The sequence below is a fragment of the Sinorhizobium sp. KGO-5 genome (genome assembly GCF_036245905.1).
Classification (GTDB): domain Bacteria; phylum Pseudomonadota; class Alphaproteobacteria; order Rhizobiales; family Rhizobiaceae; genus Sinorhizobium; species Sinorhizobium meliloti_A.
Window position 1 is genome coordinate 1 of the sequence record NZ_BDIZ01000001.1, and the last position, 57,671, is coordinate 57,671.

General features: G+C 64.2%; 50 protein-coding genes (1 of these 50 running past the window's edge). 26 read left to right on the forward strand and 24 right to left on the reverse strand.

What is annotated here, in order from left to right:
• Nucleotides 1–194: 194 nt before the first annotated feature.
• Nucleotides 195–1,073, reverse strand: coding sequence for a GntR family transcriptional regulator (locus BHD07_RS00005; RefSeq protein ID WP_100672615.1), 879 nt, complete (start codon nt 1,071–1,073; stop codon nt 195–197).
• A gap of 137 nt (nt 1,074–1,210) precedes the next feature.
• Between BHD07_RS00005 and BHD07_RS00010 the strand changes: the two genes are divergently transcribed.
• From BHD07_RS00010 to BHD07_RS00075, 14 genes are all read left to right on the forward strand, one after another.
• Nucleotides 1,211–2,746, forward strand: a complete 1,536-nt coding sequence (locus tag BHD07_RS00010) for a UxaA family hydrolase (protein ID WP_338276867.1) — start codon at nt 1,211–1,213, stop codon at nt 2,744–2,746.
• 60 nt (nt 2,747–2,806) lie between these two features.
• A complete protein-coding gene (locus BHD07_RS00015; protein WP_338276869.1) occupies nt 2,807–3,826 on the forward strand; it encodes an aldo/keto reductase in 1,020 nt (339 codons plus the stop codon).
• A 106-nt stretch (nt 3,827–3,932) separates the two neighbouring features.
• Complete coding sequence (locus BHD07_RS00020) at nt 3,933–4,922, forward strand: ABC transporter substrate-binding protein (protein WP_018098677.1); 990 nt, start codon at nt 3,933–3,935, stop codon at nt 4,920–4,922.
• Between the two features lie 112 nt (nt 4,923–5,034).
• On the forward strand, nt 5,035–6,588 hold the full coding sequence (locus BHD07_RS00025; RefSeq protein WP_100672612.1) for a sugar ABC transporter ATP-binding protein: 1,554 nt from the start codon (nt 5,035–5,037) through the stop codon (nt 6,586–6,588).
• A 33-nt stretch (nt 6,589–6,621) separates the two neighbouring features.
• Entirely contained in the window at nt 6,622–7,596 is a 975-nt protein-coding gene (locus BHD07_RS00030) for an ABC transporter permease (protein ID WP_029958994.1), read from the forward strand.
• A gap of 46 nt (nt 7,597–7,642) precedes the next feature.
• Nucleotides 7,643–8,659: a zinc-binding alcohol dehydrogenase family protein gene (locus BHD07_RS00035; protein ID WP_338276874.1), complete on the forward strand. Its 1,017-nt coding sequence runs from the start codon at nt 7,643–7,645 to the stop codon at nt 8,657–8,659.
• 263 nt (nt 8,660–8,922) lie between these two features.
• Entirely contained in the window at nt 8,923–10,197 is a 1,275-nt protein-coding gene (phaZ, locus tag BHD07_RS00040; RefSeq protein WP_100672610.1) for a polyhydroxyalkanoate depolymerase, read from the forward strand.
• A 149-nt stretch (nt 10,198–10,346) separates the two neighbouring features.
• Nucleotides 10,347–10,772 carry a DUF2852 domain-containing protein gene (locus tag BHD07_RS00045; RefSeq protein WP_026169010.1) on the forward strand — a complete coding sequence of 142 codons (426 nt, stop codon included), beginning with the start codon at nt 10,347–10,349 and terminating at the stop codon, nt 10,770–10,772.
• Between the two features lie 88 nt (nt 10,773–10,860).
• The gene (locus tag BHD07_RS00050; protein WP_018098671.1) at nt 10,861–11,616 is read left to right on the forward strand and encodes a M48 family metallopeptidase; all 756 of its coding nucleotides are present in this window, start codon (nt 10,861–10,863) and stop codon (nt 11,614–11,616) included.
• 236 nt (nt 11,617–11,852) lie between these two features.
• Nucleotides 11,853–12,500 (forward strand): phosphoribosylanthranilate isomerase, encoded by a 648-nt coding sequence (locus BHD07_RS00055; RefSeq protein WP_100672609.1) that lies wholly within the window; start codon nt 11,853–11,855, stop codon nt 12,498–12,500.
• A 24-nt stretch (nt 12,501–12,524) separates the two neighbouring features.
• Nucleotides 12,525–13,745 carry a tryptophan synthase subunit beta gene (gene trpB / locus BHD07_RS00060; RefSeq protein ID WP_100672608.1) on the forward strand — a complete coding sequence of 407 codons (1,221 nt, stop codon included), beginning with the start codon at nt 12,525–12,527 and terminating at the stop codon, nt 13,743–13,745.
• A 5-nt stretch (nt 13,746–13,750) separates the two neighbouring features.
• Complete coding sequence (gene trpA / locus BHD07_RS00065; RefSeq protein ID WP_018098668.1) at nt 13,751–14,590, forward strand: tryptophan synthase subunit alpha; 840 nt, start codon at nt 13,751–13,753, stop codon at nt 14,588–14,590.
• A 53-nt stretch (nt 14,591–14,643) separates the two neighbouring features.
• Entirely contained in the window at nt 14,644–15,558 is a 915-nt protein-coding gene (accD, locus tag BHD07_RS00070) for an acetyl-CoA carboxylase, carboxyltransferase subunit beta (protein ID WP_018098667.1), read from the forward strand.
• A 15-nt stretch (nt 15,559–15,573) separates the two neighbouring features.
• Nucleotides 15,574–16,917 (forward strand): bifunctional folylpolyglutamate synthase/dihydrofolate synthase, encoded by a 1,344-nt coding sequence (locus BHD07_RS00075; protein ID WP_338276882.1) that lies wholly within the window; start codon nt 15,574–15,576, stop codon nt 16,915–16,917.
• Nucleotides 16,918–16,990: 73 nt separating this feature from the next.
• Here BHD07_RS00075 and trxA read toward each other — a convergent pair whose 3' ends face one another.
• The 12 genes from trxA to chvI all read right to left on the reverse strand — a co-directional run bounded on the left by trxA (nt 16,991) and on the right by chvI (nt 34,722).
• Complete coding sequence (gene trxA / locus BHD07_RS00080; protein WP_018098665.1) at nt 16,991–17,314, reverse strand: thioredoxin; 324 nt, start codon at nt 17,312–17,314, stop codon at nt 16,991–16,993.
• An 81-nt stretch (nt 17,315–17,395) separates the two neighbouring features.
• A complete protein-coding gene (gene addA, locus BHD07_RS00085) occupies nt 17,396–20,965 on the reverse strand; it encodes a double-strand break repair helicase AddA (protein ID WP_338279267.1) in 3,570 nt (1,189 codons plus the stop codon).
• Complete coding sequence (gene addB, locus BHD07_RS00090) at nt 20,955–24,134, reverse strand: double-strand break repair protein AddB (protein WP_100672605.1); 3,180 nt, start codon at nt 24,132–24,134, stop codon at nt 20,955–20,957. Before addB ends, addA begins: the two co-directional genes overlap by 11 nt.
• Nucleotide 24,135: 1 nt before the next feature.
• A complete protein-coding gene (locus BHD07_RS00095; RefSeq protein WP_100672604.1) occupies nt 24,136–24,867 on the reverse strand; it encodes a nucleotidyltransferase family protein in 732 nt (243 codons plus the stop codon).
• A gap of 6 nt (nt 24,868–24,873) precedes the next feature.
• Complete coding sequence (gene tsaE / locus BHD07_RS00100; RefSeq protein ID WP_100672603.1) at nt 24,874–26,388, reverse strand: tRNA (adenosine(37)-N6)-threonylcarbamoyltransferase complex ATPase subunit type 1 TsaE; 1,515 nt, start codon at nt 26,386–26,388, stop codon at nt 24,874–24,876.
• A gap of 9 nt (nt 26,389–26,397) precedes the next feature.
• Complete coding sequence (locus BHD07_RS00105; protein ID WP_100672602.1) at nt 26,398–28,878, reverse strand: sensor histidine kinase; 2,481 nt, start codon at nt 28,876–28,878, stop codon at nt 26,398–26,400.
• Nucleotides 28,879–29,182: 304 nt separating this feature from the next.
• A complete protein-coding gene (gene ahcY / locus BHD07_RS00110) occupies nt 29,183–30,583 on the reverse strand; it encodes an adenosylhomocysteinase (protein WP_100672601.1) in 1,401 nt (466 codons plus the stop codon).
• 156 nt (nt 30,584–30,739) lie between these two features.
• Entirely contained in the window at nt 30,740–31,033 is a 294-nt protein-coding gene (locus tag BHD07_RS00115; RefSeq protein WP_018098658.1) for an HPr family phosphocarrier protein, read from the reverse strand.
• A complete protein-coding gene (locus tag BHD07_RS00120; RefSeq protein WP_018098657.1) occupies nt 31,030–31,431 on the reverse strand; it encodes a PTS sugar transporter subunit IIA in 402 nt (133 codons plus the stop codon). Before BHD07_RS00120 ends, BHD07_RS00115 begins: the two co-directional genes overlap by 4 nt.
• A 156-nt stretch (nt 31,432–31,587) precedes the next feature.
• Entirely contained in the window at nt 31,588–32,046 is a 459-nt protein-coding gene (locus tag BHD07_RS00125; protein ID WP_100672600.1) for an HPr kinase/phosphorylase, read from the reverse strand.
• The gene (chvG, locus tag BHD07_RS00130) at nt 32,043–33,776 is read right to left on the reverse strand and encodes a two-component system sensor histidine kinase ChvG (RefSeq protein ID WP_234704988.1); all 1,734 of its coding nucleotides are present in this window, start codon (nt 33,774–33,776) and stop codon (nt 32,043–32,045) included. Before chvG ends, BHD07_RS00125 begins: the two co-directional genes overlap by 4 nt.
• A 223-nt stretch (nt 33,777–33,999) precedes the next feature.
• Entirely contained in the window at nt 34,000–34,722 is a 723-nt protein-coding gene (chvI, locus tag BHD07_RS00135; protein ID WP_018098654.1) for a two-component system response regulator ChvI, read from the reverse strand.
• 341 nt (nt 34,723–35,063) lie between these two features.
• Between chvI and BHD07_RS00140 the strand changes: the two genes are divergently transcribed.
• From BHD07_RS00140 to BHD07_RS00155, 4 genes are all read left to right on the forward strand, one after another.
• A complete protein-coding gene (locus BHD07_RS00140) occupies nt 35,064–36,674 on the forward strand; it encodes a phosphoenolpyruvate carboxykinase (RefSeq protein WP_338276891.1) in 1,611 nt (536 codons plus the stop codon).
• Between the two features lie 104 nt (nt 36,675–36,778).
• Nucleotides 36,779–37,213 carry an alternative ribosome rescue aminoacyl-tRNA hydrolase ArfB gene (gene arfB / locus BHD07_RS00145; RefSeq protein WP_100672599.1) on the forward strand — a complete coding sequence of 145 codons (435 nt, stop codon included), beginning with the start codon at nt 36,779–36,781 and terminating at the stop codon, nt 37,211–37,213.
• Nucleotides 37,214–37,356: 143 nt separating this feature from the next.
• The gene (gene lysM, locus BHD07_RS00150) at nt 37,357–37,830 is read left to right on the forward strand and encodes a peptidoglycan-binding protein LysM (RefSeq protein WP_338276893.1); all 474 of its coding nucleotides are present in this window, start codon (nt 37,357–37,359) and stop codon (nt 37,828–37,830) included.
• Nucleotides 37,831–37,943: 113 nt separating this feature from the next.
• Nucleotides 37,944–38,555, forward strand: coding sequence for an alpha-ketoglutarate-dependent dioxygenase AlkB (locus BHD07_RS00155; protein ID WP_100672598.1), 612 nt, complete (start codon nt 37,944–37,946; stop codon nt 38,553–38,555).
• 51 nt (nt 38,556–38,606) lie between these two features.
• Here the strand turns inward: BHD07_RS00155 and coaA are convergent, their stop codons facing one another.
• The 7 genes from coaA to hisB are packed head-to-tail and all read right to left on the reverse strand — an operon-like array spanning nt 38,607 to nt 43,267.
• The gene (gene coaA / locus BHD07_RS00160) at nt 38,607–39,602 is read right to left on the reverse strand and encodes a type I pantothenate kinase (protein ID WP_018098649.1); all 996 of its coding nucleotides are present in this window, start codon (nt 39,600–39,602) and stop codon (nt 38,607–38,609) included.
• On the reverse strand, nt 39,599–39,922 hold the full coding sequence (locus tag BHD07_RS00165; RefSeq protein ID WP_018098648.1) for a phosphoribosyl-ATP diphosphatase: 324 nt from the start codon (nt 39,920–39,922) through the stop codon (nt 39,599–39,601). The genes coaA and BHD07_RS00165 overlap by 4 nt, the downstream gene beginning before the upstream one ends.
• Nucleotides 39,923–39,953: 31 nt before the next feature.
• Nucleotides 39,954–40,730 (reverse strand): imidazole glycerol phosphate synthase subunit HisF, encoded by a 777-nt coding sequence (gene hisF, locus BHD07_RS00170; RefSeq protein WP_100672597.1) that lies wholly within the window; start codon nt 40,728–40,730, stop codon nt 39,954–39,956.
• On the reverse strand, nt 40,727–41,473 hold the full coding sequence (hisA, locus tag BHD07_RS00175) for a 1-(5-phosphoribosyl)-5-[(5-phosphoribosylamino)methylideneamino]imidazole-4-carboxamide isomerase (protein WP_275597075.1): 747 nt from the start codon (nt 41,471–41,473) through the stop codon (nt 40,727–40,729). Before hisA ends, hisF begins: the two co-directional genes overlap by 4 nt.
• Nucleotides 41,474–41,505: 32 nt before the next feature.
• Entirely contained in the window at nt 41,506–42,156 is a 651-nt protein-coding gene (gene hisH / locus BHD07_RS00180) for an imidazole glycerol phosphate synthase subunit HisH (protein WP_100672595.1), read from the reverse strand.
• Nucleotides 42,156–42,632: a DUF2628 domain-containing protein gene (locus BHD07_RS00185; protein WP_100672594.1), complete on the reverse strand. Its 477-nt coding sequence runs from the start codon at nt 42,630–42,632 to the stop codon at nt 42,156–42,158. The genes hisH and BHD07_RS00185 overlap by 1 nt, the downstream gene beginning before the upstream one ends.
• Nucleotides 42,633–42,658: 26 nt before the next feature.
• Nucleotides 42,659–43,267: an imidazoleglycerol-phosphate dehydratase HisB gene (gene hisB / locus BHD07_RS00190; RefSeq protein ID WP_338276901.1), complete on the reverse strand. Its 609-nt coding sequence runs from the start codon at nt 43,265–43,267 to the stop codon at nt 42,659–42,661.
• 323 nt (nt 43,268–43,590) lie between these two features.
• Here hisB and hslV point away from each other — a divergent pair, with 323 nt between their 5' ends.
• The 7 genes from hslV to BHD07_RS00225 all read left to right on the forward strand — a co-directional run bounded on the left by hslV (nt 43,591) and on the right by BHD07_RS00225 (nt 53,136).
• Nucleotides 43,591–44,148, forward strand: a complete 558-nt coding sequence (gene hslV / locus BHD07_RS00195; protein ID WP_003531980.1) for an ATP-dependent protease subunit HslV — start codon at nt 43,591–43,593, stop codon at nt 44,146–44,148.
• The gene (locus BHD07_RS00200) at nt 44,138–44,659 is read left to right on the forward strand and encodes a GNAT family N-acetyltransferase (RefSeq protein WP_100672592.1); all 522 of its coding nucleotides are present in this window, start codon (nt 44,138–44,140) and stop codon (nt 44,657–44,659) included. The genes hslV and BHD07_RS00200 overlap by 11 nt, the downstream gene beginning before the upstream one ends.
• Entirely contained in the window at nt 44,656–45,963 is a 1,308-nt protein-coding gene (gene hslU, locus BHD07_RS00205) for an ATP-dependent protease ATPase subunit HslU (protein ID WP_018098641.1), read from the forward strand. The genes BHD07_RS00200 and hslU overlap by 4 nt, the downstream gene beginning before the upstream one ends.
• Nucleotides 45,964–46,158: 195 nt before the next feature.
• Nucleotides 46,159–47,109 carry a DUF1402 family protein gene (locus tag BHD07_RS00210; RefSeq protein WP_100672591.1) on the forward strand — a complete coding sequence of 317 codons (951 nt, stop codon included), beginning with the start codon at nt 46,159–46,161 and terminating at the stop codon, nt 47,107–47,109.
• A 159-nt stretch (nt 47,110–47,268) separates the two neighbouring features.
• Nucleotides 47,269–48,669, forward strand: a complete 1,401-nt coding sequence (locus BHD07_RS00215; RefSeq protein WP_100672590.1) for a cytochrome P450 — start codon at nt 47,269–47,271, stop codon at nt 48,667–48,669.
• A gap of 129 nt (nt 48,670–48,798) precedes the next feature.
• Nucleotides 48,799–50,805 carry a hydantoinase/oxoprolinase family protein gene (locus BHD07_RS00220; protein ID WP_338276923.1) on the forward strand — a complete coding sequence of 669 codons (2,007 nt, stop codon included), beginning with the start codon at nt 48,799–48,801 and terminating at the stop codon, nt 50,803–50,805.
• 159 nt (nt 50,806–50,964) lie between these two features.
• Nucleotides 50,965–53,136, forward strand: coding sequence for a malate synthase G (locus BHD07_RS00225; protein WP_100672588.1), 2,172 nt, complete (start codon nt 50,965–50,967; stop codon nt 53,134–53,136).
• A gap of 647 nt (nt 53,137–53,783) precedes the next feature.
• Here the strand turns inward: BHD07_RS00225 and BHD07_RS00230 are convergent.
• Nucleotides 53,784–54,458: a L,D-transpeptidase gene (locus BHD07_RS00230; protein ID WP_018098635.1), complete on the reverse strand. Its 675-nt coding sequence runs from the start codon at nt 54,456–54,458 to the stop codon at nt 53,784–53,786.
• Between the two features lie 225 nt (nt 54,459–54,683).
• Here BHD07_RS00230 and BHD07_RS00235 point away from each other — a divergent pair, with 225 nt between their 5' ends.
• Complete coding sequence (locus BHD07_RS00235; protein ID WP_100672586.1) at nt 54,684–55,208, forward strand: MmcB family DNA repair protein; 525 nt, start codon at nt 54,684–54,686, stop codon at nt 55,206–55,208.
• Nucleotides 55,209–55,223: 15 nt separating this feature from the next.
• Here BHD07_RS00235 and actR read toward each other — a convergent pair whose 3' ends face one another.
• The 3 genes from actR to hrpB form a co-directional block, all read right to left on the reverse strand.
• Complete coding sequence (gene actR / locus BHD07_RS00240; RefSeq protein ID WP_003531971.1) at nt 55,224–55,808, reverse strand: global response regulator transcription factor ActR; 585 nt, start codon at nt 55,806–55,808, stop codon at nt 55,224–55,226.
• 176 nt (nt 55,809–55,984) lie between these two features.
• Complete coding sequence (locus BHD07_RS00245; protein ID WP_018098632.1) at nt 55,985–57,286, reverse strand: ActS/PrrB/RegB family redox-sensitive histidine kinase; 1,302 nt, start codon at nt 57,284–57,286, stop codon at nt 55,985–55,987.
• Between the two features lie 154 nt (nt 57,287–57,440).
• On the reverse strand, nt 57,441–57,671 hold the 3' end of the coding sequence (gene hrpB / locus BHD07_RS00250; RefSeq protein ID WP_338276928.1) for an ATP-dependent helicase HrpB. 2,232 nt of this gene lie beyond the right edge of the window; only the last 231 of its 2,463 coding nucleotides appear in the window; its start codon lies off the right edge, out of view — the gene reads right to left on this strand; its stop codon occupies nt 57,441–57,443.

Genomic DNA, 57,671 nt, shown 5'->3' on the forward strand with positions numbered 1-57,671 from the left:
GGAAACCATCTTGGCCAGTGGCCCTGTGCGGCCACACCGAAAGGCCGAACATATGGAAGCAAGCGATCCGATCAAAAAATCTGCAAAAAACACTTGCAAGGGGGAGCCGTCCACATAAGGGATGAGGCGATCAAACAAGCGGCGAACGGAAAACCGTCACACACATTTCCTGGAAACGCTCCAGTCATCGTGACCTACGGAATCGACTGGAGCAGCGTCTCCCGCGCCGATTTCAGGTGTCGCCGGCAGGCCTGTTCGGCGAGCGTGGGATCGCGCGATTGCAGCGCGGCGATATAGTCGAGATGCTCCTCCAGCGCCCGGGCGTTGCGCTCCCGCGCATTCGCCTTGTTCCACTGGTAGTGATAGTGAAAGACGATGGCGATGACATCGTAGAAGTCGATGATGAAGCGGTTGCTGGACGATTTGTGCACCAGCAGGTGGAGGCGCTCGTCGAGTTCGGAAAATTCGCTGTAGCGCTTGTCGATGTCGGCGAGAATTTCCCGATGCACCGCCTCGATCTTCTTCAGCTCCTCCCAGGCCGGGTCCTGGTCTGGAAGGGAGACGAAGCGAGCGGCGGAGCGCAGCTCGAACATCTCCCTCACTTCCGTCAGTTCGAGTGCGAATTCGCGCGTGAACCCCTTGAGGACCCAATGGCTGTTCGGCCGTTTTTCGATCAGCCCGAAACGGCTGAAGCGGATCAGGAACTCCCGCACGCTGGTCGTTCCGGCACCGATCTCGCGGGCAAGCTCGAGCTCGTTGATCTGCATGCCGGGCTCGGCGCCGCCAGCCAGAATCCGGCGCATGAAGCTCCGCTCGATCCTTTCGGCCAGCGAATCGGTCTCGGCGGTCGGGAAGTAGTCCGAGGGCTCAGGTCTTCTCAGCACCGTCTTGCTGCGCTTGTCCCAGGCGATGAGGCTCAGTTCCTCGCAGCGCGTCAGGATGGCGCGCACGGTCGTGCGGCTGACGCCGAGCGCCTGCCCGAGCTCCGGTTCGGAGGGAAGCGTCGAAGTCTCCGCGAACAGCTCCAGGCAGCGGTTGAAGGCATCCTTGAAAACGGTGTTCTGCTTCGCCATGGCGAGGATCCGGCCCGGTTCGGGTTTCTCGTGTCGGCACGTCGAGGCTCCCGTTCCGCGACGGCCGCAATGGGCCCATAATAGCCATTGACGAACATCTGTCTATTGTAGATAAAAGACAGAACCAGTGTTTTCACATGTGGGGAACCGTTCGGGAGGAGCTTGATTTGCCCGCACCGTCTTCGATCCTTCTTTCGCCGGACGATAACGTCGTCGTCGCCACCGCTGCGATTGCGCCGGGCGACCGGCTGGCCGGCGGCGTGTCGGCGGTCGCGCGCATCGAGCCGGGCCACAAGGCCGCGATCCGCAGGATCGACGTCGGTGAGCCGGTGGTCAAATACGGCCAGGCGATCGGCCGCGCCACGTCCCCTATCGCGCCCGGCGAGCACGTTCATTCGCATAACCTTGCCTTCGATCAGGGTCGGCTCGCCATTGGTGCCGCCGTTCCGCCGGAGGCTGCCAGCGAGGCGGACAAAGCGCGCACGTTCCTCGGCTATCGACGGGCGGACGGCCGGGCCGCAACGCGCAACTATATCGGCATCGTCGCCAGCGTGAACTGTTCCACCACGGTCTGTCGCGCGATCGCCGACGAGGCGAACAGGCGCATTCTGCCGAAATATGAAGGCATCGACGGTTTCGTGCCGATCGTCCACGACCAGGGATGCGGCATGTCGTCCACGGGCGACGGCATGAAGAACCTGCACCGGACGCTCGCCGGCTATGCGCGTCACGCGAATTTCGGCGGCGTGCTGATGGTCGGGCTCGGCTGCGAGGTCAATCAGCTGACGCTCTACGGCCAGAGCGGCGCCGGCGCCGAGAAGCGGCATTTCAACATCCAGGAGGCCGGCGGCTCGCGCCGTTCCGTCGAGCGCGCGCTCGGCATTCTCGACGAGATCGCCAAGGAAGTCGCGGCCGCCAGGCGCGTGCCGATCCCGGTCAGCGAGATCATCGTGGGGCTGCAATGCGGCGGTTCGGACGGGCTTTCCGGCATCACCGCCAATCCGGCGCTCGGCGCGGCGGTCGACATACTCGCCGCCGCCGGCGGCACGGCGATCCTTTCCGAGACCTCCGAGATCTATGGAGCCGAGCATCTCCTGCGCAGCCGTGCGGTAAACGAGACGGTCGCGGTCAAGCTCGACGGCCTGATCGCCTGGTGGGAGGACTATGTGGCGATGCATGGAGCGTCGCTCGACAATAATCCTTCGCCGGGTAACAAGCGGGGCGGCCTGACAACGATTCTCGAGAAATCGCTGGGCGCCGTCGCCAAGGGCGGCCGCTCGCCGTTGACGGCCGTCTACAATTACGCCGAGCGCGTGACGGAGCCCGGACTGGTCTTCATGGACACGCCCGGCTACGATCCGGTTTCGGCCACCGGCCAGGTCGCCGGCGGCGCCAATGTGATCGCGTTCACCACCGGCCGCGGCAGCTGTTTCGGCTGTCGGCCGGCGCCGTCGATCAAGCTCACCAGCAACACGGCGCTCTATCGGGCCATGGAAGAGGACATGGACATCGACTGCGGCGTCATCGCCTGGGGTGAAGCGACGATCGCCGATCTCGGCCGGGGGATTTTCGAGCTCATCATAGAGACCGCCTCGGGCCGAAAGACCAAGAGCGAGCTTTTCGGCTACGGCGACAACGAATTCGTGCCCTGGCATCTGGGGGCGACGCTTTAAGGCTGAGGGGCGAAGCGAGACGCATGTAAGGGGGCAATCCTTGGGGGAGGAAAACAAGGAATGCAGACGAGAAGGATAGGCCGGACCGCGCTTGCGGTGACGGAATACAGTTTCGGCACAGCGGGACTGGGCGGTCTCTATCGGGAATGCACCCGCGAAGCGGCGATGGCGACGCTCGACGCCGCTTGGGAAGCGGGTATCCGCTATTTCGATACGGCGCCGTTCTATGGCCTTGGCCTTGCCGAGCGGCGGGTCGGCGACTTCCTGCGCGACAAGCCGCGCGACAGCTTCGTGCTGTCGACGAAGGTCGGTCGCCTGCTTCACCCGGTGCCCGAGAACCAGGTCCCTGACTTTTCCTACGTCAAGCCGCTGAACTTCGACGTCACCTATGACTACGGCTACGACGCGATCATGCGGTCGGTCGAGATGAGTTATGCCCGTCTCGGTCTCAACCGCATCGATATTCTTTATGTCCACGACATTGGCGGCTACACGCATGGCGCGGCGAAAAACGCCGTCCACCTGCGGCAGCTTCTGGATTCCGGCCTGAAAGCACTCGAGGAGCTGAAATCGAGCGGCGTCATTTCCGCCTACGGTCTCGGCGTCAACGAGGTGCCGGTCTGCCTCGACGTCATGCGCCAGGCCGACATCGACTGCATCCTGCTTGCCGGCCGCTATACGCTCCTGGACCGCTCCGCGGTCGCCGAGCTCCTGCCGCTCTGCGCGAAGAAACACACCTCGCTGGTCGTCGGCGGCGTGTTCAATTCCGGCATTCTCGCGACCGGTCCGGTCGAGGGAGCGCATTTCGATTACATGCCGGCGACCGACGAGGTGCGCGCCAAGGTCGCGGCGATGGAAGCCATCGCCGGGCAGCGCGCCATGCCGCTGGCCGCCCCGGCCCTGCAGTTCCCGCTGGCCAATCCCAACGTCGCCTCGGTGCTGCTCGGAACCGCCAAACCGTCGAGCCTGAAACGGAACATGGAACTGACCCGTTACGGGATCGCGCCGGAAGATTACGCGGCCTTCGAACCCCATACGCTTGTCGCGCCCGAGCTGGGGCCGGAGGCGGTAAGGGCCTGATGCTTCGCCGCCCTCGAGGGCGGCCGCCACTCTCCATAAGCAACCGGGCCGCATGCACCTGGCGACCCGGTCGATAACGGAACAAGGTGTAACTGAGGAGAACCCGATGAGCATAGCCAAGCGCATTCTTTCACGCCGTGCCTTCAATGCCCTGGCCGGCGCCGCTTTCGTCGCCGCAATGGTCCCCGCGACCTCTTTCGCGCAGGACGTCACCATCCCCATCATCGTCAAGGACACCACCTCCTTCTACTGGCAGATCGTGCTTGCGGGAGCGCGCGCCGCCGGCAAGGATCTCGGTGTCAACGTGCCGGAGCTCGGCGCCCAGTCGGAATCCGACATCAACGGCCAGATCACCATCCTGGAAAACGCCGTTGCGGGCGCGCCGGCCGCGGTCGTGATCGCGCCGACGGAGTTCAAGGCGCTCGGCAAGCCCGTCGACGAGGCCGCCAAATCGGTTCCGGTGATCGGCATCGATTCCGGGGCGGATTCGAAGGCCTTCACCTCGTTCCTGACCACGGACAACGTCCAGGGCGGACGCATAGCCGCCGACGGTCTTGCCGCCGCCATCAAGGAGGCGACCGGCAAGGAAGAGGGCGAGATCGCGATCATCACCAGCCTGCCGGGTGTCGGCTCGCTCGACCAGCGCCGCGAAGGCTTTCTCGATCAGGTCAAGACGAAATATCCGGGCCTGAAAGTGGTTGCCGACAAATATGCCGACGGTCAGGCGACGACCGGTCTCAACATCATGACCGATCTGATCACCGCCAATCCCAACCTCGTCGGCGTTTTCGCCTCGAACCTGATCATGGCGCAGGGCGTCGGCCAGGCGATCGCCGAGAACAAGCTCGGCGACAAGATCAAGGTGATCGGCTTCGACAGCGACGACAAGACCGTGGGCTTCCTCAAGGAAGGCGTGCTGGCGGGCCTCGTCGTCCAGGACCCCTACCGCATGGGCTATGACGGCGTGAAGACGGCTCTTGCGGTCTCCAAGGGCGAGAAGGTCGAAGCCAATGTCGATACCGGCGCGAATCTGGTCACCAAGGCCAATATGAGCGAGCCGAAGATCGACGCGCTTTTGAATCCGAAGGTCAACTGAAGAGCGCGATTGCGCGGCGCCGTAGGACCGGCGCTGCGCATCGCCTTCAGGAGAACAGTGCAACGGCCGAAGGGAATCGGCCGCTGCGATCCCGGAAGTGGAGGACAATGCCATGATAGGGCTTCAAGAGGTCAGCCATCGCCATGACGAACAGGTGAGGGCGGCGGGCGCCCATCCGGTTCCAAAGGGCGAGCCCATCCTGGAACTCCGCGGCCTGCAGAAAAACTACGGCGCGGTCGAGGCTTTGAAGCCCGCGACCATGACCTTTCTATCCGGCGAAATCCACGCGATCGTCGGCGAGAACGGTGCCGGCAAATCGACGCTGATCAAGCTCCTGACCGGGGTCATTGCCCGCAGTGCCGGAGAAATCCGCTGGTGCGGCGAGACAGTCGACCTGGCCACGCCCAACGAAGCGATCGCCCGCGGCATCAACGCGGTTCACCAGGAGGTGGTGCTTTGCCCGCATCTGAGCGTCGCGGCGAACATGTTCCTGGGCGACGAGATGAACCGGCGCGGGCTGATGCGCAAGCGCGCGATGACCGGCGCGGCCCAGGGCGTGCTTGACGATCTCGGATTCAACCTGCCCGCCAATGCCGAACTCGGCAGTCTGACGATTGGCCAGCAGCAGCTGGTCGCCACTGCTCGTGCGGCCATGCGTGGCACGCAGTTCCTCATCTTCGACGAGCCCACGGCCTATCTCACGCGACAGGAATCGGCGCAGCTTTTCCGCCTGATCCGCCGGCTGCAGGGCGAGGGCGTCACGATCGTCTATATCAGCCACAGGCTGGAAGAAGTGTTCGAGCTCGCGGACCGCGTCTCGGTGCTTCGCGACGGCACGCATGTCGGCACGCGCGCGATTTCCGAGACGAACGAGGCCGAGCTCATCACTCTGATGATCAACCGCACGATCGAACAGATCTACCACAAGGAACGTTTCCAGCCGGGCGAGATGATCGTCGAGACGCGCGGGCTCTCCGGTCCCGGTTTCCGCGACATATCGCTCTCGGTCAGGGCGGGTGAGATCGTCGGGCTCTACGGACTGATCGGTGCCGGCCGCAGCGAATTCGCGCTCGGACTTTACGGGCGCAACACGGTGAGCGAAGGAGAGATCTTCTGGCAGGGCCGAAAGGTCGCGATAGCCAATGAGCGCAAGGCCATGGACCTGGGGATCGCTCTCGCGCCGGAGAGTCGCCGCGATCAGGGCCTGTGCCTCAACCTGCCGATCGGCGTCAACATCAACTTGCCTGTTTTCAAAAGGCTGACGCGCGGCTTGACGATCAACCGCGCGCAGGAGGCCTCCAATGCCGAGCGTCAGATCCGGGATCTGAAAATCAAGACGCCGTCGCGGCGCGTGCTTGCCTCCGCCATGTCCGGCGGCAACCAGCAGAAGATCGTGATCGGTAGATGGCTGAGCCACGGCGCGAAGCTCTTCATCTTCGACGAGCCGACCGTGGGCGTCGATGTCGGCACCAAGGCGGAAATCTACCGGCTGTTTGCGCGGCTTCTGGAGAAGGGGGCAGGGATCATCCTGATCTCCTCCTACCTGCCGGAGGTCTATGAGCTGGCCGATCGCCTGCATGTGTTCCGGCAGGGGCGGCTTGTGGCAAGCCACGACTACCGAGCCGCAAGCCATGAGGAAGTGCTGGCGCAGGCGATCAATGCCTGAGAGCCGGATGAGGAAGGACGCAGGGAGGAAGCGATGAGTGTGGAAACGGTTGAAAGCGCGGGACCGACGCCGAAGAAAGGCGTCAGCATCCTGTTCGGTCTTACGCTCGTGGGATTGCTGGTCGTCCTCTGGCTGCTCCTGGGCCTGGCGACCAATGCCTTCTGGACGCCCAACAACATCAGCAACCTCCTGCGCCAGGGGGCGATGACCGCGATTCTCGCCGTAGGCCAGACCTTCGTCATCATCACGGCCGGCATCGACCTTTCGGTCGGAGCCGTCGTCGGTTTCACCAGCGTCATCGTCGCCTGGCTGCTCGCGGCGGGGGTTCCGCTCTGGCTCGCGATCATCGCGACGCTGGCGATCGGCGTGCTGATCGGCGCCTTCCATGCCTTCGGCATCGTCCGCATGGGGCTGCCGCCCTTCATCATCACGCTTGCGACGCTGACCTCGCTTCGCGGCATCGGTCTCCTGATAACAAACGGTTCGACCATCTCGATCACCAACGACGCCTTCACCACTTTCTCACGCGCCGACTTCCTCGGAGTTCCCAGTCTTTTCTGGATGGTGATCGTCGTTGCAATTCCGGCTTACGTCTTCCTGCATCTGAGCCGCTTCGGCCGCTATCTCTTCGCCGTCGGCTCCAACCGCGAGGCGGCGCGTCTTTCCGGCGTCAACGTCAACCGAACGATCTATCTGGCCTATATCCTGTCATCGACCTGCGCCGCCTTTGTCGGGCTTCTGCTCGCCTCGCGCATCGGCATCGGCAACGCCACGCAGGCCGAAGGCTGGGAGCTGCAGGCGATCGCTTCGTCGGTCATCGGCGGCACGAGCCTTTTCGGCGCGGTCGGCTCGGTTCACGGTCCGCTGCTCGGCGCCTTCATCCTTGCCACGATCAACAACGGTGCCAATCTCCTGAACGTCAATTCCTTCTGGCAGCGCATCATCACCGGGTTGCTGATCATCGTGATCGTCTATTTCGACCAGTTGCGGCGGCGGGGGGCGCGGTGATGGCCGCCTGCCCGCAACCGGTCCCCAGCAAGCTTCGGAGCGCCGCATGAAAGCCGTCGTCTGTTCAGAGCCCGGCCGCCTCGCGCTCATCGCCCGCAGCGGGCCCGAGGCACCGCCAACCGGCTCGGTGCGCCTTGCCGTCAGCCGCGTCGGGATCTGCGGCACCGATTATCATATCTTCGAGGGCAAGCATCCTTTTCTCGAATATCCGCGCGTGATGGGCCACGAGATCTCTGCGAGGGTGATCGAAGGGGGCCCCGGCACCCGGCTCGCGCCGGGGACGCTCGTCGTCGTTAACCCCTATATCTCCTGCGGGGAGTGCATCGCCTGCCGCAAAGGCAAGCCGAACTGCTGCACGGCGATCCGCGTCCTCGGCGTTCACACCGACGGCGCCTTCTGCGAAGAAATCGTCATGCCCGAACAGAACCTCTATTCGGCCGAAGGCCTTTCGCCGGAAGCCGCCGCGGCGGTCGAGTTCCTTGCGATCGGCGCCCATGCCGTCCGTCGCTCGGCGGCTGGCCGAGGCGACCGTTCGCTGGTGATAGGTGCCGGACCGATCGGCCTGGGGACGGCCGTCTTCTCCCGCATTGCCGGCCACGACGTACGGCTGCTCGACACGAGCGAGGAGCGCCTGGCCTTCGCCACGGACAAGCTCGGCTTTTCGCCCGGCATCCTGGCGGGCGACGATGCGGCGCTCGCGCAGGCGACGGGCGGGGAGGGTTTCGACGTCGTCTTCGACGCCACCGGCAACGCCCGGTCGATGGAAGGGGCGTTTGGCCATGTCGCCCATGGCGGCACGCTCGTCTTCGTCAGCGTGGTCAAGGAGGAGATCCGTTTCTCGGATCCCGAATTCCACAAGCGGGAAATGTCCCTCGTTGCCAGCCGCAACGCTACCCGCGGGGATTTCGATCACGTGATTCGGTCGCTTGCGGCGGGGCTGGTTCCGATCGAGGCGCTCGTCACCCACCGCACGACGCTCGAGGACCTCGTCCGCGATCTTCCCCGCTGGGCTCACGACAAGTCAGGGCTCGTCAAGGCAGTTGTCGCTGTGAGCGACGGGTGAGGCCTCGTTCCGTGCGGACGTCCTTCCCCAAAAAGTGAGGGGCGCGTTTGTTGCGCTGCACAAGAAAAATGCTAGTGTAGCAGCGATTGCGGACACCAGAGACCAACAACCGCAAGCTAGATCGTTCGCCGTCCCGGTGAAACGATCTTACTCTTCGTGACTACGCTTCCGACGGAAACCGATGCAACCGTTTCCTGAGGAGGCGCTCCGGCGTCGGACTGGGAGCGGCGTTTTCGTTGATTTGAGACAAGGGATACGCGCCCATGTTCTACCAGCTTTATGAGATGAACCATGCGATGATGGCTCCGTGGCGCACGGCGGCAGACGCCATGCGGCTGGCCTTCAGCAATCCGATGAATCCGGTTTCACATACCTATTTCGGACGCGCCGCGGCCGCAGGACTGGAAGTTTTCGAGCGTGCCACCCGCCGCTACGGCAAGCCGGAATTCGGCCTTGCGGAAACCGAGATCGATGGGCAGCCCGTGCCGGTCCGCGAAAGGATCGTCTGGCGGGAGCCGTTCTGCAATCTCATCCATTTCGAACGCAGCCTGCCGAGGGACCGCACTCCGGATCCGAAAGTCCTGATCGTTGCGCCGATGTCCGGCCACTACGCCACGCTGTTGCGCGGAACGGTGGAAGCACTGCTGCCCCATTCCGACGTCTACATCACCGACTGGATCGACGCCCGCATGGTTCCCTTGAGCGAGGGAACCTTCGATCTCGACGACTATATCGACTACGTCATCCAGATGCTGCATTTCCTCGGGCCGGATGCGCATGTGATCGGGGTCTGTCAACCGGCCGTTCCGGTTCTGGCGGCCGTCGCGCTGATGGAGGCGGCGGAGGATCCCCTCGCACCGTCGACGATGACGCTGATGGGCGGGCCGATCGACACGCGCATCAACCCGACCGCGGTCAACGAGCTTGCGAAGGAACGGCCGATCGAGTGGTTCCGCGACAATGTCGTCATGCCGGTTCCGTGGCCGCAGCCCGGCTTCATGCGCATGGTCTATCCGGGCTTCCTCCAGCTCTCCGGCTTCATGTCGATGAACCTCGACCGGCACCTGATCGCCCACAAGGAATTCTTCGCCCATCTGGTCAAGAACGATGGCGACGCGGCCGAAAAGCACCGTGACTTCTACGACGAATATCTCGCGGTGATGGATCTGACCGCGGAGTTCTACCTGCAGACCGTGCAGGTGGTGTTCATGCAACATGCGCTGCCCAAGGGCGAGATGATGCACCGCGGCAAGCGTGTCGACCCGACGGCGATCCGGCGCGTGGCGCTGCTGACCGTCGAGGGCGAGAACGACGATATTTCCGGCCTCGGCCAAACCAAGGCGGCGCAGACGATCTGCACCGGCATTCCCGATTCGATGCGGCAGCACTATATGCAGCCCGATGTGGGCCATTACGGCGTCTTCAACGGTTCGCGCTTCCGCCGCGAGATCGCACCGCGCATCGTCGCCTTCCAGCGCCGGCATTCACGCCATGTGGAGCCGGTCAAACAGCTCATCAAGGGTGGCAAATCGGCCTGAGCGAGTCGTCGTAGCGCTCGATTTGCCGGAGGAAAGTCAGGGGGTTGTCCGATTCCTTGATGCAATGTCTTGCGCCGGGGGCGTGGCTTTCCCACATCGTTTTCATCGGGCCGCGAAGGGCGGCCCGCCGACTGCGAGGAATCCTGAAGATGAACCAATCTGCACTGATCCGTCCGGACTGGACGCCCGCGACCATTGCATTGATGGTGCTGGGTTTCATTGTGTTCTGGCCGCTCGGCCTGGCAATGCTCGCCTACATCCTCTTCGGCGACAAGCTGAGGGCGTTCAAGAAGGACGCCAATGAAGGAGTGGATCGCATGTGTGCCGGCTTCAAACGGAACCACCGGGGACATTGGGCACATCATCGTACCGGCAATGTCGCCTTCGACGACTGGCGGACAGCGGAACTTGCCCGTCTCGACGAGGAGCGCCGCAAGCTTGACGAGATGCGCGAGGAATTCGACGGCTATGTACGCGAACTCCGTCGTGCCAAGGACCAGGAGGAATTCGACCGCTTCATGCGCGAACGCAAGAACGGCCGCACCGGTCCGGAAGCCGGCTTCGAATCGAGCTGATCCCGCAAGGCATCCGGTGTTTCATGTGAAACGCCGGATGTCGCGCGTCCATCTGCCAAGTCCCCTGCGAATCGGCTAGAACGGCCTCATGTTTTCATCTCTCAAGCGGCGCCGTGGCAGTGGACCGCCCCTTGATGTCGTCCGTGACATCGAGGTCGCCGGCAAGGTCCTTCCCCTGACCATTCGGCAAAATGCGCGCGCGACGCGGATGACGCTTCGCATCGAGCCCGGAGGGCGAGCGTTGAAGCTCACCGTACCGGAAGGCCTGCCGGAGCGCGAGGTCAGCGCCTTTCTCACCCGGCACCAGGGCTGGCTGATGACCAAGCTTGCCCGCTTTTCCGGCGAAAGCGAGCTCGAGGACGGCGGCACCATCCTTGTTCGCGGCGTCGCGCACCGCATAGAGAGAACGGGCCGCCTGCGCGGCTTGACCGAAGCGCTCGTGATCGGCGAGGAGGCGGTTCTCAGAGTGGGCGGTGCCGAGGAGCATCTGCGCCGGCGCATCGCCGACTACCTCAAGAAGGAAGCCCGCAGCGAACTCGAACGCCTGGTCGCCGTCTATGCCGGCAGGACGGGAAGCAGGGCACGCTCCCTCAGCCTGAAGGACACCCGCAGCCGCTGGGGCTCTTGCTCCGCCGAGGGCGATTTGAGCTTTTCCTGGCGGATTGCCATGGCGCCGCCGAAGGTGATCGCCTATCTCGCGGCACACGAGGTCGCCCATCTGCAAGAAATGAACCATGGGCCGCGTTTCTGGGCGCTATGCGAGAGCCTGTGCCCGGAAACGAAGGACGCCAGGCACTGGCTCAAGCGCAACGGTACGATGTTGCACGCGATCGATTTCGGGTAGATCGAGCGTGGCCGAAGGGCCCCTCACCCCGCAGGCGAGGAGAGGGAAATTGGAAGGCATGCGGCTTATCCCGTCGCTCCGCTTGCGGCGAAAAGGTGCAGGAAGGGCGGAGGAGGGTGCCGGCTTGGTTCGCCCGAAAAACACCGGATGCCCGCCACCCCCTCTTCCTAAGATTGGCCGGTGGCGCGCAACGGTTTTGCTCGACTCGGGCGGCATTTCATGCAAGGTCGCTTTCCATGAAAACGGAAGTGAAGATCTGTGGTTTGAAGACGGCCGAGGCCGTGGAACGTGCCGTCGCGCTCGGCGCTTCCCACGTGGGCTTCATCTTCTTTCCCAAGAGCCCCCGCAACATCGAACCGGACGATGCCGGCCGCCTTTCCGCGCGCGCCCGCGGGCGCGCGAAGATCGTTGCGGTCACGGTCGATGCGGACAATGACGGTCTCGACGAGATCGTCTCGGCGCTCGCCCCCGACGTCCTCCAGCTTCACGGCTCGGAGACCCCGGAGCGGGTCCTTGCCATCAAGGCGCTTTACGGTCTTCCGGTGATGAAGGCGCTTGCCGTCCGTGAGGCCTCCGATCTGGAGCGGATTGATCCCTATATGGGCATCGTCGACCGTTTTCTCCTGGATGCGAAGCCTCCGGCTGGTTCCGATCTGCCGGGCGGCAATGGGATTTCTTTCGACTGGCGGCTTCTCGACGCGCTTGACGGAAGCGTCGGTTACATGCTTTCCGGTGGATTGAACGCGAGCAACATCGAAGACGCACTTGCGCTGACCGGCGCCCGCGCCATCGATACATCATCCGGAGTCGAAAGCGCGCCGGGGATAAAGGATCTGACGCTCATGGAAGCGTTTTTCGAAGCGGTCCGCCGGGCGGAAGCTTGAGCGGCCGCGATCAGGGAGCAAGACGTGAATCAACCGCCTAAACCGAACTCCTTCAGGTCCGGACCCGATGAAGAGGGCCGTTTCGGCATATTCGGCGGGCGCTTCGTCGCCGAGACGCTGATGCCGCTGATCCTCGATCTCCAGGATGAGTGGGCGAGGGCGAAGAACGATCCGGCCTTCAAGGCAGAGCTCGAAAATCTCGGCACCCACTATATCGGCCGGCCGAGCCCGCTCTATTTCGCCGAGCGCCTGACGGCCGAACTCGGCGGCGCCAAGATCTATTTCAAGCGCGAGGAGCTCAATCACACGGGCTCCCACAAGATCAACAATTGCATCGGTCAGATCCTGCTCGCCAAGCGCATGGGCAAGACCCGCATCATCGCGGAAACCGGCGCCGGCCAGCACGGCGTGGCATCGGCGACGGTCGCGGCGCGCTTCGGCCTGCCCTGCGTGGTCTATATGGGTGCGACCGACGTGGAGCGGCAGGCGCCGAACGTCTTCCGCATGAAGCTTCTCGGCGCCGAGGTGAAGCCGGTGACCGCCGGCAACGGCACCCTCAAGGACGCCATGAACGAGGCGTTGCGCGACTGGGTGACCAATGTCGACAGCACTTATTACCTGATCGGCACGGCCGCCGGCCCGCATCCCTATCCGGAGATGGTGCGCGACTTCCAGGCAGTCATCGGTGAGGAAGCCAAGCAGCAGATCCTCGAAGCCGAAGGCCGGCTTCCCGATCTCGTGGTCGCTGCCGTGGGCGGCGGTTCCAATGCGATCGGCATCTTCCATTCGTTCCTCGACGACGAGGGCGTTAGGATCGTCGGCGTGGAAGCGGGTGGCAAGGGGCTCGACGGCGACGAGCACTGCGCTTCGCTCACCGCCGGTTCGCCCGGCGTGCTCCACGGCAACCGCACCTATCTTCTTCAGGACGGTGACGGCCAGATCAAGGAAGGCCATTCGATCTCGGCCGGGCTCGATTATCCGGGCATCGGACCGGAACATGCCTGGCTGAACGACATCGGCCGCGTCGAATATGTGCCGATCATGGATCATGAGGCGCTCGAGGCCTTTCAGACGCTGACGCGGCTCGAAGGCATCATCCCGGCGCTCGAACCGTCCCATGCGCTTGCCGAAGTGATCAAGCGCGCGCCGAAGATGGGCAGGGACGAGATCATCCTGATGAATCTCTCCGGTCGCGGCGACAAGGACATTTTCACCGTCGGCAAAATTCTCGGTATGGGGCAGTAAAGATCATGACCGCACGCATGGAGCAACGGTTCGCCGACGTGGCGGCCGAGGGGCGCCCGGTTCTCGTGACCTATTTCATGGGCGGCGACCCGGATTTCGAAACGTCGCTGGCGATCATGAAGGCGCTGCGGCAGGCGGGTGCCGACATCATCGAACTCGGCGTGCCTTTTTCCGACCCGATGGCCGATGGACCGGCGATCCAGCTCGCCGGCCAGCGCGCGCTGAAGGCCGGGCAGTCGCTCGCCAAGACGCTGGAGCTCGCCCGGCTCTTCCGGGCGGAGGACCAGCGCACCCCCATCGTGCTGATGGGCTATTACAACCCGATCTATATCTATGGCGTCGAGCGGTTCCTGGAGGACGCGCTCGAGGCCGGCGTCGACGGCCTGATCGTCGTGGACCTGCCGCCGGAAATGGACGACGAACTGTGCATTCCTGCACTTGAGAAGGGCATCAGCTTCATCCGCCTGGCAACGCCCACGACGGACGATCGCCGCCTGCCCAAGGTTCTCGAAAACACGTCGGGTTTCGTGTATTACGTGTCCATGACCGGGATCACCGGCTCGGCGCTGCCCGATCCGTCGCTGATCGCCGGAGCGGTCGCGCGCATCAAGGCGCATACGCCCTTGCCTGTCTGCGTCGGCTTCGGGGTGAAGACCGCCGACCATGCGCGCGCCATCGGCGCATCCGCAGACGGCGTCGTCGTCGGCACGGCGATCGTCAATCAGATCGCGTCGAGCTTGACCGAAGAAGGCCAGGCAACGGAAGCGACGGTCCCGGGTGTCGAAGCGCTCGTCAGGGGGCTTGCGGCCGGCGTACGGGCGGCACGGCTTGCTGCAGCCGAATAATTGCCCATATTGACGCGCACAAGCCGAAGGAAATTCTTCAGGAGACTGCTTAATTGAACTGGATCACAAACTACGTTCGGCCGAAGATCAACTCGATGCTCGGCCGCAGGGAAGTTCCGGAGAACCTCTGGATCAAGTGCCCTGAAACGGGCGAGATGGTGTTCCATCGCGATCTGGAAGAGAACAAATGGGTCATCCCGCAATCCGGCTTCCACATGAAGATGCCGGCGAAGGCCCGTTTGAAGGATCTCTTCGACGGCGGAATCTACGAGGCCTTCCCGCAGCCCAAGGTGGCGCAGGACCCGCTCAAGTTCCGCGACTCGAAGAAATACTCCGATCGCCTGCGCGACAGCCGCGCCAAGACCGAACTCGATGACACGATCGTTGCCGGCCTCGGCCAGGTCCAGGGCATCAAGCTCGTCGCCGTCGCGCATGAGTTCAACTTCATCGGCGGGTCGCTGGGCATTGCCGCGGGCGAAGCGATCGTGAAGGCCTTCGAGCGCGCGATAGCGGAGAAGTGCCCGCTGGTGATGTTCCCGGCCTCGGGCGGCGCTCGCATGCAGGAAGGCATCCTGTCGCTGATGCAGCTGCCGCGCACGACCGTAGCCCTGAACATGCTCAAGGAAGCGGGGCTTCCCTATATCGTCGTCCTGACGAACCCGACGACCGGCGGCGTCACCGCATCCTATGCGATGCTGGGCGATATCCACATGGCCGAGCCAGGCGCGGAAATCGGCTTTGCCGGCAAGCGGGTGATCGAGCAGACGCTGCGGGAAAAGCTTCCGGATGGCTTCCAGACTTCGGAATATCTGCTGGAGCATGGCATGGTCGACATGGTCGTCAAGCGCCACGACATCCCGGAGACGCTCGCGCGCGTTCTCAACATTCTGATGAAGAAGCCGGCCAAGGCGGTCAAGCGCGATACCGCGACGGAGTTGGCCCCGCTGCCGGTGGCTGCGAGCGCCTAGATTAGGGCTACCATAATGACGGCGACAGAGGTCAGCGAGGCGGCGCAGGAGATCGAGAAGCTTCTCGCCCTGCATCCCAAAGGGTTCGACCTTTCGCTCGACAGGATCACGCGGCTTCTTGCCGCCCTCGGCAATCCTCACGAGCGCCTGCCGCCGGTCATCCACGTGGCCGGCACCAACGGCAAGGGCTCGGTCACGGCCTTTTGCCGGGCGATCCTGGAGGCCGCGGGCCTCAGCGTCCATGTCCACACGTCGCCGCATCTGGTGAACTGGCACGAGCGCTATCGCCTGGGTGTAAAGGGCGGCAAGGGCGCCCTGGTCAGCGACCTCGTGCTTGCCGATGCCGTACGGCGCGTTGCCGAAGCGAATGGCGGTGAGAAGATCACCGTCTTCGAAATCCTGACCGCGGTCACTTTCCTGCTCTTTGCGGAGCATCCGGCCGATGTCGCGATCATAGAAGTCGGCCTCGGCGGACGGTATGACGCGACCAATGTCATTGCCCGGCCGGCCGTCTCCGTGATCATGCCGATCTCGCTCGATCATCAGGCCTATCTCGGCGACCGGGTCGAACTGATCGCCGCGGAGAAGGCGGGGATAATGAAGCGGGGCTGCCCGGTGGTGATCGGCCACCAGGAGGAAGAGGGCGCACGCAATGTGCTGATCGCGACCGCCGAACGTCTCGGCTGCCCCATATCCGTCTACGGACAGGATTTCATGGCGCATGAGGAGTTCGGCAGGCTGATCTTCCAGGATGAGAACGGCCTTGCGGATCTGCCGCTGCCGCGCCTGCCGGGCCGGCATCAATATGCCAATGCCGCGGCGGCGATCCGTGCCGTTCGGGCAGCCGGTTTCGATGTTCCCGAGGCGGCCATCGAGAAAGGGCTGGCCGGCGTCGAGTGGCCCGGGCGCCTGCAGCGCCTCCCCGGCGGCAGGCTCTCGCATTTCTGCCCGCCGGGCGCCGAGATATGGATCGACGGCGGACACAATCCGGGCGCCGGCCACGTCATTGCCGAGGCGATGGCCACCTTCGAGGAGCGCGACCCGCGACCGCTCTTCCTGATCATCGGCATGATCAATACCAAGGAACCGATCGGCTATTTCAAGGCTTTCCTCGATCTGACGGAACAGGTCTTCACCGTGCCGGTGCACGGGTCCGACGCGGGACTGGACCCGCTGGCGCTGGCCGCCGATGCGGCCGCAGCCGGGCTCGAGGCCAATGCAACCTCCTCGGTCGCCGAAGCGCTCGGGCAGATCGCGGAACTCACCGACGAGGACCCCGTGCCGCCGCGCGTGCTGATCGGCGGCTCCCTCTATCTGGTCGGCGACGTGCTCGCGGAAAACGGCACGCCGCCGCGCTAGATCACGACGATTTCAGGCGAAAAAAAGCCCGGCCAGGCCGGGCTTCGCATTGTCGGATTGAAGTCCTGGCGGATCAAGCCACCGCGTTCGAAATCCAGGAGCTGAGCGCCGTCTTCGGTGCGGCGCCGACCTTGATGTCGGCGACTTCGCCGCCCTTGAACATGGCGAGCGTGGGGATCGAACGGACGCCGTATTGCGCCGCGAGTTCGGGGTTTTCGTCGATGTTGAGCTTGACGACCTTGACCTTGCCGGCAAGCTCGGTTGCGATTTCTTCGAGGCTCGGCGCAATCATCTTGCACGGGCCGCACCATTCCGCCCAGAAGTCGACGACGACCGGTTCGGCCGAGTTCAGAACTTCTTTCTGAAAATTGGAAGTATCGACTTTCACAGTAGCCATCGGGTGCTCCTTCGGAATGGCAGTGTCCAGATGTTGTGTCTCATGTGAGGCATCGCCACCGGATTTTCAATATCGTGTATCTCACTTTGTCGCGAGCTCTTCAAGACTCCTGTCTAGCATCGGCTCGGGAAGCACCCGGATCGCCGGGCCTTCGGTGAAGATCAGCACGCATCGGAAACGCTTGCCGGGGTAAAGAGGTTTCAGGATTTCGCGATAGATCGCGAGCTGGTTTCTGTAGACCGGCGCGATCTCTTCGGGCGATTCCGGGATTTCGCGGTTGGTCTTGTAATCGGCGATCGTCACCATGTCGCCGGTGACGGCCAGACGGTCGATACGGCCCGATACGGCGAATTCGCGTGTCCCGAGCTTCAGCGTCCCCATGACGGAGACTTCCGCCCGGCTGTGCTCGCCGAAAAGCGGTTGCAGATCCGCATGGTCGAGCACGTCCATGACGTTCCCGGCAAGTGCGCGCCGTTCGGCTTCGGGCCAGCGCGGCACGGAACGGGCGAGATAGCGCTCCGCCGCGGCCAGGCGCTCGCGGCCGTCGACCGACGGAAGAACCTGCAGCAACCGGTGCAGGATCGCGCCGCGGAGCATCGAGAATTTCGGCGCGCTCTTCCCGGCGAAAAGGGCCGAGCCGACGATCGCTTCGCCGTCGGGGTCGTCGATTGCGATGGTCGTGCCGGACGGGGCAAGAGGCCGGGGCAGCCGCCGCGGCGCGGCCGGAGGCGTGAAAAGCGCCGTCGGCAAGCCGGCTGTCGGCCGTTGCGATTCTTCGGATCCGCCTTCGGACGTCGGGAGGTCGCGCGGCACATGCGCTTCGCGCCAGGCAATGCCCTGCCACTCCTCGCTTCCGGCGCGGAAAAGCCTCGGCGTTCCGCGGCCCTTCAGGTCCTGTGCCAGCGTTCCCTGCACCATCGAATGCCAGGTGTCGGTGTTCTGCCGCTGTCCGCGATAGCCGCAGACGATCAGGCGGTCGGCTGCGCGCGTCATGCCGACATAGAGGAGCCGGCGGTATTCCTCCTCGGCGAGCTTCTTCAGCCGCTCGTTGTCGGCGGCGATGAGCGAGTTCGGCGCAGAACCCGGCGCGCGCCAGACCGGGACCGTGAGCCCGGAATGATCGGCCTGCGTTTTCTCCACGAAGCGAAGGTCCGAGACCTGCTGGCGGACGAAGGCCTCGCCGCCGCCGTCGACCAGGAAGACGACCGGTGCCTCGAGGCCCTTGGCGGCATGTACGGTCATAACGCGAACCTCGTCGCGTTCCTTGTCCTGTTCGCGCTTGACCGTGGGCGCTTCGATCTCCAGCGTCGAGATGAAAGCCTGCAGGCCCGGCAGACCGCTCCTTTCATGATCGAGAGCGAAGGTGAGGAATTCGTCGAGAATATCGCTGACTTCGCTGCCGAGCCGCGCCAGGAAGGCACGCCGTCCGCCATCGGCGCCGAGGACGCGGGCATAGAAATCGTGCGGCAGCAGTTTCCGAGCCAGGCCGGCATAACGCGAAAGCGTGCGGACCGCTCCGTGATAACGGCTCGTCTCCTCCGCGCCCGCCTGCCGCAGCCGTCGCCAGAGGCTTTCGCCCTCGGTCCGCCGCGCGGCGAGTTCGAAGACATCCTCCTCGGCAAAATCGAGGAGCGGGCTCTTCAGCAGTGCCGCGAGCGACAGATCGTCCTCGGGCAGAAGCACGAACCGGCCGAGCGCGATCAGGTCCTGCACGGCGATATGGCTGGTCAGAACCAGTCGGTCCGCGCCGGCGACGGGGATATTGCCCCGCCGCTTGAGGGCGCGCGTCAGGGCATTGACGAAGGCGTCGCGTTTGCGCACCAGCACGATGACGTCGCCGGGCCGCATGGCTCGGCGCACGCCTTTTTCGATCACCGCCTCCTGGCCGATCCAATCCTCGAGGACCGCTGCAATGCGCCGGGCGAGGATGTTGACCGGCGCGCGCTCGGGCGTCGCGTCGAAAGGAGCGGTCCAATCCTCTTCCGAAGCCGCCGGCTCGGGCGCGATCACATCCCAGAGGTCGACGGCGCCCGGCTGGCCGATCCGATTCGACGCATGCACGATCGCCTCGCTCCGAGCGCTCAGACCTCTCGCATTCCCGGAATTTGCAAAGACCGTATCGACGGCGGAGAGCACGTCCACCGTCGAGCGGAAAGAAAGCTGCAGGCGGATGGGGCTGAAGTGTCTGTTGCCCGCGCGCACCCGCCGCTCCGTCAAGGTGCTTTCGCGCGAGAAGCGCTCCGGCCGGGCTCCCTGGAAGGAGTAGATCGACTGCTTCTCGTCGCCGACGGCGAAAATCGTTCGGTCATCCGCGCGCGCCGTTTCGCCGGCAAAGAAATCCGCCGCGAGCGACTGGATGATCGCCCATTGCGCAGGACTCGTATCCTGCGCCTCGTCGACGAGGATATGGTCGATCCCCTGATCCAGCTTGTAGTGCACCCAGGCGCCGACGTCGCTTCGGGCAAGCAGTGCCGCCGTGCGGTTGATGAGATCCTCGAAATCGAGCTGGCTGCGTGCCTTCTTGAGCGCCTCGTAGTCGCGGTTGAGCCTCTCGGCGAGAATGAGGGCGGCGCGGGTCGCCCCGTACATCTGGACGATGCTCAGGCGGTCCACGCAGGCGAGCATGTGGCTGCGCGCCTCTTCCACCCTGAGTTCGAGCTGCGGCGCTGCACGGCGCATGGCGGCGTTCAGAAAGGCCGATTCCGCCTTCGGCTTGCCGCCGCCGTTGAAGAAGAGTTCCACGAGTTTGGCATAGCGGGCGGTGGCATCCTCGATCGCGCGGACGGCCCGCAAGCCTTCTGCGATGGCAGAGGGCTTGGCGCCGCCGAGGCGCAATCCAAGGTCGATATAGTCATCGAGTGCCGGGCCATTGAGTCCCGCCAGCGGCCAGACCGCGGCCATGACCGTCTCGGCGGTCTCTTCGGGCTCGAGGCCGAGCGCCGTCCGCAGATGGGCGTCCATCCCGCCGCGTCCGGAGACGTGATCGAGAAAGGCCTGGATCGGCGCCCGGTTGGCGACGATCGCCGCAAGCAGCTTTTCAAGCCCGGTATCGTCGGCAAGATCGAGGACCGTGGCGAAGGCCTCCGCCAGTTCCCGGTCGGTTGCCGCTGCCGTGGCGGTCAAGAGAGCCCTGCGGGCGTCGGCGAGCAGCACCGCCGCTGCCCGGTCGTCGAGAACGGAGAAATGCCCTGCGACATTGGCCTCGAGCGGGAACTGGTGCAGAAGCGCCTCGCAGAAGGCATGAATCGTCTGGATTTTCAGTCCGCCCGGGGTTTCCAGGGCGCGCGCGAACAGCCGGCGGGCCTCCTGGATCTTGGCGGTTGGCGGCCGCTTGCCTTCGATCGCCTCTATGCGCTTTTCGAGGGTGCTATCGTCGAGCGTCGCCCATTCGGCGAGTTTCTCGAACACGCGGTTCGACATCTCGGAAGCGGCCGCCTTCGTGTAGGTCAGGCACAGGATGGCGGACGGCCGGCAGCCCGCAAGCAGAAGCCGGATGACGCGTTGCGTGAGCACATGCGTCTTGCCGGAGCCGGCATTGGCGGAAACCCAGGCGGAACGCGCGGGATCGGAGGCGAGCGCCTGCCGCTGCGTTGTCCAGTCGAGCCACCCCTCTGGGGTTCTCTCCTCCGGGCCTGTCGCATCACTCCTCATCGTCGTCCTCGCCATCCGCGGTCGCCCATTCGGCGACGCGCGCCAGATGATCGTATTCGCCGCCGTAGTCGCGCTGTTTCTGAACGATCAGGCGCGAGGCGAAGCCGAACCTGCCGCTCATAAGCGCGGAAAGCAGCTTCCGGAGCTCGACGAGCGACTCGTCCGCCAGTTGTTCGGTGGATTTCGTCTCCTTCGAACGGGCGCCCTCGTTATTGACCGTGTCGACGGCAAACCGACTGCCCGGCTTCAGCCGGACGTAGCGCAGCGAGTGCGGCCGAGCCGGCCCGATCATACGGAATGCCCCGGCCCTGAGCGCTGCCGCCTCGAGGGCCAGCTGCGGGTCGAGAAGTGCTCGTGCCTCTTTGGGCGAGGGGCTCGATCCGGTCTTGTAGTCGATGATGTCGATCGTTCCGTCCGCCAGGCGATCCAGCCGGTCGGCGATGCCGGTCAGCCGGATATCTCCGATGCCGAGATCCATCGCCGCCGGAACCTCGGTGAACGAGTTCACAATGCCGTGCCGGCGCTCCCGTTCCCACTCGAGGAACGCCCTTCCGACCGCCTGGAAGCGTGGCCGCCAGATGGTGTCGATATGCGCAGGCAGTTTCTCCTCGTCGAAAGCCTCGTCGGTGAGCCGGATCATCGCTTCCTCGCCCTCACGCGTCGCCGGGTCGAAGCCGCCCTTGACGAAGCGATCGACGATCCGGTGATAAAGCAGGCCGCGTTCCGCCGCACCCGGATCCCGGTTGAACGGTTGGATCGGTTCCAGCCGGAGAATGCGCCTCGCGTAGACGGCATAGGGATCGCGGCGCAGGCGCGTCACCTCGCTGAAGGAATATTTTCGCGGCTGCAGCTCCGCGGGAGGCTTCGGCTCCGGCCGGTCCGACAATGGCTGACGCTCGCCTTGGTCGAGAATGCGCATCCAGTGGAGATAGTCGGCGCCATTGGCCTTGAGCAGTTCCGTCAGCCTCTTGCCGCCGAGCGCCTGAAGGCGCTGCAGCCATCGGGAAGCCACTGTCGGCGCCGATCCCTGACGCATGGAGCGCGAAAGGATCAGCCGGCGGGTGCCGCAGGCCATCTGGAAATCATGCGCGAGCTGGCCGATTCGCCGCTCCGGCGGCTCCAGTCCGATACCCGCCTTCATCGTTCGCGAAAGGAACGGATCGTTCGACGTCTGCCCCGGCCAGGTGCCCTCGTTCATGCCGCCGAGAACCACCAGGTCCACGCTTTGCAGGCGCGATTCGAGCGCTCCGAAAATGAAGACGCGGGGATGGCGCATCGATCGGGGCTTGACGGCTTCGCTTGCGGCAAGCGCCTCGAGAATGTCGCACCATTGCGGTCCGTCGGCCTCCATCTGGCCATCGGTTTCGATGATGCCCCTGAGGAGCGTCGCCAATATTTCGCCGGCTTCCGCAGCCCAGAGCGCGCCAAGGTTGCCTTGCTCGTCGATGGCGGTCGCCTCCAGAGCGCGCCCTGTACGCTCCGCCCAATCCGAAAGGGGCAGCACGGCCGAGCGGTGACGGCCGGTTTGCGGATCGGCAGAGAGAGTGCTGGCCAGGGGGGCGACCGCCGAGGCTATCCGGCGTGCGAGTGCGCGCGCGATGGCGATGTCGTCGGGGCCGATACCCGCCCTCCAGGGCGGCGGGTGCCGGTCGGTCTTCTGCCTGTCGAGCGCCTTGTCGATGACCCCCTCCAAGGCCGATATGTCGGCCGCATCGGTGCCGCCGCGCAGGGCCGCGAGCTCCAGCACGTCCGCGGCTCGGCGCGCACCCTCTTCCGTCTGGCCGAAGCGCGCCAGCGGATGCTTGAGAAGTGCGACCAGGGCAACCGGATCGTCCGGCCTGAGCGTCGCTTCCAAGAGCAGCCGGGCAAGTGCACCCGCCGGCGTCGCCGAGAGCGGAATGCCTGCGGAATCGTCCGCCTCTATACCGAAGCGGGCAAGCTCGGTGCCGACGCGACGCGCAAGCCCTCGATCGGGGGTGATGAGCGCCGCCTGGCTCTCCTCGTCGGCTTCGAGCGCGAGCCGAAGCGCGATCGCGATGGCGGTTGCCTCTTCGCGTTCGTTTGCCGCTTCGATCAGCGCCACATCCGCAAAGGCGGACAGGAGTCTTTCCGCATCGAAGCTCTGGCGGGCCTCCATCCAGACATTTGTCGCGTCGGCGGGCAACAGCGCCCGCGACAGGACCGCGCTGCGATAATCGAGATCATCGGCAGCGCTCGCGAGGGCGGGCACGTCGTCGCGTTCGATGCCCATGCGCTTGAGCAGACGGTGAAATCCATATTGCGGGTGGGTGCGGCTTGCCGGGCTCCCTGAAGAAGCGCCGGCGGCGGGGGTCTCTCCGGCGATCAGCCGCCACTCCGCATCGCTCATCGATCCGTCTAGGCCCGGGAGCACGATCGTACCGTTCGGCAGCGCCTTGACCGCGGCGATCAGGGCGGCCGTCGCCGGGATCGAACCGGTCGAACCGGCGATGATGATCGGTCCGCTCACTTTTCCGGCGGCGATACGCTGGGTCTCGGCCTTCAGCACCGCATTGCGGTGGCGTGCGGGCGAGGAGTGCTTGAGTTCCGCCAGCCGCTCCGGCCAATAGGTGCGGGCGATCTTGAGGAAGGCGAGCGTCAGTTGCCACCAGAGCGCATGTTCGCCGCCGTCGAGCCCGTCGAGGGCCTCCCAGTCGAGTTCCTCGGTCTCGATCGCGTCGATGAGTTCGGCGAGGTTGCGCGCGAGCCAGATGGCGTCGGCAGGGCTTGCCGGCGCGATCAGCGGGCTTTCCGCGTGGATGTCGAGGACCACCTGGGGCAGGCGGTTTCGCCAGGCGAGAATGAGGCGGCCGAGTTCGATGAGCCTTGCCGTTCCGGAAAGCGGCGGCGCGAGGTCGAGGATCGCCGGCACCTCGGCGTCGAAGAAGCCGCTGTCGTCGTCGGTCTCGCCGAGCGCCCGGATCATCGGCAGGATGGCCGATCGGCCGCCGAGCAGATCGACGAACTCCGAGCGCAGCACGCGGGCGGAGCGCCGGGTCGGCACGAAGATCGTCACACCGGCCAGTGCCAGCGGCTGCGCCGGATCGTAGCGGAAGCCCGGGGTCAGCTCGCCACTGCAGAGCCTTTCCGCGACCGTCCTCAGAAAAGGCAGGCCGGCGGGAATCGTGAAGACGTTCGGATGTGCGGGCACCTCATCCCTCCGGCCGGAAGCGGCGGATCGCAGCCTCGGCCTCCGCTATGGCTTCCGGCGAGCCGACGGTAATCCAGTGCCCTTCGAGCATCAGACCGAAAAGGCGTCCCCTGGCGATCGCCCGGTCGAAATAGATGTTGAGGTTGAACGCCTCGTCCGGCGCGTCTGCAAGCAGCGCTGCGTCCATGGCGATCGCGCCGGCATAGACGACGGGATTCTCCATGCCTTCTTGATAGCGCGTGAGTCGGCCGTCTTCCGATAGCGAGAAATCGCGTTTGCCGTTGTGCCCGGTCGTGTTCTCGAGACGCACGCAGAGCAGCGCCATGTCCATGCGCTCCGGATCGAAGAACCCGGCAAGCTTTTTCAGGTTGCACGGTTGCCGCGGCTTCTCGCCGATCCAGAAAAGGTCGGCATTCATGACGAGCACCGGCCCGCCATCGAGCAGTTTCAGGCCCTTCGCCAGCCCGCCGCCGGAATTCATCAGCGCATCCCGCTCGTCGGAAATCAGGATATGCGGCGCCTCTCGCCGGCCGAGGTGCTCCTCCATCTGGCCGGCGAAATGATGGACGTTCACAACGGCCCTGGTCACGCCCGCGGCGGCGAGCAGATCCAGCACATAGTCGATCATCGGCTTGCCGGCTATCCTGACAAGCGGCTTCGGCAGCGTGTCGGTGACCGGCCGCAGGCGGGTGCCCAGTCCGGCCGCAAGCACCATGGCATTGGTGATGGGCATCGTGTCCTAACGGTTCGCTGATTCGGGAGCGAGGATTCCAGCCTTAATGCACCATTCGCGCAAGGGTGTCAGCACCTGATGGGAGAGCGCATGCTCGAGATAGGCGAAGGTGCGCGGCATGTGCTTCATGTAGCCGGGTTTGCCGTCGCGCTCCTTGAGCCGCACCCAAATTCCGGCGAGCTTGCAGTTGCGCTGAGCGGCCATCAGATGCCAGTCGCGCCGGAAGGCGGCCTCGTCGAAGGGACCCAGACCACGGCGCTCGGAGATGTAGGCAGTCATCATCCGCTGGGCGAGATCGGGTTCGATCGTCACTCGCGCATCCTGCACCAGCGAGGCCACGTCATAGGCCGTCGGCCCGATCATCGCGTCCTGGAAGTCGATGATGCCGATTCGGTCGAATCCGGTGCGGTCCTGACGCCAGAGAATGTTGGGCGAGTGGAAATCGCGCAGTAGAAGGTTCTTCTCCGCGGAATCGAGAACGCCGATCAGTCCGTCCCATACGGCGAAGTATTCCCGCCGCTCATCGTCCGAGGCAGGCCGCCCCCGTTTCCACGGGAGATACCAGTCGACGAGCAGACTGGTTTCGATCTTGATCGCCGTCCGGTCGAAAGCGGGGATGTGGTGAACGACCCCTTCAGCCACTGCGATGTCGCGCTCCGCGGGCTGAGCATGCAGCCGGGCCAGAAGGCGTGCGCCTTCGATGTAGCGCTCCGCCACGGGGCGGCCATCGGCGTCGAGTATGCCTTCGGATCCAAGGTTTTCGATGAGAAGCAGACCCTGGTCGAGGTCGCGCGCGTAAATCGCCGGTGCCGCGAAACCGCGTTTGCGGAGGAGTTGCGAGATCGCGACGAAGGGGACGACGTCCTCGGCGATATGGGCGAGCTGCTGGTAGTACTTGCCGTCCTGAAGGATAGGTCCCGGCTTGTGTCGCGGCGCATCCATCAGGATCTTCGCCGGCGCACCATCCCCGGTGTCGATGCGTTCATAGGCCCGGATCGAAGCGTCGCCGCTCAGGTGGCGCCGACGGGCGCCAGGATAGGCTGCATCGAGCAGGAACTTGCGAATGGCAAGCGAGCGGTTGATCCGTTCGAAGGCCGCGTCCGGTGCGGTCAGGTGAATGCGCCGGCCCTCGTCTTCATGCGAGAAGGTCAGGGTGATTCGGCCGGCCGGAAGCGCCTCCTCGGCCTTCTCCGGCCATTCCACGAGACAGATGCCGTGGGCGAGCGCCTCGTCGAAACCGAGCTCGTCAAGCTCGGATGCGTCCGCGAGCCGGTAGAGATCGAAATGAGCGACCGGGATCCTGAGGTCGTAGCTTTGAACCAGGGTGAAGGTGGGACTGGGCACCTCGAGCGTCTCGTCGTCGGCTATCGCCCGGATGAAGGCCCTTGCCAGGGTCGATTTTCCCGCGCCGAGGTCGCCCGAGAGAGCGACGCATTCGCCGCCCTTCAGCGCCAATGCGAGATCTTCGCCGAATTCGATGGTGGCGGCCTCGTCCTTCAGCAGACGTTCGAGAGATTTCATTTAGTTCATCTATTCCGCCGCGATGACCTTCGGCGCTTCGGCGGAGGGAATGCGGCAAGTTACTGCGGTGCCTTCGCCCTCCTTGCTGCGGATCGAAACATTGCCGTGGTGAAGACTGACGAAGCTCTCCACGATGGACAGGCCCAGGCCCGCGCCGCCGCGCTGGCCATAGCTTTCGAAGCGGTTGAACACGGTGTTGAGAACGTCCTGCGGGATCCCTGGCCCCGTGTCGGTGACTGAGAAGGCAAAGTCGCTCCCCTCGCGCCAGCATTTGAGCTCGATCGTACTTCCGTCCGGGGCGAAATTCGCCGCATTGGTGAGAAGCTTTATGAAGATCTGCTTCAGCCGTTGCTGGTCCGCGGTAATGCGGCCGAGATTGTCGGGCGCTTCGGTTCGAAGCGACACGCCGCTCTCGATCAGCCGGTCGCCCATCTGCTGCGTCACGTCGTCGATCAGATCGATGAGATTCACTTCCGCGAGTTCGAGCTCGACGATGCCGGCATCGACGGTCGCAAGATCGAGGATGTCGTTGACGATCGTCAGAAGCAGCGACGAGGAGGTGGCAATGTGGTCGACATATTCGGCCTGGCGATCGTTGAGCTCGCCGAACACCGGCGTTTTGAGAAGGTCGGCAAAACCGATGATGTTCGTCAGCGGCGAGCGCAGCTCGTAGGAGACGTGGTGCACGAAATCGTTCTTCAGCGCATCCGCCTTGCGCAGCGCTTCGTTCTTTTCGGTGAGCGCGCGCTCGACGCGGACGCTGTCGGTGATGTTGACGAAGGTCAGCATCGTCTGGGCGTTGGGCAGCGGAATGACCGCGTAGTCGAGGATGAGGCCGGTGCGCAGCTCCAGAATGCCGCGGCTCGACGGCCGCTCGTCGTCGAAGCTTGTGATGATATGGGCGAAGCGCTTCCAGCCGTCCGGCTGGTCGTAGGAGGCGAGACAGGCCTGCTCGATCGCGCGGATATGGGTGCCCGGTTGCGCCTCGGTCTCATTGATGCCCCAGATCGCCCGGAAGGCCGGGTTCGAGAGCCGGATGCGGCCGTCGGGCCCGAAAACGGCCACGCCCTCGGCGAGATGGTCGATCGTTTCGCCCTGGACCTGGACCAGCGTGTTGTAGCGCGTTTCCAGATCGACCCTTTCGGTCAGGTTTTCGAACACCCAGGTGGCGCCGCCCTGCGGCCGCGCGGTGGCGAAAACGCGGAGCGTCTGGCCGTTCGGCAGGTGCCAGAGATCGGACTGCGTATCGATCGCCTGATAGACGGAGAGCGCACTCGTCTTCCATTGCTTCCAGTTGAGCTGCTCCGGCAGCTTGCCGCCGGCACGCAGCCGATCGAGCACCTCGCCGTTGTCGGGCTTGCGCTCGAGGAACCCCATGTCGAGATCCCAAAGCCGCTGGAAAGCCTGATTGTAGAACTGCAGCCGCTGATTGCCGTCGAAGATCGCCACCGGCGTCGCCAGGTGTTCGAGCGTCTCGGCATGGCTCTTGAGCGTCCGCGCCAGCTCCTCGCGCACCGCCTCAATGCCGGAAACGTCGATCGCGATTCCGGCAGAGCCGGCGGGCGTGCGGGCGTCCACGACGTCGAAAAACGTCCGGTTGCCCCTGACCACCGTCGAAACCTTGTCGCGGAACGGCGTCTGGAGCGTCGAGACCGCCCGGATCCGCTCGCGGGCCGTGGTCGCAAGCAGCTCGCGCTCTTCGGCGACGGCCGTGCTCGCGCTCTGGGTTTCGACCGCATTGGCATAGGCCGCATTGACCCATTCGAGCCTGCCGTCTCCTGCGCGCTGCCACGCGGGAAGATCGACCGCGTCGAGTAGCGTCCGCAACGTCGAAAGCGAAGCATGCAGCTGGTCGCGTTCGAGCTTCAACTCGGCGAGTTCGGCCCTGAGATTGTTGAGCGCGATGAAGCGCACGAAGGCCCGCCCGCCGGATACGCGGCCCTGGGCCTCGAGGACCTCGTTACGCTGGGTTTCGAGCACGAGATCGAAGCTCTGCGCCTGGGCACGCAAGGATTCGATCGCCTTTTCGAGCAGACCTGCCGATTGCGGCTTGATCCAGCGGCCGAAGGCGAGAAAGTCCCGGTCGTCCTGCGGCGCGCCGGTTTCGACCGGAAGCTGACCGAGGAATTCCGGGCGCTCCGCGAGCCCGTCCCAGATCACGATGCGCCTGTTCTTGTCCGCAATGAGAGCCTGGAAGCGGGAAATGCGCTGGTTCGCGTCGGATAGATTGGAACGAAGCTCGCGGTTCTCGGCCTCAATATTGCCGCGCTGGCGGATGAGCCAGATCGCCGAAATCATGGCGGCGGAAATGACGCCGATCAAAACGGAGAAGGTCACCACCTCCGTCGTGCCGAATATGCTTCTGCCGGGATCGGTGGCCTGAGCTGCGGCATCGCTTGCCGCAAGCAATACCGTTCCCGCAAGGAGCCGCTTGAGCAGTCTCGGCGCCCCCTGCCGTCCTGCAGAAGACATGGATTCATGTGTTTTCACGGCGCCGTCCCCGTTCGTCCGGAAAGTGCCGGCGACCTTGCGCCCCCGCGCGCCGGAGCCCGTTCAAAGGCTCCTGTCAGTTCCGATTGCATCTCCGGTCTGTCTCCGTCTGTTTGCCGCCTGTCCGACAAGACATCCCATTTCGACCGCGCCGCCGGCCCGAAAAATCCAGACCGGCATAACGAATCGATAAGCTAAACATACTTCTTTGACGATTCGGCTGAAAGTGCGAGCCCCAAAAAAGCGGCCGCGATCTCTTGTCAAGATCGCGGCCACAAGATGTTGTGGATTGCTCGGGTAAGGATCAGTACCGGTAGTGTTCGGCCTTGAACGGACCCTGCTGCTTGACGCCGATATAGGAGGCCTGTTCCTCCGAGAGCTCGGTCAGCTTGGCGCCGAGCTTGGTGAGATGCAGGCGCGCCACCTTCTCGTCGAGCTGCTTCGGCAGCACGTAGACCTCGTTCTTGTACTGATCGCCCTTGGTGAAGAGCTCGATCTGCGCCAGAACCTGGTTGGAGAAGGATGCCGACATGACGAAGGACGGATGTCCGGTGGCGTTGCCGAGATTGAGCAGGCGGCCTTCCGAAAGCAGGATGATGCGGTTGCCCTTCGGGAACTCGATCAGATCGACCTGCGGCTTGACGTTCGTCCACTTCAGGTTCCGAAGCGCCGAGACCTGAATCTCGTTGTCGAAATGGCCGATATTGCCGACGATCGCCATGTCCTTCATCGCGCGCATGTGCTCGATGCGGATGACGTCCTTGTTGCCGGTGGTGGTGATGAAGATGTCGGCGGACGATACGACGTCTTCGAGTTGGACGACTTCAAAGCCGTCCATGGCCGCCTGGAGGGCGCAGATCGGGTCGACTTCCGTGACCTTCACGCGTGCGCCGGCGCCGCTGAGCGAAGCCGCCGAGCCCTTGCCGACGTCGCCGTAGCCGCAGACCACCGCGACCTTGCCGGCCATCATCACGTCGGTGCCGCGGCGGATGCCGTCGACGAGCGATTCCTTGCAACCGTACTTGTTGTCGAACTTCGACTTCGTGACGCTGTCGTTGACGTTGATCGCCGGGAAGGGCAGCAGGCCCTTGGCCTGGAGCTGGTACAGGCGGTTGACGCCCGTGGTCGTTTCTTCCGTCACGCCCTTGATCGCGTCACGCTGCTTGGTGAACCAGCCCGGTGTCGCGGCGAGGCGCTTCTTGATCTGCGCGAAAAGGATCTCTTCTTCTTCGGAGCCCGGATTCGTCAGAATGTTCTCGCCGGCCTCGGCGCGGGCGCCGAGCAGGATGTACATGGTCGCGTCGCCGCCGTCGTCGAGAATCATGTTCGAGACGCCGCCGTCGGCCCATTGGAAGATCTTGTCGGTGTAGGTCCAGTATTCCTCCAGCGTCTCGCCCTTGACGGCGAAGACGGGTACGCCGCTTGCAGCGATGGCGGCGGCAGCGTGGTCCTGGGTCGAGAAGATGTTGCACGAGGCCCAGCGCACTTCGGCACCGAGCGCAACCAGCGTCTCGATCAGCACGGCGGTCTGGATGGTCATGTGGAGCGAGCCAGTGATGCGGGCGCCCTTCAGCGGCTTCGATGCGCCGAACTCCTCGCGGCAGGCCATCAGGCCCGGCATTTCCGTTTCGGCGATGGCGATTTCCTTGCGGCCGAAGTCGGCAAGCCCGATGTCGGCGACGATATAGTCCTGAGTTGCGCTCATGAAGTTCTCCAGGCTGATCCTAGGGCCGCGCGGCCACATGGCCGTTTGGCGGCATGACAGTGCCTCCCGCGATCGCGGGCAGCGTGCCTTCCGTCTATCAGGAAACCCCGTGGAGGGCAACCGACATATAAAGAGGTCTTTATATGTTTATATCGGTCACATCTCTTCGCCGAACTTGTCGCGAACCAGCGTATCCAGCGCGTTGAGCGCTTCTTCGGCCTGAGCGCCGCTGGCGGTGACGAAGACCGAGCAGCCGGTGCTGGCCGCCAGCATCATCAGCCCCATGATCGAGGTCCCGCCGACGGTCATGCCGTCCTTGGAGACGGTGATCTCCGCGTCGAAGGTCTCGACGGTCTGCACGAATTTCGCGGAGGCACGCGCATGCAGGCCGCGTTTGTTGACGATGAGCAGTTCGCGCGTCAGAGCCGTGTCGGGGCGGTGATCCATCATTTTCCACTCAGAACCCGACTGGCGACGTTGATGTATTTGCGCCCCGCCTCGGAGGCTTCCACCAGCGCCTTGTCCATGTCGCTTTCACCGCGCACGCCTGCGAGCTTGATCAGCATCGGCAGGTTGACGCCGGCGATGACCTCGACGCTGCCGCCGCGCATCACCGAAATGGCGAGATTCGAAGGGGTGCCGCCGAACATATCCGTCAGGATGATGACGCCGTCGCCTTGATTGGCCTTCTCGACGGCGTCGAGGATATCCTGACGCCGCTGATCCATGTCGTCCTCGGGGCCTATGCAGACGGTCTCGATAGCTTTTTGCGGACCGACGACATGCTCCAAAGCATGCCGAAACTCATCCGCCAGCTTGCCATGAGTGACAAGCACAAGTCCGATCATGGGTATCTTTGCTCCAACTGCATATGCAACTCGTTGATGGCCAGATATCGCAATGCAGCAATTTCGTCCACCTGTTGGGGGCGCCATCTTGGCAAGGAAAAGGCGAAGTGCAAGCCAAAAATGCCGAAAAAGCAGCCGCACTGCCTTTCGATAAGGCTAAAGTCCTACATTTTCGGGCAGAAGGGCGGCGAGCGCGTCGAGCGGCGACAGCGGCCCCTCGATGGGGAGGCGCAACAGCGGCAGATTTCGCCCGATCCCGAGCTGCAGCTCCTCCTCCTCCGGCGGCAGACGCGGCTCGAAGGGTGCCCTGACCGGCGCGATCGCCCAATCGAGAACACAGGCGGAGACGGTACCGACTTCCGCAATTCCGGATCCGCGGATTTCGAGGAGCCCGCGAATGGCGGCAGGGCAGCGCGCGACGATGCGCCCGTTCTCGAGCGTCAGATCCACGCGGTCGTCCGCGACGAGCGCGGCGAAGCGGCCCCGGCGTCTCACTTGCGAGAGGCAGGAAAGCGCGAGCGCCGACTTGCCCGAGCCGGACGGCCCTGTGATCAGCAGCCCGGTCGTGCCGAGAACGATCGCGGTTCCGTGGACATTGACGAAGGGCGCAGTCACGGGTGCGGCTCGGCGGGCAGCGAGAGAACGAAGCGGGCGCCGCCGATGTGGCCGTCCTTGCCGGCGATGTTCTCGGCTCTGAGCGTTCCGCCATGCGCCTCGGCGATCTGGCGCGAGATCGAAAGGCCGAGCCCCGAGTTCTGGCCGAAGTCCTCGCCCTCCGGCCGGTCGGTGTAGAAGCGCTCGAAGATACGGTCGATGTCCTCCGCCTGGATGCCCGGACCGTTGTCTTCGACATAGACGATGCAGCGCGATCGCGACCGGGTCAGCCGGACGACGATGCGGCCGTTCTGCTCGGAGACGAAGGAGCGGGCGTTTTCGATCAGGTTCGTGATGATCTGACCGATGCGCAGTTCGTAGCCGCTGACGATGAAGCTTGCGCGCGGGTTGTCCTTACGGTCGACGACGAAGTCGAGCAGCACCGGTTTCTTGCTGCCCCGGATCTGGCGTGAAATTTCGACGAGGTCGCCGAGCAGCTTTTCGAGGTCGACCTTCTTCGCGTCGGCGCGTGCAAGCTCCGCATCCAGACGCGAGGCGTCGGAGATATCACTGATCAGCCGGTCGAGCCGTCGCACGTCGTGCTGGATGACGTCCATCAGCCGCTTCTTCGATTCCTCGTTGCGCGCGAGCGGCAAGGTTTCGACCGCGCTGCGCAGCGACGTCAGCGGATTCTTGAGTTCGTGGCTCACATCGGCGGCGAAGTTCTCGATCGCCGCGATGCGGTCGTAGAGCGCGGTCGTCATTTCCCGGAGCGCCACGGAAAGATTGCCGATCTCGTCCTGGCGGGATGAGAAGTCCGGGATCTCCTCCCGTTCCTTGGCGCCGCCGCGGCGCACGCGGATGGCCGCGGCCGAAAGCCGCCGCAGCGGGTTGGCGATCGTCGACGAGAGAAGCAGCGAGAGTATGACGTTGACCAGCGCCGCCACGCCGAAAACGCGGATGATCGCCAGCCGTTCTGCATGGACGATCTTGTCGATGTCGCCGGCCTGGGTGGAGAGGAGGAGCACACCGAGGACCGCGCGGAAGCGCTGTACCGGAACGGCAACCGAAACGATCAGCTCGCCCTTCTCGGTCACGCGCACCACGGCGCCGCGCACGCCGGTCAGGGCGTTCATCACCTCCGGATAGATCGAGCCGTTGCCGCCGGGCGGCTCCTTGTAGAGCGGCAGGTCGCCCGGCTGCAGCAGCCGGTTGAACCAGGTGCCGAACTCATCGGCGAGGCTCGGACTTTCCGGATCGACCGGCGGCAGGTCGAAACGAAGCACCTGTCCGCCGCTATAGAGGTGGCGCGAATCGAGCAGCAGGTCGGCATCGGCATCGAAGAGGCGAGCGCGCGTGCGCGTCGGCGAGATCAGTCTTCTCAAGACCGGCGCCACGCGTTCCTGAATGATCGGGAATTCGAGATCTTCGTCGCTCGGCAGCGGCGTGATGCTTTCGCCGGCCTGCAATTCGAGCAGCTTTTCCGGATCGATGGTGATCGAATTGGTGTCCACCGAGGCGGAGGCCGAGATGGCGCCGGCGATGATCTCGCCCTGCGTCAGAAGGCTCTCCACCCGGGCGTCGATCAGACCTTCCCGGAACTGGTTGAGATACATGATCCCGCCGACGAGGACCACGAGCGCCACCAGGTTGAAGAAGACGATGCGCCGCGTGAGGCTTGAGAAGACCGCATTGCCGAACAGGCGCCGGATCAGCGTAAAGGGATGCGCCCATCGCCGCTGCCCGCGCAGCGTCGATGCCCGTCCTTCCGCTTCTTCGATATCGCCCTGCAAGACTTCTACCAAGTCTCCCGCTCCCGCGACGCGACCTTCGCTTCTGCCCGCGTCGCCTGTCGCATTCGCCCGTTCCCGCGATGCCCTACGCCAGCCGGCGCTGCTGCGCAAGCGCTAGCAAGGGAGGTACGGGCGGCAGCGCTCCGGCGACGAGTGATCCGCAATCCGCCGGCTCGCTCCCTCAGGCCGTTTCGCGGAAACGATAGCCGACGCCGTAGAGCGTCTCGATCATGTCGAAGTCGTTGTCGACCATCTTGAACTTCTTGCGAAGCCGCTTGATGTGGCTGTCGATCGTGCGGTCGTCGACATAGACCTGTTCGTCATAGGCGGCATCCATCAGCGCGTCGCGGCTCTTCACCACGCCGGGTCGCTGCGCCAGTGCGTGCAGGATGAGGAACTCCGTGACGGTCAGCGTGACAGATTCGTTCTTCCAGGTGCAGGTATGCCGCTCCTGGTCCATGACGAGCTGGCCCCGTTCGAGCGAACGGGAAGGCGTGTCGGCATTCTTCACCGGTCCGGCGCCTCCGGCCGCAGCCTCCCGGTTGGCCGCGCGACGCAGGATGGCCTTGACGCGCTCCACCAGGAGGCGCTGAGAGAAGGGCTTGGTGATGAAGTCGTCGGCGCCCATCTTCAGACCGAAGAGCTCGTCGATCTCCTCGTCCTTCGATGTGAGGAAGATGACGGGCAGGTCGGACTTCTGTCTCAGCCGCCGCAACAGCTCCATGCCGTCCATGCGGGGCATCTTGATGTCGAAGATAGCGAGCTGCGGCGGACGCGCCAGCAGACCCTCCAGCGCCGATGCGCCGTCCGTATAGGTTTCGACCTTGTAGCCCTCGGCTTCCAGCGCGATGGACACGGACGTCAGGATGTTGCGGTCGTCATCGACAAGCGCGATGGTCTGCATCTTATTCTACTCCGTTTCGAGGCCCGATTGCCGAGACGCTTCGAGATGCGTTGCAAGAATCGCGGCAACCGCGAGTCACGGCCGCGTTAATTGAGTATAAAGGTGGAACAAATTGTGGCGAAGTGCAAAAGCACCTGATCCGGTTCCCCCGCAGCCGGCCCCGCCGGTGGGTTTCCGGAAGCTGCGATTCAACCGATTAAAAAATGCATATTTTTCTTTAAATCGATTAATATACTGAATTCATTATTGTTTTAGAATTGACTATCTTGTCTTGCATCGGCCTTGCCGGTATGTTCCGACGAAATTCAACGCCAATGGCCAACCACGAAGGAAGCTTGACCATGGATGAGCTCGGGAGCCGCAATCCCTCTATCGGACTGGAATCGATCGGATTTTCCGACCTCTCGGTCGTCCGCTACAACTTCGAGGCGCCGCAGCTTTACGAAGAAGCCCTGGCCCGCGGTGAAGCCGAACTGACGGTCCATGGAGCGCTTTGCGCCCGCACCGGCCAGCACACGGGCCGCTCGCCCAAGGACAAGTATGTCGTGCGCGACGCCAACACCGCCGACCAGATCTGGTGGGACAACAACAGCGCGATTTCGCCGGAGCATTTCGAGCGTCTTCGTCAGGACATGCTCGCCCATGCCAAAGGCATGTCGCTCTACGTCCAGGACCTCGTCGGCGGTGCCGACCCGGAGAACGCGCTACCGACGCGCGTCGTCACCGAGTTCGCCTGGCACTCGCTGTTCATCCGCAATCTGCTGATCCGCCCGGAGCGCGAGGAGCTTCCGTCTTTTCAGCCGAAGCTGACGATTATCGACCTGCCGAGCTTCAAGGCCGATCCCGCACGCCACGGCTGCCGCAGCGAGACGGTCATCGCCTGCGACCTGACAAACGGCCTCGTGCTGATCGGCGGCACGTCCTATGCGGGCGAGATGAAGAAGTCGGTTTTCACCGTCCTCAATTACCTGCTGCCCAAGAAGTCGGTGATGCCGATGCACTGCTCGGCCAATGTCGGACCTGCCGGTGACACGGCGATCTTCTTCGGCCTCTCGGGCACCGGCAAGACGACGCTCTCCGCCGATCCGAACCGCACTCTGATCGGTGACGACGAGCACGGCTGGAGCGAAAAGGGCGTCTTCAATTTCGAGGGCGGCTGCTATGCCAAGGCGATCCGCCTGTCGGAAGCGGCAGAGCCCGAGATCTTTGCGACGACGCGCCGCTTCGGTACGGTGATGGAGAACGTCGTCCTCGACGAGCGGCGCCTTCCTGACTTCGACGACGGTTCGCTGACGGAGAACACCCGCTGCGCCTATCCGCTGCACTTCATTCCGAACGCCAGCAAGACCGGCACGGCGCCGCAGCCGCGCACGATCATCATGCTGACGGCGGACGCCTTCGGGGTTTTGCCGCCGATCGCCAAGCTGACGCCGGAACAGGCCATGTATCACTTCCTCTCCGGCTACACCGCCAAGGTCGCCGGTACCGAAAAGGGCGTGACGGAGCCGGAGGCGACTTTCTCGACCTGCTTCGGCGCTCCGTTCATGCCGCGCCATCCGTCCGAATACGGCAATCTTCTCAAGGACCTCATCGCCAGGAACGGCGTCACCTGCTGGCTCGTCAACACCGGCTGGACCGGCGGCGCCTTCGGCACGGGAAGCCGCATGCCGATCAAGGTGACGCGCGCGCTTCTTTCGGCGGCTCTCGACGGCTCGCTGAACAGCGCCTCGTTCCGCACGGATGCGAATTTCGGCTTCGCGGTGCCGGTGTCGGTACCGGGGGTCGAGGCCGGCATTCTCGACCCGCGCTCGACCTGGGCGGATGGTGTGGCTTATGACGCCCAGGCACGGCGACTCGTCGACATGTTCATCGCCAACTTCGCCAAGTTCGAGCGCCACGTCGACGGCAGCGTGCGCGACGCAGCCCCGGGCGCGAGGGTGGCCGCCGAATAATCCGGTCTTTTGCCATGATTCACGTGAAACCCGGCTGCCTACGGCCGGGTTTTGCATTTGCGGCCGGTTTTCAAGCATGCGATAGAAACGGCCGAGGAAGATCCATGGCAAGCGAACCGCTTTACATCAACGAAAACATCGTGATCGCCGGATGGGAGCTCACGGAGCAATTCGTGCTGGCCGGCGGACCGGGTGGACAGAACGTCAACAAGGTCTCGACGGCCGTCCAGCTCTTCTTCGACGTGCAGGCTTCGCCGTCCCTGCCGGAGCGCGTCAAGGCCAACGCCTTGAAGCTCGCCGGACGGCGCGCCTCGAAGGAGGGCGTCCTTATGATCGAAGCCAATCGCTTCCGCAGTCAGGAACGCAACCGCGAGGACGCCCGCGAGCGGCTGAAGGAGCTGATCCTGAAGGCGGCGGAACCACCGCCCCCGCCGCGCAGGAAGACGAAGCCGACGCGCGGATCGATCGAACGCCGGCTGAAGGAGAAATCCGGCCGTTCCGAAATCAAGAAGCTGCGCGGCCGCCCCGGCGGCGACTGACCGCGCCCGAAAGTTGCGCCCGCGCCCTTGTCTTTTGCCCGCAACCGCACTCTCTTATCCGCTGACGCATGTCGCCAAGCCGTACGGCGGTCGTGGGGAAGACGACATGTGCAGGCTCCAGCCGCGCGAGAGAGGAGACAAGCATGGGTTTGTTCGATTTTATCAAGAATGCGGGAAAGAAGCTCGGAATCGGCGGCGACGACACGCCGCCCGATGCGGCAAGCGTCGAAAAGGAGCTCGCGTCCCATGATCTCGGCACCAAGGACGTCAAGGTCGACGTCGTGGACGACAAGGTCGTGCTGAAGGGTGTCGTCAAGGACCAGTCCACCTTCGAGAAGGCGGTCGTGGCGGTCGGCAATACGCTCGGCATATCCAAGGTCGAGGCATCCGAGCTCAAGGTCGCCGACGGCGTCGCCGCGCCGGCCGAGGCGAAGGCCCCGGTCTTCTACACCGTGAAGAAGGGCGACAATCTCTGGAAGATCGCCGAGGCCCATTACGGCAAAGGCAAGGGCGCCAAGCACACGGCGATCTTCGAAGCGAACAAGCCCATGCTCACCCATCCCGACAAGATCTATCCGGGCCAGGTGCTGCGCATCCCCGATCTGGATGCCGGCTGAACGAAGGCTGTTTCGGGTCGATCCCGACCCCGGTGAGCGCTATGTACCTGTCATCTCCCGCCGGATCTGCTGACGGGAGGATTCGATCGATGCCGTATGACAGGATGCCGCCAATGCTTGTGCTGCCGAAAGGGGTGAGACACATTCCCGGTTTTCTCGACCGTTCGCGCCAGCAGGAACTGGTCGAGGCCGTCCGCGCCGTCGTCGCGGAGGCTCCGCTCTTCGCGCCCGCGATGCCGAAGACCGGCAAACCCCTGTCCGTGCGCATGACCAATTGCGGCGCGCTCGGCTGGGTCACCGACCGCGAGCGCGGCTACCGCTACCAGGCGACGCATCCGGTCACCGGCAAGCCATGGCCGCCGATTCCACACATGCTGCAGGACATCTGGAATGCCGTGGCCGGAAGCGACAAGTCCCCCGAGGCCTGTCTGGTGAATTTCTACTCGGCAGAGGCGCGCATGGGGCTCCACCAGGACCGGGACGAGCGCGATCTCGAGACTGCCGTCGTTTCGATCTCGCTCGGCGACGACTGCCTTTTCCGCGTCGGCGGCCGCACACGCGGCGGACAGACCGTGTCGTTCAGGCTCGAAAGCGGCGACGTCGTCGTGCTCGGCGGCGAAGGACGGCTCGCCTTCCACGGCGTCGACCGCATCTATCCGAACACGTCGACGCTCCTGAGGAGCGGCGGCCGGCTCAATCTGACGCTGCGAAGGGTCAATCCTTGAAGCTTCGCCCCGTCCGAAGCGGTTCCTTTCCCGCAGGCGGCGCGGTTCCCCTCAAAGCTTCCTGAGCGCCACCGTCTGCGTCAGGTGGTTGGGGCCCTTCTGCAGGATGAGATCGGCGCGCGGCCGCGTCGGCAGAATGTTCTGATGCAGGTTCTTCAGATTGATATTGTGCCAGAGGCCCTCGGCGATCGCGCGCGCCGCATCCTCGCTGATCGTCGCATAGCGATGGAAGAAGGATTGCGGGTTCTGGAATGCGGTTTCGCGCAGTCGCATGAAGCGGTTCACGTACCAGCTGTGGATCAGGCTCTCCTCGGCATCGATATAGATCGAAAAGTCGAAGAAATCCGAGACCATCGGCACGATCTTGCCGTCGGCCGGCAGATCGCGCGACTGCAGCACGTTTATCCCCTCGAAAATGAGGATGTCCGGCCGGTCGATCACCTGGAACTGGTCGGGGATCACGTCATAGGTCAGGTGCGAATAGGTAGGAGCCTTGACGTTCGGCCGGCCCGCCTTGATCGCCGAGAGGAATCTGAGCAGCGCGCCGATATCGTAGCTCTCGGGAAATCCCTTGCGATCCATCAGGTTTTCCCGCTGGAGAACCGCATTCGGATAAAGGAAGCCGTCGGTGGTGACGAGGTCGACCTTCGGGCTCGAGGGCCAGCGCGCGAGAAGCTCCGCAAGGATGCGCGCCGTCGTCGACTTGCCGACGGCGACCGAGCCGGCGACACCGATGACGAAGGGCGTCTTCGTCTCGTTCGACATGCTCAGGAAGCGGGTGCGCTGCCTGAAGAGGATCTGCGACGCTTCCACATGGGCGGAGAGGAGCCGTGAGAGCGAGAGATAGATCCGTCGCACCTCGTCGAGATCGACCGGATCGTTGAGCGAGCGCAGGCGCTGCACCTCGTCGGCCGTCAGCGTCAGCGGCGTGTCGGCGCGAAAGCGCGACCATTCCTCCGCGGAGAAGACGTGATAGGGCGAATATTCGCCCCCCTGGAGATTGCCCGGAATGTCGGCCGGTTCGATGTCTTCCGCGGCGATGCTCATGGATTCTGCCGGTTCGCCTTTTCCTGCAGGCCGGATTGGCTCGTCCGCCTGGCCAGTTCGCTCATCACATCCTGCAACGGGACGGCGGCGATATTCAATACGACCATAAGATGATAGAGGAGATCGGCACTCTCATCGACCAGATTCTTCCGGTCCTCGCCGATCGCGGCGATGACCGTTTCCACCGCCTCTTCGCCGAGCTTCTTGGCAGCCTTCGTCTGCCCGGCCGCCACCAGCTTGGCGGTCCAGGACTCCTCCGGCGCCGCCCGAGCGCGGGACGCCACGATCTTCTCCAGGTCGGAAAGGGTGAAGTCGGTCATTATCGGATCCCTTCTCGTTGACAGCGCCGCCTCAATCAAGCCGCATGGCGATGCCGTGCTCGGCCATGTGGCGCTTCGCCTCGCCGATGCTGTAGGTGCCGAAGTGGAAAATCGAGGCGGCGAGCACGGCAGTCGCATGGCCGTCGCGGATGCCCTCGACCATGTGGTCGAGCGTGCCCACGCCGCCGGAGGCGATGACGGGAGCGCGTACCGCATCGGCGATCGCCCGTGTCAGGCTGATGTCGTAGCCGCTCTTCGTACCGTCTCGGTCCATGGAGGTGAGAAGGATTTCGCCGGCGCCGAGTTCGACGACCTTTTGCGCAAATTCGATCGCGTCGATGCCTGTCGGTTGCCGCCCGCCATGGGTAAAGATCTCCCAGCGGTGCGTCTCGCCTTGCGCCGAGACTTTCTTGGCGTCGATGGCGACGACGATGCACTGGTCGCCGAACTTGTCGGCGGCTTCCGCGACGAATTCCGGATTCTTCACCGCCGCCGTGTTGATCGACACCTTGTCGGCGCCGGCAAGCAGGAGCTTGCGGATGTCCGCCACCTGGCGCACGCCGCCGCCGACGGTGAGCGGCATGAAGCATTGCTCCGCGGTGCGGGCGACGACGTCGAAGATCGTTTCGCGATTGTCGGAAGAGGCGGTGATGTCGAGGAAGCAGAGCTCGTCGGCCCCGGCCGCGTCATAGGCGCGTGCCGCCTCCACCGGGTCCCCGGCGTCGATCAGATCCACGAAGTTCACGCCCTTGACGACGCGGCCATCCTTCACGTCGAGGCAGGGGATTACACGGGCTTTAAGGGTCATCGCATCTTCCCCTTTCTTGCTTCGCGGATCAGATCCAGAGCTTCCTTCGGATCGATCCGGCCGTCATAAAGCGCCCGACCGGAGATCGCGCCTTCGAGCTTTTGCGCATCCGGTTCGGTCATGCGGCGGATGTCGTCCATCGAGGCGAGGCCGCCCGAGGCGATGACCGGGATTGAAACCGCGTCCGCGAGTTCGAGCGTCGAGGCCCAGTTGATGCCGGTCAGGATGCCGTCACGGTCGATGTCGGTATAGATGATCGCCGCGACGCCCGCGCCCTCGAACTTCCTGGCAAGTTCGATCACCCCGAGCTCGGACGCTTCCGCCCATCCCTCGACGGCGACCTTGCCGCCCTTCGCATCGATGCCGACCGCGACCCGTCCCGGGAACTTGCTGCAGGCTTCGATCACCAGGGCGGGATCGCGCACCGCGACGGTACCGAGGATGACGCGCTTCAGCCCGCGCGAAAGCCAGTTCTCGATATGCTCCAGCGTGCGGATGCCGCCGCCGAGCTGCACCGGGTTCTTCGTCGCCTTGAGGATGGCGTCGACCGCCGCACCGTTGACGGTCTCCCCGGCAAAGGCGCCGTTCAGGTCGACCACGTGCAGCCATTCGAAACCCTGCTCCTCGAAGGCGCGCGCCTGGGCGGCCGGGTCGGGATTATAGACTGTCGCCTGCTCCATGTCGCCGAGCTTCAGGCGCACGCATTGCCCGTCCTTGAGGTCGATCGCGGGAAAGAGGATCATTTGTTCGTCCGATCAGAAATGACGCGGCAGCCTCAGGGCTTCCAGCGCAGGAAATTCGAGATGAGGGCGAGGCCGAGCGCCTGGCTCTTTTCCGGATGGAACTGCGAGCCCGCCTTGTTGTCGCGCGCGACGAAGGCCGTCACCGGGCCGCCATAGTCCGCCTCCGCCACCACGTCTTCGGCACGCTCCGCCGCGAGGTGATAGGAATGGACGAAATAGGCGTGCAGACCGTTCTCGCCGGTCGGAATGCCGTCGAAAAGGGCGTGCGCGCGCTTGAGATCAAGCGTGTTCCAGCCGATCTGGGGGATCTTGAGCGAGCGGTCCTCGGGCGTCATCTCGACGACATCGCCGGGGATCCAGCCGAAACCCTTCGTCACCGTCTTTTCGAGTCCGCGCGACGACATGAGCTGCATGCCGACGCAGATGCCGAAGAAGGGGCGGCCAGCTTTCTCGACCGCCTCCGTCAGCGCTTCCTCCATGCCCTCCACGGCGGCGAGGCCGCGGCGGCAGTCGGCATAGGCGCCGACGCCCGGCAGCACGATCCGATCGGCCGTGGCCACCCGTTCCGGCCTGTCGGTGAGATCGATTTCGGCCGCGATGCCGGCCTCGCGGGCGGCGCGCTCGAAGGCCTTGGTGGCCGAGCGCAGGTTGCCGGATCCGTAGTCAATGATGGCGACCCGCATCAGCGCTCTCCATAGGATTCAAAAAAGCCGAGCCCGGCGGCGGCGCCCGGCCGTCCCGTAGCGGACCTGTCGGTCGACGGCATGGGAGCTGCATCTCCTGCATGGGCGGACGGCCCGGCGTTCGAATAATAGATTTCTTCGGCCGTCTCGAGATCGCGTGCCGGAACGACCGAACGAAACGTCCAGTCGCGTGCCGAGAGCTTGCGGGCGATGAGAAGCGGGCCTTCGAGCGACACGATGAGACCGAGCGCCAGATGGACGAGCAGCGCTGCGCTGAAGCCGCCGGGCACCGATGCCGCAAGAAGCAACAGGAACTGCAGAACGGAAACGAAGATTCCGATGAGCCACGCGCGTTTGACGATGAGCCACGGACCGGGGAAGAAGAAGGCGGTCCAGGAAAATCCGTCGGCGATGAACCGCGCCCTTTCGTCGTCGGCCGGTGCGCCGGGCGGGGTCATGATCAGGTAGGAGGCCATGGTCTTTAAACCAGATATTGGCCGGCTCAGGCGAGCGTCCCCTTGGTCGAGGGGACGCGTCCCGCCTGGCGCGGATCGATTTCGGTTGCCGTGCGGAGCACGCGGGCGACGGACTTGAAGCAGGTCTCGGCGACATGATGGTTGTTGGCGCCGTAGATGTTCTGCACATGCAGCGTGATCCCGGCATGCTGGGCGAGCGCCTGGAAGAATTCGCGCACGAGTTCGGTGTCGAAGCTGCCGATCTTCGGCGACGTGAAGGTCACGTTCCAGACGAGGAAGGGCCGGCCGGAGACGTCGACGGCGGCGCGCGTCATCGTCTCGTCCATGGCGAGGTCTATGGAGCCATAGCGGGTGATGCCGCGGCGATCGCCGAGCGCCTTGGCCAGCGCCTGTCCGATGGCGATGCCGGTGTCCTCGACGGTGTGGTGATCATCGACATGGAGGTCGCCCTCCGCCTTGATCTCCATGTCGATCAGCGAATGGCGCGAGAGCTGGTCCAGCATATGGTCGAAGAAACCGACGCCGGTCGCGATCTTCGATACGCCCGTTCCGTCGACATTGACCGAGACGGATATGGCGGTTTCATTCGTCTTTCGCGAAACTTGGCCGGTGCGGCTCGGCGTCACGTCTGCCATCAGGCTCTCCTGTCTGCACTCTCCGATGACTTTGGGCCAGCCGGCCTATCGGAGCAACATCGTTTTCGGGCGTCGCGGAGAGGGGCGACAAAGCCCACCTTCGATCTTCGCATTCCGTCACAGAGCCGCTCCTTATCAGGGGAGGCATGAAATATCCAGAACTGCGACGGAGATTCGGTGCGCCGCGGCGACGTGAAAACGAAAGCCGCCTGGGCGCGCGTTCGCGCATTTGCAATCGCGCGGCTGCGACTTACATAGGCCTCAGGCAACCAGGCTCATCGCGAGCCGCATCCCCCCGGCTCGCCGGGCCCAAAGGTACTTTCATGAGCGAACACAATCCTTACGGAACGATGCATGCGACCACCATCATCACGGTGCGCAAGGGCGGCAAGGTGGTAATGGCGGGTGATGGCCAGGTGAGCCTCGGCCAGACGGTTATGAAGGGCAATGCCCGCAAGGTCCGCCGCCTGTCGAAGGGCGACGTGATTGCAGGCTTCGCCGGCGCGACGGCGGACGCCTTCACGCTTCTGGAACGGCTGGAGGCGAAGCTCGAGCAATATCCCGACCAGCTGATGCGCGCGGCCGTAGAGCTCGCCAAGGACTGGCGTACCAACAAGTACCTGCGCAATCTCGAGGCGATGATGCTGGTTGCCGACCGGACGGTGACGCTGGCGATCACCGGCAACGGCGACGTTCTCGAGCCCGAGCACGGGACGATCGCCATCGGTTCGGGCGGCAACTATGCCTTTGCCGCGGCGAGGGCGCTCATGGACAGCGACAAGTCGGCCGAGGAGATCGCCCGCCGCGCGCTGGAGATCGCCGGCGACATCTGCGTCTACACCAACCACAACGTCGTCGTGGAGACGCTGGATGCGGAATGAGCCGGCAGAGGTCAGCTTCGAGCCGGTGGCCGAGGGCCACCTGCCGATGCTCCTCGCCTGGCTTTCCGAGCCGCATGTCCGGCAGTGGTGGGGCGATCCCGATGTCGAACTCGGGCTGATACGGGACGGTTGCGCGAAGGGTGAGGTCGACGGTTTCGTCTTTCGTGTGAAGGGGGAGCCGGCCGGCTATATCCAGTCCTGGATCCCGTCGGAATATGACGAGGAGCCCTGGGCCAAGGACCTGTCGGGCGACACGCCCGGCGTCGACATCTTCATCGGCCCGCCCGAAATGACAGGCAAAGGCGTCGCCGCCATGGCGCTCAGAGCCTTTGCCGCAAGACTGTTCGAAAGCGGCGCCGCGCGCATCGTCATCGACCCCGACGCCGGCAACCGCCGCGCCGTCCGAGCCTATGCGAAGGCCGGTTTCGTACCTTTTGGCGAATGGATAGACGAGTCCGGTCGAACCCTCCTGATGGAGCTCGAGCGGACGGAATTTGAGAGGAATCGATGAGCAACTTTTCACCCAGGGAAATCGTGTCGGAGCTCGACCGCTACATCATCGGCCAGAAGGACGCGAAGCGCGCGGTTGCCATTGCGCTGCGCAACCGCTGGCGCCGCCAGCAGCTCGACGACGAGCTGCGCGACGAGGTCATGCCCAAGAATATCCTGATGATCGGTCCGACCGGCGTCGGCAAGACGGAGATTTCCCGTCGCCTCGCCAAGCTCGCCGGCGCGCCCTTCGTCAAGGTGGAGGCAACGAAGTTCACGGAAGTCGGCTATGTCGGCCGCGACGTGGAGCAGATCGTTCGCGATCTCGTCGAGGTCGGCATCAGCCTCGTGCGGGAGAAAAGGCGCGCCGAAGTGAAGGCGAAGGCTCATCAGAACGCCGAGGAGCGCGTTCTCGACGCGCTGGTCGGCACTACCGCCTCGCCGGCAACCCGCGATTCCTTCCGCAAGAAGCTGCGCGCCAACGAGCTCGACGACAAGGAGATCGAGGTCGATGTCGCCGAAACCGGCTCGCCCGGCGGCGCCTTCGAGATCCCGGGAATGCCGGGCGCCAATATCGGCGTCCTCAACCTTTCGGAAATGTTCGGCAAGGCACTCGGCGGCCGGACCAAGAAAATCAAGACGACGGTCAAGGACTCCTATGCGCTCCTGGTAAACGACGAGTCCGACAAGCTGCTCGACAACGAGCAGATCCAGCGTGAGGCGGTGGCGGCGGCGGAAAATGACGGCATCGTCTTCCTCGACGAGATCGACAAGATCGCCACCCGCGAAGGCGGCATCGGTGCCGGCGTGTCGCGCGAAGGCGTGCAGCGCGACCTGCTGCCGCTGGTCGAAGGCACGACGGTGGCGACGAAATACGGGCCGGTGAAGACCGATCACATCCTCTTCATCGCCTCCGGCGCGTTCCACGTCGCAAAACCGTCGGACCTTTTGCCGGAGCTGCAGGGGCGCCTGCCGATCCGCGTCGAGCTTAGGGCCCTCACCAAGGAGGATTTCCGCCGCATTCTGACCGAGACGGAGGCGAGCCTCATCCGCCAGTACAAGGCGCTGCTCGAGACGGAGGGCGTTGCCCTCGACTTCACCGAGGACGCGATCGACGCGCTGGCGGAGGTCGCGGTCCAGCTCAACGCCAATGTCGAGAACATCGGCGCGCGCCGCCTGCAAACCGTGATGGAGCGTGTGCTCGACGATGTCTCCTTCAACGCGCCCGATCGCGGAGGCCAGGGCGTCACGATCGATGCCGATTACGTTCGCCGGCATGTCGGGGATCTGGCGGCCAATACCGACCTGTCGCGCTACATCCTCTGACGCCCGACCTCCGTCGAGGCCAGCCGATCACCGAATTGTGGGGCGCCTGTCACTCGACAGGCGCCTCCGTTTTCTCTAGATCGATCAGCAGCCGTTAAGAATTAAGGCATCATTCCGACATGATTCTGCCTTAGGGGCGCGCCGGAACCGGCGGGGTCCGCCGGCTTCTTGGAAGAGTCTACAGGAAAACTGATAGTGCGCCTCACCGCCTGCATGCTCGTGATCTTCACATTTTGCCTCGCCGCCGGTCCTTCGGCTGCGAGCGGGATACTCATCGTCCCGCAGGGCAATCGCCACGTCGAGCAGCCGGGCGTTCCGGGCGCCTCGGTACGCCGCACCAAAGCCGGCCGCACATCCTTCGACGCGAAATACGAGAAGGTGCGCGAGCTTCTTGCCACCGACCGCAAGCTCGTCGGCAAGATCAAGTCGGTCGCCGGCGCCTACGGCATCGCGCCCATTCACATGGTCGGGGCGATCGTCGGCGAACACACCTACAATGTCGACGCCTATGACCGGCTGCAATCCTATTACGTCAAGGCGGCCGCCTATGCGGGCGACAGCTTCCAGTTCGGCTATCAGGGCGAGTCCATCGCCGAATTCGTCGAGCGGCCCCAATTTGCCGAATGCGCCGGCAAGAAAGGCTCCTACGCGCTCTGGACCTGCCGCGAGCGGGTCTGGGACAGCCAGTTCCGCGGGCATACCGTGGCCGGCAAATCCTTCCCGAACAACCGCTTCAGCGCCGTCTTCTTCCAGCCGTTCTTCGCCGGGCAGACCTTCGGTCTCGGCCAGATCAATCCGCTGACCGCATTGATGCTGACGGATATGGTGTCGCGCGTTTCCGGTTATGAGCGCCTCGACGAAAACAATGCCGCAGGCGTCTATGAGGCGATCATGGACCCGGACGTGTCGCTTGCCTATATGGCCGCCTCCATCCGGCATTCGATCGATGCCTATCGCACGATTGCGGGCATGGATATCTCCGGCAATCCGGGCCTGACGGCAACGCTCTACAATGTCGGCAATCCGGATGCGCGTGCGGCCGCGCTTGCGGCAAAGAACCAGGGGGGCGAGGTCTACTGGCCGGAGGAGAACTATTACGGCTGGCTCGTCAACGACAAACTGGCAGAGCTCGAAAGCCTTTTGTGATCCTTTATCGCCCGGCGGCGGAATCATCGCGATTCACGTGAAGCATTTTCTTGATTGCGCCGTAAAAAACTGGAACGGTACGCGACCAGAGCATTCCGCAATTCCGGACTGAGAACCGCTGCGCACTTTTCCTGGAATTGCTCTGGGAAAGGCATACACATGGATACGCGACCGGAGCCATTCGAGCCGCCCGCGCCCGTCCCGCGCACCGGCATCCCCTCGCGGCTCGAGATCATCCGCACGGTTCTGCGAAACCCGCTCGAGCTCTGGGGCGAGCCTTCCTACACGCTTCCCTGGATCGAGACGAAGTTCATCAATCAGCGGACGCTTATCGTCAACGATCCCGGCCTCATCCGCTATATCCTCGTCGAGAACGCCGCCAACTACGAAATGTCGAATGTCCGGCGGCTGATCCTGCGCCCGATCCTGCGCGACGGCCTCCTGACGGCGGAAGGAGAGGTCTGGAAACGGTCGCGTAAGGCGATGGCGCCGGTCTTCACGCCAAGGCACGCAAAAGGCTTTGCCGGCCAGATGCTTCGCGTTTGCGAGGCCTTCGTCGGCCGCTACGCGGGTGCTTCATCGGAACCCTTCGTCACCAATGTCGCCGTGGACATGACGGAACTCACCTTCGAGATCCTGGCCGAGACCCTCTTTTCCGGCGAGATCGCCGTCGAAAAGCAGGGCTTCGCCGCCAATGTCGAGGAATTGCTGCATCGAATGGGGCGCGTCGATCCGATGGACCTCCTGGTTGCGCCGAGCTGGGTTCCGCGACTGACCCGCATCGGTGGCCGGAAAGTGCTCGACCGTTTCCGCGGCGTCGTTTCCGAGACGATGTCTCTGCGCCGGCGACGGATGGCGGAAGCGCCCGGCGAGGTCCCGAACGACTTTCTGACCCTGCTTCTGCAGTTGGAAGGTCCGGATGGGCTTACGACCTCCGAGATCGAGGACAATATTCTCACCTTCATAGGTGCCGGCCACGAGACCACGGCACGGGCGCTCGCCTGGTGTTTCTATTGCGTCGCCAATACGCCCGCCTATCGCGAGACGATGGAACAGGAGATCGATTCGGTTCTTGCAAGCGGCGCCGATCCGGTCGACTGGCTCGGGCGCATGCCGCATGTGCTTGCCGCCTTCGAGGAGGCGTTGAGGCTTTATCCGCCAGCGCCATCCATCAACCGCGCCGCGATCGAGGAGGATGCGTGGACTTCCCCGGAAGGCGAGCGCGTGCCGATCCGCAAGGGAATATCGGTGCTGGTCATGCCCTGGACGCTCCACCGGCATGCGCTCTACTGGCAGAAACCCCGCGCCTTCATGCCGGAGCGCTTCCTTCCGGAAAACCGGGACAAGATCAACCGCTTCCAGTACCTGCCCTTCGGCGCTGGCCCGCGCATCTGCATCGGCGCGACCTTCGCGCTGCAGGAGGCGGTTATCGCGCTTGCCGTGCTCATGCACCGCTTCCGCTTCGACCTGACGGACGAGACGCATCCCTGGCCTGTTCAAAGGCTGACGACGCAGCCGAGGGGTGGCTTGCCGATGAAGGTGTCTGCCCGGGTGAAGTAGGGCCCCCGTTGGTGGGATACGCCCGCCGTCAGACACGGAAACGTCGTTGTCGCGCGATGGTTTTTTCCAAGAATATGTCCTATCACCGGACAGACCCTTCCGGACCCTCATCATTGGACTGAGCAGAAATTGACCCCGCATCTTCTCCTCGGCATCGACACCGGCGGCACCTACACCGACGCCGTCCTTTTCAGCGAAGCTACCGGCGTCGTCGCCAAGGCCAAGGCGCTGACGACCCGCCACGACCTGGCCGAGGGCGTTTCCGGCGCGGTGGAGGCGGTGCTCGCGAAGGCGAGAGTGCCGGTTTCGGCCATCAGCCTCGTGTCGCTCTCGACGACGCTTGCCACCAATGCGCTGGTCGAAGGCCAGGGCGGCCGTGCCGGTCTGATCATGATCGGTTTTGCTCCCGAAGACCTGAAGCGCGACGGCCTTCAGGAAGCGCTCGGATCCGATCCCGTTCTGTTCCTTCCCGGCGGCCACAACGTCCATGGAGGCGAGACGCCGCTCGACATGAGTGCGCTCGACGCGGCGCTGCCGGCACTCGGCTCTCAGGTGTGGTCCTTCGCCATCGCCGGTTATTTCGCCGTGCGCAACCCGGACCACGAGAAGCGCGTGCGCGATCGCATCCGCGAGGTCTCGCACCTGCCGGTCACCTGCAGCCATGAGCTTTCCTCCAAGCTCGGCGGCCCGCGCCGGGCGCTGACGACGCTTCTGAATGCGCGCCTCGTCTCGATGATCGACCGGCTGATCGGTTCGTGCGAAGACTTCCTCAAGGCCCGCGGCATCGACGTGCCGATGATGGTGGTGCGCGGCGACGGTGCGCTGATCTCGGCCGCCGAAGCGCGGCTGCGCCCGATCGAGACGATCCTTTCCGGGCCGGCCGCGAGCCTCGTCGGTGCTCGCTATCTGACCGGCTTGGACAACGCCGTCGTCTCCGATATCGGCGGCACGACGACCGACGTAGCCGTACTCGAAAAGGGCCGCCCGCGACTCGATGCGGAGGGCGCGGTCGTCGGAGGCTTTCGCACCATGGTCGAGGCGGTCGCCATGCGCACCTACGGCCTCGGCGGCGACTCCGAGGTGAAGATCAACGACCGCGGCCTCAAGGCCAAGCTCGATCTCGGGCCCCGCCGGTTCCTGCCCTTGAGCCTGGCCGCGGCCCTGCACGGCGACGCGGTCCTGTCGGTGCTCGAAAGGCAGTTGCGGGCGCCTCATGCCGGCCGGCATGATGGACGCCTGGCGGTCCGCACCGGCTTGCCCGACCACCTGGCGAGCGGGCTTCAGCCGCAGGAGCAGGCACTCTACGGCCGCATCGGCATGGTGCCGGTGGCGCTTGCGGACCTGCTCGTCAGCACGCCGCAGAAGGCAACGCTCGACCGGCTCGTGGCGCGCGGACTGGTGCATATCTGCGGGCTCACCCCCTCGGACGCAATGCATGTTCTCGGACGGCAGGCGCAGTGGAACGGCGAGGCCGCACGCCTGGGCCTCGAGATCGCCGCCCGCACCAAGGACGGATCGGGACAGCCTGTCGCCGCCTCCGTCGAAGCTCTCGCGCAGTTGATCGTCGACCGGCTGACGCGACAATCCTCTGAAGCCATCCTGCAAGCCTGTCTCAGCGAGGACGGCGCCGCCATCGACCCCGCCGCCTCACTTGCCGTCGACCGGGCGCTGAAACGGGAACCGGGCATCGTGCGCTTTTCGATCAGCCTCGACCGGCCGCTTGTCGGTCTCGGCGCCTCTGCGCCGGTCTATTACCCCGCCATCGCCGAAATGCTTTCCACCGAGGCCGCGATCCCGGCGGAGGCAGATGTGGCAAACGCCGTCGGCGCGGTTGTCGGTCAGGTGCGGGCAACGATCACCGTCTTCGTGACGACGCCGGAAGAAGGCATTTTCATCGTCAACGGTGCGGGCGCGAGCGAACGCTTCGTCGATCAGCAGGAAGCTTTCGGCGTCGCCCGACGGCGCGCCGAAATGATGGCCCTGGAGAGCGCCCGCGCCAACGGTGCAGAAGAACCCGCCGCGGTGCTTCGGGAAGAGATCGACGCGCCGGAGGTCGAAGGCAGCCGCAAGCTGATCGAGGCACGCTTCATCGCCTCGGCAAGCGGCCGGCCCCGTATCGCGCATCACGCGTCTTGACCTTTTCCATTCCGGAAACAATTCTTCGCATCCTTGCGGAATTGACAGGGAATGCGTTGATGAGAGAGTGTCCGCGCATGTGAGCGGGCCCAAAGCGCTTTTCCTTCCGGGCGCCGCTTCTATCTATGGCAATGGGAATACTGAATCAGGAGCTGTGGCATGGACCGCGTTGAGAAATATGGATTACAGATCGATGCGGGGCTCCACCGCTTTCTGGTCGAAGAGGCGATGCCGGGCACCGGGGTCGAGGCGGAGCGGTTCTTTTCCGCCTTCTCGGATCTCGTTCACGATCTCGGACCGAAAAACCGGACCCTTCTCGTCAAGCGCGACGAGATGCAGGCCAGGCTCGACGGCTGGTATCGCGAGCATGGTGCCCCGGTCGACATGGAAGCCTATGAAGCCTTCCTGCGGGAAATCGGCTACCTCCTGCCGGAAGGTCCCGATTTTTACGTCTCGACCGCAAATGTCGATTCCGAGATCGCGACGATCGCCGGGCCGCAGCTTGTCGTGCCGGTGATGAATGCGCGCTATGCGCTCAATGCCGCCAATGCCCGCTGGGGATCGCTCTACGACGCCCTTTACGGCACCGATGCGATAGCGGAGACCGACGGGGCCGAGCGCGGCAAGGGATACAATCCGAAGCGCGGTGCCGAGGTCATCGCCTGGGCGCGAGAATTTCTCGACGCGAGCGCTCCGCTGGCGGCCGGCCGCTGGAGCGATGCCGAATCGTTCTCGATTGAGGGAGCGACGCTGACCGTAACGCTTGCCGACGGCACGAAGAGCGCTCCGCGCAATTCCGTTCAGTTCGCCGGCTATGCTGGTGACCCCGCGGCGCCGTCCGAGATCGTTCTGCGTCGGAACGGCCTTCACGTCGTCATCGTCCTCGACGCAACGACACCCATCGGCAAGGCCGATGCAGCCGGCATATCCGACGTCGTCTTGGAATCGGCGATCACCACGATCATGGATTGCGAGGATTCGGTTGCGGCCGTCGACGCCGAGGACAAGGTGCTCGTCTACCGCAACTGGCTTGGGCTGATGAAAGGCGATCTCGAGGAGGAGGTGACCAAGGGCGGCAGGGCGTTCACCCGGAGGCTCAACCCCGACAGGGCCTATAAGGCTGCGGACGGCGCGACTCTGACACTGCCGGGCCGGTCGCTGATGCTGGTGCGCAATGTCGGGCACCTGATGACCAACCCCGCGATCCTCGACCGGGACGGCAAAGAGGTGCCGGAAGGCCTGATGGATGCCATGGTGACGGCGCTGATCGCACTCCACGACATCGGCCGGAACGGCCGGCGGGCGAATTCCCGCAGCGGCTCCATGTATGTGGTCAAGCCGAAAATGCACGGGCCGGAGGAAGTCGCCTTCGCCTGCGAGATTTTCGCCCGCGTAGAGGCGGCGCTCGGGCTTCCGGCCAACACGATGAAGATGGGAATCATGGACGAGGAGCGGCGGACGACCGTCAACCTCAAGGAATGCATCCGCGCCGCCCGCGAACGGGTCGTCTTCATCAATACCGGCTTCCTGGACCGCACCGGCGACGAAATCCACACCTCGATGGAAGCCGGCCCGATGATCCGCAAGGGCGACATGAAGCAGGCGCCATGGATATCGGCCTATGAGAACTGGAACGTCGATGTCGGTCTAGCGTGCGGGCTGTCGGGCCACGCCCAGATCGGTAAGGGCATGTGGGCGATGCCGGACCTGATGGCGGCGATGCTGGAGCAGAAGATCGCTCATCCGAAGGCGGGCGCGAACACGGCCTGGGTACCGTCGCCGACGGCCGCGACTCTGCACGCCACCCACTATCACCGCGTCAACGTCGCCGAAGTCCAGGCGGGCCTGAAGAGCCGCGCCCGCGCGAAGCTCGCCGATATCCTCTCCGTGCCGGTCGCCCCACGGCCGAACTGGACCGAGGAAGAAATCCAGCGCGAACTCGACAACAATGCGCAGGGCATTCTTGGCTATGTCGTGCGCTGGGTCGACCAGGGCGTCGGCTGCTCCAAGGTGCCGGACATCAACAATGTCGGCCTGATGGAGGACCGCGCGACGCTGCGCATCTCGGCGCAGCATATGGCGAACTGGCTGCATCACGGCATCGTCAGCGAAGCGCAGATCGTGGAGACAATGAAGCGCATGGCGGCGATCGTCGACGGGCAGAACGCCGGCGATCCGAATTACCAGCCCATGGCCGGGCGCTTCGACGAATCGATCGCCTTTCAGGCGGCGCTCGATCTCGTGCTCAAGGGCCGCGAGCAGCCGAACGGCTATACCGAGCCGGTCCTGCATCGCCGCCGGCTGGAGCTGAAGGCGAAGCAGCGGGCCTAGGGCCCGTTGCGATTTTAATGGCGTCGAAGCTCTGGTCGGTTTTGTCGGCACGCACGGTGATGCGCTTGAATTCCTCGCGTATCGACCGTGCGCCACTGCATGTTTCCTTTGATCGTGGCCGATCAATGGACAAAAACATCGAGCAGCTCAAAGGGTTACAGCGACCTTGGCGCGTCTCACAAGACGCGCGGCGCTGTAGAATACTCTTCGGAGGGCTGCAATCTCTCCTCCCCTCATCCCTGTGCTCGTCACAAGGATGAGAGCAGCGCCGCGTCTGCGGCGCGGAAGAGTTCTTTCAGCCCAAGGACTTGGTCTGGCTGGATTCCTGTGACAAGCACAGGAATGAGGGACCGGGGATGTGCGGCTACTACGACTTTAATTTGCGAATGTGCGAGATGGTCAAGCTGTGACGCAATGCCCTCGCCGCGTCCGCGGCGCGGGAAGCGTTCGGTCGGCCCAAGAACTTGGTCTGGCTGGATTCCTGTGACGAGCACAGGAATGAGGGGATCAACAAGGCGCGCCGTGCGTCCAAAGGGACGCACAAAGAACGCGCCAGCTTCTCGAATCGAGCGCAATCACGCTGCGACGGCAAAAAGAAAGGGCCACCCGGCACCACCGGATGGCCCTTTTTCGATGTGTTGCAGCCGTTACTGCTGCACGACGACGCGTGCGTTGCGGCCGGGGCGGACCCGCGAATAGAGATCGATGATGTCCTGGTTCATCAGGCGGATGCAGCCGGACGAGGCGGCGGTGCCGATCGAAGACCATTCCGGCGTGCCGTGCAAGCGGAACAGCGTGTCCCGGCCTTCCTTGTTGAAGAGATAGAGAGCGCGGGCACCGAGTGGATTGCTGATGCCCGGGCCCATGCCGGCCTCTACATATCTGGCGACTTCCGGCTTGCGCTCGGCCATTTCCTTCGGCGGGTGCCAGGTCGGCCATTCCTGCTTCCAGGCGACATAGGCCTCGCCTTCCCACGCGAAGCCCTGCTTGCCGACGCCGATCCCGTAACGTACGGCCTTGCCGCCGGGCAGCACGTAATAGAGGAAGCGGCTCGGCGTGTTGACGACGATCGTTCCCGGGCGTTCCTTCGTCGGATAATCGACGATCTGCCGATGGAAGCGCTGGTCTACGCGGTTGATCGGAACGCCCGGCACCGCATATCCGTGGTCCTCAACAGGGCCATAATTGCTGGAGAAGATCTGGTTCGTCGCCACTTTTTCGCCCTCGGGAGAGGAGCCGGCCGTGGTCGTGGTCTGTGAGCAGCCGGCGAGGGCAACGGTGGCCGCCAGGCTGCACAGAAGGAGAGCGTTGCGGAAGCGCATGATGGTCTCGTAAAAGAGGTCAGGAAAATACGGGGGAGGGTGTCCGGCCGTCAGCGGCAACAGCTTATTTTCTATTGCACCGCAGTGCGCAAGGGACCGGCCCCCCGCAATGTGGCCGAAAGGTGTAAATTCCGTGACGATTGCTTTTTTGCAACAAACCATCCTGCAGCGCCGCGCGTCTCGTCAGAGGCGCAAAGGTCGCCGTAGCACTTTCCGAGGGCGGCAATGACGATCTTGTCTATCCATGGCGATAATCCGCTCGCAGACGGTCGCCAGTCAGAGCGGGCGATGAAGGTGCGGCGCGGCGTTCAGCGGCTGCTGATGGAACTGCGCCACGCGGCTCTGCCCGAACTGACGCTTGCAAGCGGGAGGCGGGCCGATCTCATCTCGCTCTCGCCCAAGGGTGAAATCTGGATCATCGAGATCAAGACCTCGATCGAGGACTTCCGCGTCGATCGCAAGTGGCCGGAATACCGGCTCCACTGCGACCGCCTGTTCTTCGCAACGCATGCGCAGGTTCCCCTCGACATCTTTCCGGAAGAATGCGGGCTGATGCTTTCCGACGGCTACGGCGCGCATATGCTGCGCGACGCTCCGGAACACCGCCTGCCGCCGAGCACGCGAAAATCGGTGACGCAGGCCTTCGCGCGCACGGCGGCGCAGCGCCTGACGCTCGCAGAATGGGCGGCCGAGCGAAACGGCGAGCTCGGCCAGTCGATCAGCGACATCGTCAGCGGCGAGCGGGATTAAAAAAGGCGGCGCGAGTTACTTCGGCGCCCGTTTCGCCAGAATGCGCTGCAGGGTCCGTCGGTGCATGTTGAGCCGGCGCGCCGTTTCGGAAACATTGCGCTCGCACATTTCATAGACGCGCTGAATATGCTCCCATCGCACGCGATCGGCCGACATCGGGTTTTCCGGAGGCTCCACCCGCTCGCCCGGGCGCTGAATCAGCGCCGCGAGAATGTCGTCGGCGTCTGCGGGCTTGGCCAGATAGTCGAGCGCTCCGAGCTTCACGGCGTTGACCGCCGTCGCGATGTTTCCATAGCCCGTCAGAACGATCATGCGCGTGTCGTCGCGGCGCCCGCGGATCGCCTCGATCACGTCGAGACCGCTGCCGTCGCTCAGGCGGAGATCGATGACTGCATGTTTCGGCGGGCGGGTCTTCGCCTTGGCTATGCCTTCGGCGACCGATTCGGCGATCTCGACCGCGAAGCCGCGCGCTTCCATTGCGCGGGCGAGGCGCCGCAGAAAGGCCGTGTCGTCATCGACGATCAGAAGGCTCTTGTCAGGCCCGATCAGGTCCGCATCGGCGGCGTGAGTGTTTGGCGCAGGCATCGACTTTTCGATCATTTCTCAAATCCCTACAGCGCCATGCGTCTCACCGGGCGCGCAAGGGCCGCTGTAACCCTTCAAGTGCTGCATGTTCTATTCTTTCACCGGACAGGGTCAAAGGAAACATGCGGTAGGTGGTTTTGCCGGCAATCATGTGGGTTTCCCCGCACCTGTCTTCAATAAACCGCCAAAAGTCATTTCGCCAGTTTCGTGTCCATCAGCACGCGCGGCCATTCGACGCTGACCCGGGCGCCCGGGTGTTTCGAGCCGCCGTTCTCGAAGCGCAGCCGGGCACCTGAACGCTCGAGCAGCGTCTTGGCGATGAAGAGACCGAGGCCGAGCCCGCCGGCACTGTCGTCCTTCTGCCGCCGCGTCACGTAGGGTTCGCCGATCCGCGCCAGGATGTCCGGCGAAAAACCGTCGCCGTCGTCTTCGATCGTCACCCGCACGCGCTCGGCCGTGTGTTCCGTCGTGACGGTCACCTTCTTGCGCGCATAGTCGACCGCGTTCTCCAGCAGATTGCCCAGGCCGTAGAGAATGCCGGCATTGCGGATGCCGACCGGCTCCGAGGCGCGATCGCCCTGCTCCTTCAGCTCGATTTCTATGCCGAATTCGCGATGCGGCGCCATCACCTCCTCGATCAGCGATGAGAGCGGCAGAAGCCGCATATGTTCTTCGCTTTCGGACGAAAGGGTGGTCAGCCGCCTCAGAATGTCGCGGCAGCGTTCGCTCTGGCTGCGCAGAAGATGGACGTCCTCGCCGAAACGCGGATCGTCGCCAAGCTCTCGTTCCATCTCCTTGGCGACGACGCTGATCGTCGCGAGCGGCGTTCCGAGTTCGTGGGCGGCGGCGGCCGCGAGACCGTCGAGCTGCGACAGGTGCTTCTCCCGCTGGAGGACGAGCTCGGTCGCCGTCAGCGCTTCGGAAAGCTCGCTCGCCTCGAGCGAGACGCGATAGGTGTAGAAAGCGGCGAAGGCCGTCATCGAGACGATCGCGAACCAGATGCCCGCCGTCAGCACGCGCGGCATCAACAGAACGGTGCCTGGATACCAGGGCAGCGGGAAGGGCGAGAAGGCAAGGGCGGTGACGCCTAGGACGGCGAGCCCGGCCAGCACGATGCTCTGCGGCTTCGGCTGCGAGGCCGACGAGATGATCACCGGCACGCAGAGAAGCGGCGCGAAGGGATTGGCAAGACCGCCGGTGATGAAGAGCAACGCAGTCAGTTGCGCAAGGTCGAGACCGAGCAGGGAGAAGGCGGCCGGCGGCGTCAACCGCTGCGTCGGCGGAAAGCGGAGCGTGAGAAAGACGTTGAGAAGCGCCAGGCAGGCGATCAATACGGAGCAGGGAACGATCGGCAGCGGGAACTGCAGCCACAGCGCCGTGACGACGACGGCGAGCGATTGTCCACCCACCGCCAGCCAGCGCAGCCGGATGAGCGTCTGCAGCCTCAGACTGCGATTGCTGTTCTGATCGTTATAGAGTGTCGCAGCTGCCATGCGTTTCCGTTTCGCGATGCGGGTCGCATGCGCGACCGGGCGTCAATTCATCTTGCCGGACTTTATTCCGAACCCGGCAAATATGAAACGGCGGCGGACCTCGGTGCGCCGTAGAGCCGCATCCGGCCACTTTGGAGTACACTTTCCGCCCGTTCTAAGTCCCGCGCGGTTTCGCGCGCGTCGTCGGCATCGCATTGGCGGGATCCTCCGGCCAGGGATGTTTCGGATAGCGGCCGCGCATCTCGGCTCTGACGTCCTTCCACGAACCGGCCCAGAAGCCGGGCAGGTCCCGGGTCGTCTGGATCGGGCGGTGGCCGGGGGAAATCAGCTCGAGAAGCAGCGGCAGCCGACCGTCGCCGATCGCGGGATGCGCTTTCAGGCCGAA

Excerpts from the sequence above, each read along its gene's own strand:
- BHD07_RS00045 (WP_026169010.1), top strand. The coding sequence starts at position 10,347 with ATGAACCAATCTGCACTGATCCGTCCGGACTGGACGCCCGCGACCATT.
- trxA (WP_018098665.1), bottom strand. The coding sequence starts at position 17,314 with ATGGCTACTGTGAAAGTCGATACTTCCAATTTTCAGAAAGAAGTTCTG.
- arfB (WP_100672599.1), top strand. The coding sequence starts at position 36,779 with ATGGCAAGCGAACCGCTTTACATCAACGAAAACATCGTGATCGCCGGA.
- coaA (WP_018098649.1), bottom strand. The coding sequence starts at position 39,602 with ATGAGCATCGCCGCGGAAGACATCGAACCGGCCGACATTCCGGGCAAT.
- hisA (WP_275597075.1), bottom strand. The coding sequence starts at position 41,473 with ATGATCCTCTTTCCCGCGATCGACCTCAAGGACGGGCAATGCGTGCGC.
- ahcY (WP_100672601.1), bottom strand. The coding sequence starts at position 30,583 with ATGAGCGCAACTCAGGACTATATCGTCGCCGACATCGGGCTTGCCGAC.
- BHD07_RS00185 (WP_100672594.1), bottom strand. The coding sequence starts at position 42,632 with ATGGCCTCCTACCTGATCATGACCCCGCCCGGCGCACCGGCCGACGAC.
- BHD07_RS00010 (WP_338276867.1), top strand. The coding sequence starts at position 1,211 with ATGTGGGGAACCGTTCGGGAGGAGCTTGATTTGCCCGCACCGTCTTCG.
- BHD07_RS00235 (WP_100672586.1), top strand. The coding sequence starts at position 54,684 with ATGACGATCTTGTCTATCCATGGCGATAATCCGCTCGCAGACGGTCGC.
- BHD07_RS00225 (WP_100672588.1), top strand. The coding sequence starts at position 50,965 with ATGGACCGCGTTGAGAAATATGGATTACAGATCGATGCGGGGCTCCAC.
- trpA (WP_018098668.1), top strand. The coding sequence starts at position 13,751 with ATGACCGCACGCATGGAGCAACGGTTCGCCGACGTGGCGGCCGAGGGG.
- BHD07_RS00095 (WP_100672604.1), bottom strand. The coding sequence starts at position 24,867 with ATGCCCATCACCAATGCCATGGTGCTTGCGGCCGGACTGGGCACCCGC.
- BHD07_RS00015 (WP_338276869.1), top strand. The coding sequence starts at position 2,807 with ATGCAGACGAGAAGGATAGGCCGGACCGCGCTTGCGGTGACGGAATAC.
- BHD07_RS00025 (WP_100672612.1), top strand. The coding sequence starts at position 5,035 with ATGATAGGGCTTCAAGAGGTCAGCCATCGCCATGACGAACAGGTGAGG.
- BHD07_RS00120 (WP_018098657.1), bottom strand. The coding sequence starts at position 31,431 with ATGATCGGACTTGTGCTTGTCACTCATGGCAAGCTGGCGGATGAGTTT.
- BHD07_RS00215 (WP_100672590.1), top strand. The coding sequence starts at position 47,269 with ATGGATACGCGACCGGAGCCATTCGAGCCGCCCGCGCCCGTCCCGCGC.
- BHD07_RS00140 (WP_338276891.1), top strand. The coding sequence starts at position 35,064 with ATGGATGAGCTCGGGAGCCGCAATCCCTCTATCGGACTGGAATCGATC.
- BHD07_RS00115 (WP_018098658.1), bottom strand. The coding sequence starts at position 31,033 with ATGATGGATCACCGCCCCGACACGGCTCTGACGCGCGAACTGCTCATC.
- BHD07_RS00075 (WP_338276882.1), top strand. The coding sequence starts at position 15,574 with ATGACGGCGACAGAGGTCAGCGAGGCGGCGCAGGAGATCGAGAAGCTT.
- actR (WP_003531971.1), bottom strand. The coding sequence starts at position 55,808 with ATGATCGAAAAGTCGATGCCTGCGCCAAACACTCACGCCGCCGATGCG.
- BHD07_RS00200 (WP_100672592.1), top strand. The coding sequence starts at position 44,138 with ATGCGGAATGAGCCGGCAGAGGTCAGCTTCGAGCCGGTGGCCGAGGGC.
- BHD07_RS00155 (WP_100672598.1), top strand. The coding sequence starts at position 37,944 with ATGCTTGTGCTGCCGAAAGGGGTGAGACACATTCCCGGTTTTCTCGAC.
- lysM (WP_338276893.1), top strand. The coding sequence starts at position 37,357 with ATGGGTTTGTTCGATTTTATCAAGAATGCGGGAAAGAAGCTCGGAATC.
- phaZ (WP_100672610.1), top strand. The coding sequence starts at position 8,923 with ATGTTCTACCAGCTTTATGAGATGAACCATGCGATGATGGCTCCGTGG.
- BHD07_RS00030 (WP_029958994.1), top strand. The coding sequence starts at position 6,622 with ATGAGTGTGGAAACGGTTGAAAGCGCGGGACCGACGCCGAAGAAAGGC.
- BHD07_RS00165 (WP_018098648.1), bottom strand. The coding sequence starts at position 39,922 with ATGACCGACTTCACCCTTTCCGACCTGGAGAAGATCGTGGCGTCCCGC.
- BHD07_RS00020 (WP_018098677.1), top strand. The coding sequence starts at position 3,933 with ATGAGCATAGCCAAGCGCATTCTTTCACGCCGTGCCTTCAATGCCCTG.
- hisB (WP_338276901.1), bottom strand. The coding sequence starts at position 43,267 with ATGGCAGACGTGACGCCGAGCCGCACCGGCCAAGTTTCGCGAAAGACG.
- addA (WP_338279267.1), bottom strand. The coding sequence starts at position 20,965 with ATGAGGAGTGATGCGACAGGCCCGGAGGAGAGAACCCCAGAGGGGTGG.
- BHD07_RS00245 (WP_018098632.1), bottom strand. The coding sequence starts at position 57,286 with ATGGCAGCTGCGACACTCTATAACGATCAGAACAGCAATCGCAGTCTG.
- BHD07_RS00050 (WP_018098671.1), top strand. The coding sequence starts at position 10,861 with ATGTTTTCATCTCTCAAGCGGCGCCGTGGCAGTGGACCGCCCCTTGAT.
- hslU (WP_018098641.1), top strand. The coding sequence starts at position 44,656 with ATGAGCAACTTTTCACCCAGGGAAATCGTGTCGGAGCTCGACCGCTAC.
- hslV (WP_003531980.1), top strand. The coding sequence starts at position 43,591 with ATGAGCGAACACAATCCTTACGGAACGATGCATGCGACCACCATCATC.
- hisH (WP_100672595.1), bottom strand. The coding sequence starts at position 42,156 with ATGCGGGTCGCCATCATTGACTACGGATCCGGCAACCTGCGCTCGGCC.
- hisF (WP_100672597.1), bottom strand. The coding sequence starts at position 40,730 with ATGACCCTTAAAGCCCGTGTAATCCCCTGCCTCGACGTGAAGGATGGC.
- tsaE (WP_100672603.1), bottom strand. The coding sequence starts at position 26,388 with ATGAAATCTCTCGAACGTCTGCTGAAGGACGAGGCCGCCACCATCGAA.
- chvI (WP_018098654.1), bottom strand. The coding sequence starts at position 34,722 with ATGCAGACCATCGCGCTTGTCGATGACGACCGCAACATCCTGACGTCC.
- BHD07_RS00005 (WP_100672615.1), bottom strand. The coding sequence starts at position 1,073 with ATGGCGAAGCAGAACACCGTTTTCAAGGATGCCTTCAACCGCTGCCTG.
- BHD07_RS00230 (WP_018098635.1), bottom strand. The coding sequence starts at position 54,458 with ATGCGCTTCCGCAACGCTCTCCTTCTGTGCAGCCTGGCGGCCACCGTT.
- BHD07_RS00055 (WP_100672609.1), top strand. The coding sequence starts at position 11,853 with ATGAAAACGGAAGTGAAGATCTGTGGTTTGAAGACGGCCGAGGCCGTG.
- BHD07_RS00035 (WP_338276874.1), top strand. The coding sequence starts at position 7,643 with ATGAAAGCCGTCGTCTGTTCAGAGCCCGGCCGCCTCGCGCTCATCGCC.